Source organism: Mycobacterium sp. 1245805.9 (genome assembly GCF_001672915.1).
Taxonomy (GTDB): domain Bacteria; phylum Actinomycetota; class Actinomycetes; order Mycobacteriales; family Mycobacteriaceae; genus Mycobacterium.
Window position 1 is genome coordinate 1 of sequence record NZ_LZKR01000039.1, and the last position, 57,671, is coordinate 57,671.

The following is a 57,671-nucleotide window of genomic DNA, read 5'->3' on the forward strand; positions in this document are numbered from 1 at the left end:
GTGCGGGGCGCCGAGCCGCCCGGGCGGCGCGCACGCGCCCGCCATCGGCGGTGCGGGAGGCGGAACCTCCACCGGGGGCAGAGGCGCCCCGGCGGCCGGCGGCGGCGCGGCCGGCGGCGGGAACGCCGGCGTCGGCGGGATCGGCCGCGGCATCGGCACCAGGCCCTGCGGTGCGGCCCCGATGATCGCGCCGACGACGGTGCCGTGCGCGTCGCAGTCCGACAGGCCGTCCTCCCCCATGATGTAGTCGCCGCCGGGCACGACCGGCAATCGCGGATTGGGCGTAATCCCCGTGTCAATGACCGCGACGGGAACCCCGTTGCCCGTGCTGTATTGCCACGCCCGGCTGATGTTGAGCAGGTCGAAACCGGGCGCCAGCTGCGAGACGTCGGGCGTCTTCACCGTGATCGGCACCGAGCAGCTGTTGCCGCGCCGCATCGGTTGGTCCGGTCGCGGCGGCCCATCCGGGGGCACCGCGGCCGGATCCACCTTGGGCGGTGAAATGGCCTGGGCCGCAGGAATATTGCCCGTAATGGCGACCAGGATCAGGACGGCGAAGATCGCGGCGGCCCGGGTGCACACCGGTTTCAGTGGCGAAGCCAAGTGAACAGCCCTCCCAGAGCCGCGGCGGCCGGCAGCAACACGATCATGGCCAGGACCTCGAGCCACTCCACGGTCAGCCGGATCAACGGCCTGAACCGTGTCGCGGGCACCAAAAGCGCTGCGGCCAAACCCAATGCGGCGAAGGCCACGACCAGCGCGGCCGGCCATACCAGGGCGGCTTCGAGGCTCCTGGGCCCGGCCAGCGCGTACTTGACGACACCGGCGCACACCGCCGCGCATGCGCCACACACAAGCGCGACCGCCTGGTACTTGGCGGCGAATCCGCGGCCCTGCGTGATGAAAATGCCCACCACGAGGCCGGCGACCAGCAGCGCCAACCACGCCCAGCGACGACCCGGCGTCAGTACCCCCCACACGGCGACGGGCAGCACAATCGACACCCCGACGCACAGGCCGACCTGAATCGCGTTGACCAACCGCGCCGAGGCGGCGATCGCGGCGCCGCGGGCGGTGATGTCGGTGAGTTCGTCGTCCTCGTCCTCGGTTTCCTTCGCGCTGACCGGCGACACCGTGTCCACGGGCATGCCCTCACGGCGCGCGAACAGGTCTCGGCCCGTGATGGATCCGAAGTGCGGCGGCCGCACCCTCGCCACCCACAGCGCGATCGTCGGCGCCATCCGCACCAGCACGAGCAGCCCGAACAGCACGCAGATCGCCAGCACCTGCACCGACACCGGCCGGAACATCCGGGCGGCGGCCACCGCGGCCGCGATCCCGCAGATTGCCACCACCGCGGTCGCCGCCGCAGTCTGCCACCGCTTGCGCGTCGCGGCGCTGATCGCGATGGCGCCCAGGATCACCACCACGAGCCCGATCAGCGCGTGCGGGGCGCCGAGCCGCCCGGGCGGCGCGCACGCGCCCGCCACGGCGACCAAAAGCACCGTGAGCCAAGCGAATCCGCTGAACATGTCGCGCCGCTGCGGCCAGCCTCGGAACACGACGATCGACGCGACCGCCAGGAGCAGGCCGACCCCGCCGGCGACGGCCGCCGGGACCGGCCCGTCGGTGAAGGTGCGCTCCCGCAGGGTCAACCCGACCACGACGCCGGCCGCCATGGCAGCGATCGCGATCGCCGTATGCGCGGCCGTCAGCGCGGTGACGGGTGCGAACATCCGGTCGCCGCCATCGCGGCCCAGCCACTTGCCCATGGCCGCCAACGCCGTCGATAACGACTCGTACTGCGGCTCAAAGGATTCACCGTCGACCCTGGGCACCAGCACCAGTGTGTCGCCGTCTTGGACGCCGAGCTCGTCGAGGCTCTTGTTGATGTCCAGGCGCACGCCGTTGACCTTGTGCAGCTCGTAGCTGCCCGGCGGCAACGCGACCCCGTCGAAGCCCTTGCGCTTCAGGTCGTCGCTGAGCAGTTCCACCATGCCCTCGAAGAAGCCCTCCACCGGCGTCCCCGCGGGGAAGACCTGCGAGCACAGGTGCCTGTCGTAGGAGATGTTGACCGCACACCGCGCCGGGAAGGCGACCTTGTGGGGCGAGGTCACTGCTGGGCCCTCTCGGCGCCGGCATCGGGCACGTACTTGTCGGCAAGCCCCGCGGTGATCTCGAACAGCCGCAGCCGCGACTTCTTCTTCAACTCGTGGACCGTGTCGATGATGCCGCCCTTGGCCAGGTGGGGATCGAACGGCATCACTTCCACGGTCGCGCCGACCTTGGTGAACCGCTCGGTCAAGTAGGCCAGGGCGTCCTTGTCGACCGCGCTGTCGGTGTGGTTGATGATCACGGTGCTGTGCGAGACCAGCTCGTGATAGCCCTGCGCGCTGAGGAAGTCGATGGCGCGCAGCACCGGCCGGGAGCGGTCCGCGGTGATTCCGGAGACGAACACCAGGGTGTCGGTGTTGTCCAGAACGGTCTTCATGACGGGGTGTTCGAGGTCCGGGGCGGTGTCGACCACCATGACGTTGTGGGTGCGCCGCAGCCGCGCCAGCACCCCGGCGAACATTGCGGGCACCAGCGGCCGGGGCTGATCGGACGTCCGGTTGCCGGCCAGCACGTCGAGCCCGACCACGTTTTGGCCCAGATGTTCCCGGATGTCCGCGTAGCCCTGGACGTCGGTGTCGTTGATGATGGCGGTGTAGTCACCGGGCGGCGACTCGTCGATGCGGTCCGCCAGGGTTCCGAAACCGGGAACCGCGTCGATCGCGATCACGTTCGTCGGGCGGCACTCGCGGAAGACGCCACCGATGCATGCGGCCAGCGTCGACACCCCGACGCCGCCCTTGCCCGAGACCAGCGTGATGACGAACTGCCGCCGAATATGCCGCCGGATGCGTTCCTTTAATTCGCGATAATGCCGTTCCCTGGGTGATTCCCCGAGGTTTATATTGCGGAAAGAAATGTTGTAAATGAATTTTCGCCAGCCGGAGCCCGGCGGGATTTTTCGGGGTGCGGCTAAATCGGTAATACGCATTGTGTCCGATACCGAATCCCGGTGGCGCGCCGCTGGCGGTTCCCCCCGCCCAAGCCTCTCTTCGTCGTACATATTGGGGTCATTCCAAGAGGTCGTCACGACCGCCAACTCTAACACGATTTGGGATAGCCCGTTTCCGCGATCAAGCCCGCGAAGTGCATTACAAGCGTGCGAGGTTTGCCATTCCGATGATTGGTTGTAACGCGTCTTTTGCGGCCCCGGTAGCGAGCTTGTCAGACCACGCGCCGGTAGGAGTACCACTCCTCCCCGGCGGGCAGGCTTTCGATGAGCCGCCGCACGGCCGCGCCGATGTCGCTGCGCGATCCCGGTGAGAGAACCTGGTAGCGGCGCCCGCCCGACACCACGCCTTCCGCGCACAGCCGGCCGGCCATCGTGTCCATGATCGCCACGGACGAGTCCGCGATCGCAAAGCGGGCCGTTTGTTCCGGTCCGACGCCGGCCTGCACCGCGATGATCGCCGCCTGCGCAGAACGTTCCGGATCGGCGGCCATGGTGAGGATGTGCAGCTGGTCGACGTCCAAACGCTGCTTGAGCAGAAACGACTTCAGGCTGGCGGCGTCGTGCACCGACTCCAGCAGCTCCGCGGTATCCAGGGTCACCGGCCGCAGCGGCGCCGCTTCGGCGACACCGCAGAGCCGTTCGACCTGGCCCACCACGAGCTCGGTGGCCGTGGCCGTCTCGCTGGCGGTGCCCGCCGGATACAGCCGCACCAGCTCGCCGTGGCGTTCCAGCACCACCCACCAGCTGGCGAAGCGGCAGATGGCCGCGCGGCTGGGCTCGCGCCCCGGCACGTTGATCAGCAGCAGCAACCCGAGATCGCGCCGCAGCAGGACGGTCATCCATTCCCGGATCATCGGGTCGGCATTGCCCGCCTCGTCGAGCGCTCCGCATGCCTTGAGTTCGGCGACGACCGGATGGCGCAGCGCCAGCTCCGGGGTCTCCAGCCGCGGCAACAACGGGCGGAGGCCCAGCTCGGGGCACAGCTGCTCCACACCGGTCACCGCCTGCAACACCCACAGGCCATCGAGAGTCGTTGTCAGCACGCCAAATTCACCTCAGCCGGTCGCCGAAGGCAGGGCACATGCATATCGGTGCCCCGCCTCGGTCACCGCTCAGCGGCACGAACAGTCCCGCTGGGCAAGGGATTTCAGAACAGACCGGCGATTTGCTGGTCGGTGCTGATCGCCGCGTCGAGCACGTGGTTAGTCGTCTGACCGTGCTGGCGCACCGTATCGATCAAGCCCTGCAGTCCGGACAGCATTTGGTACTGGGCGTCGAAAAAGCCCGTCGCACCGTGGCCGGCGAAAAACTCCTGCAGCGCATTCGTCTTGTTCGCGACGTCTTCGTGGATCGCGTGGAGTTGGCCGGCGCGAGAACCAACATCTGTCGCGAAGTCTGCGACGGCGCCGGGGTTATACGTGATCATGTCGTCCATGATGAAGTTCCTTTCGAAATCTGAATAAGCCTGGAATTACTACGCGTTGTGGGCGGCGCCGCCGAACAAAGACTGGAACGCGGCCTGGGAGTCGGCCTCATGGCCTTCCATCAATGCCGCGGCCTGGGTGAGGCCCTCGGCGAGGCGTGTGCCGCCCATCAGCACCTTGTTCAGGTCATTCGAGACCTCCGCGGCGGTCATGTGAGAGGCGACGACGCCCGCACCCGACCAGGTTGCCGGGTTCATCACGTTTTCCTGATTTGCCAAGTAGCCCTGGGCGATTGCGATCGCCTGCTCCATATTCGCTTGGATGTCGTGGCTGGTGCTGCGCAGCAATTGCGGTGTCACCTTGATTGTCACTGCGATACTCCTTATCCGGTTAGGCGTGTCCCCTTTTGAATCCCCTTTTGACCCCGGGGGCATGGGTCGAAGTGTATGGGCGCTATTCAGATGTGTCGATTCACCCGCTGAGCAGGCACTTTCAGACCGCTTGGTCGACGACGCGCACAGTGGACGGCTGCTCGGACTTCTTCTGCGACCCGCCGTGGCCACCCGCCGCGTGGCCCACCGGCATGCCGCCGACACCCGTCCCGCCCGTCGACGTCGTCGTCGGGGAGCGCACCGATTCGACACCCAGCGCCCCGCTGGGTCGGAGCCCCACCGGGCGGCCGCTGCTGCCGGGCTCGAACGCACTGACCGGACGGGTGAAGGTGGTCGCGGGCATGCCGCCGCCGCCGAGCGAAGCCCCGCCGCCGCCGAGGCCGCCCGCCGCCCCGGGCGCCGCGGAAACCGCACTGACCGCCGACGCGGGTGTCGCGGCACCCGCGCCCAGGGCACCCGGGTTGGCGAACATGCCCATCATCGACTGCAGCGGCTGCATGGCGCTCATCGGCGCCTGCATCATCTGCGAGGGCGCCTGCAGGGCCTGCGGAACCGCGCCCAGCATCGACTGCAGTGGTTGCATGAAGGTGCCGATCTGGCCGCCCATGTCCTGGCCGCTGGATGCCGCCTGACCGGCACCCGTCGTACCCGACTGCGCGCCCTGCAAGGCCGACCGCATCCCATCACCGGCGGCGGTGTCGGCGGCGGCCGGGCCGATCGCCGAGGCCGCCTCGGCCGGGGCGGCGGGCGAGGCACCCATGGTCGCCAACGGCGGTGGAATGGCCAGGCTTTCGGCCAGTGCCGCGAGGACGGCCCCATAGCTGGCGCCGGTCGCGGAGTTGTTCGGCCACATCACCCCGTAGTACTCGAACTCGAGCGAGCCGATGCGCGGCGTCAACGCACCGAACACCAGTGGGTTGATGTTGTAGTCCGCCGCGCATTCGACACGGTTCGCGGTGCACTCGGGCTCCGGGCGCATGGCCGCGTTGGCGGTCTCGTACGCCGAGACGGCCGCCGAGACGATTCCCGGCTTCACGTCTACCCAGCCGGCCAACCCGTGCAGCGATGCGTTCAGCGCCGTGATGCTCGCCGCCGAGCCCATCGACCCGGGCCCGGCCCAGCTGATCGAGGTCACCGCGGTGTTGATCGCCGACGCGACGCCAGAGGCATGGTGACTGGCGCCCAAGGCGGTCCAGGCCGCCCCGTTCGCCAGCATCGTCGCAACCCCGGTCCCCAGCTTGAGCAGAAGATCGTTGGCTTCAGGTGGACGCGCAGCCCAACCCGGATCAGGCATGTGTCCTGCTTACAACCCGAGCGTCAACGCGCGCGCCGCCTCGGTGGCGGTGTAGACGCATGCCGAGATGCTCTGGGTTCCGGCGAACAAGCCGCGCTGCAGCGAGTGCTCCTGGACCACGCCCAAGTAGGCGCCCCCGCACGCGTTCAGCGCGGTGGCAAACAGGGCCGAGTCGGGATCATTGCCCATCGGCAACGTGCCGAGCAGGGCCGGTGCAGCCGACGCCGCTGCCGATTCGACTTCTGCGCTAATCGCCGATTCCGCTCCAGCGGACGCCAAAACGGCCTCGGGTTGTACGGTCCACGACATAATTTCCCTCCGAGGTTTCCGCAGTCGTATCTCTGCGAATGATCGGCCAGTCTAGCGCCTGTCGGCAGACTGCGTATTCACAATGAATATCTGCTGTTCGAGCGCACCTCAAATTTCGTCTGATGGCCACATTCCACGCAATTGCACTTGCGTTGAATTGGTGTCACTCGAAGCGCAGAGGGCGCTACCGTCCCTTCTGTAACGGGGGTCACATTGGTGACACGTGGTGCGTGGCAACTGAAATCGCCATTTTCAGCGGGCGCCGGGTGAGCGCCTTTATTGCGCGCTATTTGATGCGCCGCTATTTGCCGGCAACAATCGACGGTAGGCCGACCAAAATACCTTCGACATCGGATTCATCGGTTACCAGCAATCCACGACCCGGTGGCAGCATTTGGGCCCGCACGAGTCGATTGATTTTATTCTGCGGATCGTTGTCCATATAAAGCTGAGCGACCTTCGCCGACGTTTGGTACCTCGTCCACGGATCCATCTGCAGCGTCGCCCAGTTGGTGCTGTTGCGCGTCGTGAACACATGCAGGCCGATCTGGCGGGCACGTTCCATCAGCATCCACAGCGCCGCACCGACGGGTGCGGTCGCCGGATAGCTCTGCGTCTGCGCCGGGCGCAGGTCCTGAACGTCGTCGATGAGCACGAAATGCCGGGTCCCCTCCCACGGCTTGAGCGCACGCAGCTCTTCCTGGCTCAGACCCTTGGGAGGCAGCCGCGGCAGCAACACCTCCTGCGCGAGTTCGGTTAGGACTCGGTCGATCTCGTCCTGGTCATACGCATAGGCGCGCACATACCCCGGGGCGTGCAAGTCCCGTAGGCCGTGCGGGGCGGCCTTGGGGTCGATCAGCGTCAGTTGGGCCTCCTCGGGACTGAACCGGCTCATCACCGCCTCGCCGATGGCGACCAGCGAGGTGCTCTTGCCGCAGCCCTGCCTGCCCAGAATCATCAGGCCGGGGCTCTCCGACAGGCGGAGCGGAACCGGCCCCAGCTGGTGGCGCTCGCCGATGGCGAACGCGATCGACAGATCCTCCGCGCCGGCGTGGGCCGCCAGGATCGCGCTCAGTTCGATGCGCTCCGGCAGCCGCTGCAGGACCGCGTGCTTGGTGACGCCGGCGACCTCGGCGATGCGCGCGCCGAGGTCGGGTGTATCAACCACCGTGCGGGTTGCCGGATCGACCGCCATGGGAACGCCGACCAACAATTCGTGCAGCGAGTCCGTCAGGCCAAATCCGGGGCGGTTCAACGTCCGACGGGCGGCCTCGCGCGATTCGATGGCCGAGTGGCCCATCTGACTCTCCCCCGGCTCGGCCAGCCGCAACTGGATCCGTGCGGTGGCGTTCTGCAGCAGCTTCTGCCGCTGCCCGTGGATCCAGCCGCCCGCGCTGCACATCACGTGCACCCCATATTCGGGACCACGGCTGCTCAACGAGATGATGCGATCGCCCAAGACCATGTCTTTGGTGTAGAGGTCGTCGTAGTCGTCGACCACGACGAAGACATCGCCGAACGGGTCATTCGGGTCGGTCCCGCCCAGCCCGTCGCTGCCGGGCCCGAACCGCCGCTCGCGGAACCCGTCCAGGTCGATGTTGGCGCGCCGGAAGGCGTCCTCGCGGGCGTCGATGAGCGCGTCCATGCTGCTCAAGATGCGCTCGATGCCCTCGGTGTCCCTGGGTGACACGATGTCGGCGATATGCGGGAGCGACCCGATCTGGGCCATGGTCGCACCGCCGACGCAGAAGAACGTCACCCGCGACGGCGTGTACATCATTGCCGCCGAGCACATCAGCGTCATCATCGTGGTCGTCTTGCCGCGCTGCTTGGCGCCTACCACGATGATGTTGCTACGCAACGCATCAACGGAATACACGACCTGCTTGGACTCTTCGGGGATGTCCATGACGCCCACCGGGAACACCAGCCCGGGGTTGCGGCCGTAGTCGACATGCCACGGCTTGCCGCGCCAGCCGGACACCAGCGCGTCGACGGGTTCGGGGTGCTCCAGCGGCTCCAGCCACGGCCGGCGCGGCGCCCGGTGCCGCACCGTCTGCAGCGATTCCCGCAGCACGTCGACGATCTTCTTTTTCTTGAAGCCGTCCTCGTGCAAGAGGAATTCGTCGGGTTCTTCGTCGGCGGCGGAAGCGGCCTCCAACGCCGCGGCGTCGGCTTCGTCCAGCGGCTGATACTGCCAGTTGTAGAGCCGGGGTTGCGTCAGCGTCATGTCGACGGTTCGAACCACCTGACTCTTCTTCGGCACGACGAACGGCGCGGACAGGTAGAAGCAGCGGAATGGCTCCAGGTCCCGCGGGCCCACCTTCAGCAGCGCGAAACCGTTTTCTTTCGAGGGCAGGTGGTAGGCGGCGTCGGTGCCGATCACCTCGCGGCTGTCGTCGCCGGATTCGGCGCGCAGCGCGATGCGAAATGCGATGTTGGACTTGACTTTCTGCAGCGACGACAGATCCAGCCGTTGCCCGCCCAGCATGAAGAAAACGTTGGCGCCGCGGCCCTCCTGGCCGATGTGGATGATCAGGTTGATCCACTTGTCGTGGTTGGCGAACAGCTCGAGGTATTCGTCGACGATCACCAGCAGCACCGGCACCGGCGGCAGGTCGCGTCCGGCCAGACGGATCTCCTCATAATCGTTGGCGTCGCGCGCGCCCACCGACGTGAAAAGCTCGTAGCGCTGCTTGATTTCACCGTCGATGACCCGGCGCATCCGCTCGGCCAGGTGCCGTTCGTCCTTGCCGAGGTTCGACAGCGCGGCCACCACGTGGGGGATACCCAGGATGTCCTGGGCTGCCGATTCGAACTTCATGTCGACGAAGATCACATTGAACGTCTCGGGTGAGTGGGTGAGCGCGATGCCGTACACCAACGACAGGAAGAACTCCGATTTGCCCGAGCCGCTGGTGCCGATGACAACCGAGTGAAAACCGAAGCCCCCGAAGTCTTTTGCGCGGATGATCACGTTCTGCAGCTCGCCATTGGGTTTGGCGCCGACCGGTATCTCGCACCACCGTTCGTCGCCGCGGCCGCGCCGCTCGGCCCACAGCCGGTCGACATCCAACTCCCGGGGGTCGGCGATTCCCAGCGCTCGTAGCAGTTCGGCGGCGCCGCTGGTCGAGTCGGCGATCTCGGCGCTGCTGGTCGGCGACCACCGAGCCATCGAGCGTGCGTAGCGGTAGGCCCTCGGGATCGACAGCTGGTCGGCGTGGGCGAAGAACTTGCCGCCGGTGCGAAGGAGCGGCGCCGGACGGCCGTCGTCGTCCTCGCTGCTGTCGCCGTTGCGCCGGGCGTGTGCCGGCCCGTCGACGACCGCGGTATGCCGCTCGCTCATCTCGTAGAGCTGGTCCCGGCCGAAGCCGACACCGATGCCGGCCCGAGAGGCTATGCGCAGCACCGTGATCCCAGCCTTGCCTACTTGGCCGACCACGCTTTCCCAAGCCTCCGGACTGCCGGTGTTGTCGTCCACGATCACCCAGTGCGGGCCGAGGTCCGCCCCGGCATCGGGCTGGCCGGTCTCCAGGGCCGATCCGAGGGTAGTCGGGCTGGCCGCGGCCAGCGGCGTCCACTGGCCGCGCCTGCCCTTCATGTGCAGCTCGGCGCCCAGCGCCGCCTCGAGCTCCTCCGGTGTCGCGAAGATCAGGCGCCGCCACCCGCACGCATCGAACAGCTCGTCGTGCAGATTGTGCGGGAGCCATACCATCCACGACCACAATTCGGGGTTGCGGGTTACCACCATCAACTTGAGGTCGCGCGGGTTGTGAAACACGGCCAGCGAGCACAGCACCGAGCGCATCAGCGACCGAACCCGGTTCAAATCGTCACCGACGAAGCTGAAGCCCGGCGCCGATCGCAGGTTCACTACTTTGGCGATGTCGCGAATCTTGCGTTGTTCCAAGATGAAATCGCGCAGGGCCTGGCCGGTGACCGGCTCCAGCTCCTCGTCGGAAGCGATGTCGGGCCACGTCACCGACAGCACCGAATCCGGGGCATGCTGCACGCCGGTGCCGAGTCGCACCTCCAAGAAGTCGACGTCTCCGCGACCGCGCTCCCACATTCGCGGACCGCCGATGATGGCGCCGAGGCCGCGGGGGTCGGAGTGCACCGATTGCTGCCAGTGCCGCTGCGCGCACACCGCGGTCTGGATCTCGTCGCGGTTGCTGTCGAGGTCGCGCAGGTAGCGGCGGCGGCCCTTTTCCAGTTCCCCCCAGGTGATTTTGCGCGCGCGCCCGAACCGGCCCGAAAACGCCAGCATGCTGAAGGCGCCGATGCCCATCAGCGGGAAGAACCCGGTTGACAGGCTGCGCACCCCTGAGACGTAGAGCATGACGACCGTGCCGATCAGCGCGACGATCAACGCCGGCACGCCGATCATCACCCAGATGTTGCGGGGTTCGCGTTCGGGCAGGGCTATCGGCGCATTCGGCGCCACCCGAACGGGTTTCGGCGGCTGGATCTTGACGCGGTTGATGGGGAACGCTCTCTTGGACACCTTCTAGCCTCCCGCCCTTGCGGATGTCGTCACCACGGTCGCCTGTCCCGTCGCGGGCACCGTGTCGCGCGCCACCAGCGCCGCCTGTTGCGACAACGCCGGGCCTGCGGCGAAGGTCCGCAGCAACGGCCACGGCGCCTGAACCGCCATCGCCGGCTCCAGACCCAGCGCGCGCAGGGTCGAGTCGTCGGAGGCGATGCCGAACCGCACCCCGTTGTCGGCCACCCAGAACAGCGATTCCCTTGAGTCGCTGGTGATCACGCCACTCGTCGACGTCACGAAGTTGGCCGCACCGGGCAACACCAGCACCTGATTGGCCACGACGGATGCGGGGTCGCGGTCGTCACGGACCAGGCGCACGATCCGGTCGTCCATCGACGAGGGCGCCGGAAGCCCGCGCCCGTTGTAGATGGCGACGCGGGCCTGCGGGTCCGTCGACGCCTTCTCCCACCCGACGCACGTGGTCGGATTCGCCGCGGAGTCAATGAAATTCAGGTGTCCGGTCGGGTAATAATCGACCGTCAGCGAGTTCACCTCGGGAATGTTGACCAGCACGTCCGGGGTGACCGTCCGCGGCGACGCCGAGCCGTAGGAGTTCGCGCTGCGGAGCAGATCGGCCACGAACCCGCCGACCTTTTGCACCCCGTCGGTGAGCAGTACGTAGAACTGGCTGCCGCCGCCGGCGGTCTGGGCCTGCAGCACCGCCCCCACCTGCGAACCGGGTAGCCACTTGGACGGGGTTCCGGCCTCGAGAATCTTGGGGACGCGCAGCGGCTCCGTCGCCGGCATCCCGTCGAAGAGCGCCCGCGAGATCTCCACCGGCACAGTGACTCCCGGGTCCAGCCCCAGGCTCAGGGTGACCGCCCTGTCGGTGGGATCGATCTGCGAGCGCTTTCCGCCCCAGATCACATAGGTGGCGCCCTGAAACGTCGCCAGCAGCCCCGCGTCCTTGGCCATCGGGGCGGCGCGACCGCCGATGAGCTGGCCCGCGATGGACGTCACCACGGGCTTGTCCGCGGTGCGCGGCCGGCCCGCCGTATCGCACACCGCCCACGCCGACACCGCCCCCCGGTTCACATGCATGGCAGCCGGGGCGCCCGGAATGCCGACCAGCGGCCCGGTCGGGTACTTCGCGATCTCGGCCGGCTTCACCCAGGTCGGCTGCCCGGCGGTACCCGTCGCCAGCCGCGCCGAGGTCAAATTGAGCGCCGGATACAACCGGCCTTCGATGCGCGCGTAGATCGCCCCCGATTCGCGGTCACCGATGATCGCCGAATCACCTACCACCCCACTGGGTTTGATCACATTGAGCAGCACCATCCAGCCCGAAGCGATGGCCACCAACACGACCGACAGCACCAGCGCCGCCGTCTGCTTGCGGTCGTCGTGCTTCATCCGCACCGAGAAGCGGGTGGTCGCCGCGCGCAGCCGCCGGTTGTAAAACAGGTGACCCGAATTCTGGTCGCGGTTGGACAAACTCAACGGCATTGTTCAGTAGCCCCTCGGTCCGCGGCGGGGATCGGCCTGCTGGATCCGATCGGCCAGATTCGACGCGTCGACGGCGACGCCGTAATGGCGTTGTGCGTAGTTGATGAAGGCGCAGGCCTGCGCGACCAGGTCGTGGATGCTCGCCGACGTGCCGGGCTGGTGATAGGCGGCGAAGGTCGGGGCGATGAACTGCCACGCGCCCTTGCTCGGTGTGCCCCGCGCCGCGTTGGCGTCCCAGTTGTTTTCGGCGTGGGCATCGTAGTTCGACTCGCGGCGGGCCACCAGATCCATGCCGCGTTCCCAGCGGGCGCGGGCCACCGGATCATGAATGCCCTTGATGTCCAAGGCTTTATGGATGGCGGTCAGGACCGCGGCGCGGCCGCTGCCGGCGCTGGCGTGGGCATGCGGGTAGCGCAGGTGTCGCAGTCGCAGTGCCAACAGCCGGGCTCTGGCCCGCGACCGCACGATGTGGCCGTGCTGAGCGCGCAACCGCGCCGCCATCCGCGCCACCGCCTCGCGCCGGCCCAGCGGCGTGTCGACCGCCGGTGCGGCATCGGCCATCGCGGCGTGCAGGTTAAGTCCCGTCGCGGTCCTGGCTTGGAAGCGGTCGGCACGCGCCGTCGCCAAGACCGCGGCCAGCGACCGGTCGGACTCGGCCAGCCGGCGCAGCCTTGTGGCCGAGGTGGCCGATCGGGTCGTCGCCCCCCGTATCCCGTCGGCGTAGGCGTGTAGCTGCGCGGGCGTGTCACTGACGTCGTTGTCGGCGCCGTCGCCGGCGAAGAGGCGGTGGCCCCGGGACAAGGCGGCCACCGCGCGCGTCATCGCAGCATCATTCAACGATTCCCACCGTAATTCCGATCGAAATCGGCCTGCGCCTCCTCGCGCAATGCCTCAAAAACCATATTCAGTCGGTCCATCAACTCCCGACACGAGTATGACGTCACCACGTGGGGCGCCAACGACAGCCCGGTGAGCCGACCGTCCGAATTGCACACCGCGTAGACGTCACCCACATCGGCCGTAAAAGTCACCGACTCCTGGGCGGCCAGAACGGCCTCCCACTTCTCGAAATTCGCCTTTAGGTCCGCCAAGACCTGGTCAACTAATGCTTTATCCGCCGCCGCGTCCGGGCGCACCGCATCCGTATCGGACACCTCAGAAACAACTCCAATAACTTCTGGCCCACGAGTTGACCTTGGTTTGCCCACCCCGATGCACACGCGTCACCCTGCTGTGTGGCGCTGCCACTGCGGATAGTAATGGCCGCACGATCACGACATTACTGCCGCTAGCGGGCGGCGACCACTCATCTTTTGGGCGGTATTCGGGGTCATGGCCTCGATGCAATCGGATTGGAAATGCAATTCAAAGTCGATATTTCTCCAAAGCATCGAGAATTGCCGTTTTCAGCTTTTGGGGCCTGTCCGGAAGGTCTATTCCTTTGGTTCTTCGTCCGTCGGCACGATCACGATCCGACGGTTGGGCTTGGCGACGACGGGTGGCTTGCCCTCGGACTTGGTGACGGGAACGCTCGGCGGGGCTGTTAGGCGGCCCTTGACCGGCTGGCCGTTGGGAATCCCCGGGACCGTGACGCGCTTTTCTGCGGGCTTGTCCTTGTTTCCGTCCCCGCCCGCTCCCATCGCGCCGGGCATCATCGGCATGCCGGTCATGCCCATCGGACCGCTCTGCGGCGTCATGCCACCGGTCTGCGTCACCGTCACCGGTTTGGCCGACGCTGAGGCTGGTGTGGTCGGAGGCGACGACGACGGCACGGGCGGCGGGCCCATGAATCCGGTCGGGGTGGTGCCACCGCCTAGGCCGGCGCCCCCGCCGCCACCACCACCAAGACCCGCGTCGCCACCGCCAGCGCCGCCAAAACCGGGATCTTCCGCGGACATATCAGTCAGCGCCGCCGCGGCCTCGCCGCCCTTCGCCGCCCCCATGAGCGGCTGAATCGCGCTCTGCGCGGCCTGCATCGCCTGTTGCGGAAGCTGCGTGAGCGGTCCCATGACACCGCCGAGCGCGCCGGTCAGCGAACCCGCGATCCCCGAGGCCATCTGAGGAAGCATCTGTGCCAGCTGCTGGAACTGTTGTGAGGATTGGGCCTCGTTTTCCGGAAACTTCCTGGCGGCGTCGAGCGCGTGCGCGCGACGATCGGCATCACCTTGGACGCTGGATGCTTGGTCGCCACCTACGCCGAGATTGCCGGCGGCTGCGAGTGCGGCCTGGGCACCGTCAGCTGGTGCACCGGATCCCGGAGGAAGGCCGTTCGGCATTATCGGGGGTGGTGCCTGTGGCGCCGCAGCTGTCCCAGCGAAATCCGCTGGACTTACCTTGAAGCCCCCGCCCGTCATTTTCGCACCTCAAAACCCTCGCAACGCGGCCACGCGAACCGCGTAGTAGTTGAGTCGCATGGTAAATCCCCAGCAGCTTGAACGGTAGTCACCCCAGCTTGGCCGAAATCGCTATATACCACGCTACGTGGTAGTGCGCCAGCCACTCGTGGCCTTCAACAAGAGCCTTTACCGCTGAAAGGAGCATCCAGTCGGCTGTCCGCGAGAGGTCATGAGGATCCTCCAGCGCATTGTGGTACGCGGCTTGCAGCTCACGCTGCAACGCGTCAACCTCGTTTTCGGTGACACCCGTTCCCCGTGTCGCCGCTTGCGCCAGAGTCTGGGCGATTCGGGGCAATCCGTCGCGGCGGCGGACGGCCTCAACCAGCGTTGGGCCAAGCTCTTCGACTTCCGGGCCGGTGCGTGCGAGGCGATCACCGGTGAGGGGTGGGTCATCGGGTCCCGGCTTTGCGATGAATCCGTGGGCCTTGTGCACCGCCACAGCAGTGACGGTGCCGAGAAGATCGACCACGTCGGCGTCAGGTCGGCGTGGCGCCGGATCAAGCAGTCGGTTCACCCCGACCGGGATTTTCACGTTCGGCGGGATCCACCCGCACCCGATGCTGCACACCAAAAGCGTTGTGCCGTCGTCGCGCAAGCCGGCGGCCCATGAAAGGCCCGGCGCCTGGCGGGCCACCGAGTCCACAAGCCGTTGCAGCCTCTGCTGTTCGGCGGCCCGGCTCGAGACGTCGCCAGCCAGAGCGCCAGTTGCCGCCGACAACGCCGATGCGCCCGCGGGCGTCGCCGCGCTACCCCCGGCTTGCGCGGCGGCGCCCCGCTGGACCGTTGACATCAACGGGCTGCCCGCTGAGGGCGATGTCGATGGCGAGGGCGCTACCGGTGCACCCGATACCGGCGTGGTCGGCGCCGACACCGCCGGAGGGGCAACTACAGGGGGACGTAAATCAGAGCCGTAGGCGGGCAGTGGGCCAGCCGGGACGGCGGGTGCTCCTGTTATTGGAGCCGTCGGCGTCGACACCGGCATCGGCGCGGCGACTGGTATGCCGCCGCCGGTAGCGGACACCGGGGTGCCGGAAGCAGTGGCGGCCGATGCACCCGAGCCATGGTCCACCGCACCGGAGTCGACGGCACCCGCCGCAATGGTTGGAGCTACCGGAGGCGCGACCGGCGCCTGCGGCGGTGTCGTCGCTGACGACCCCGTTGCGTTCATCAGCCCCTGTGACAGATTCTGCGCGCCGGTCGCTGCCGGCTGTCCGGTCATCATTCCTTGGGCGAACGATTGGCCAAGCTGATTCGGCGAGAGCCCACCCAGGCCGGCTGCTGGTGACAGTCCGCCGCTACTAGGTAGCGGCGAGACGACTGCCGGTGCACCAGGCACATGTCCACTGCTACCTCCAGGCGTGGAGATGAGGCCGCTACTATCGACGCCTCCTCCGAGCCCAGATCCTTGCCCTTGGCTACCGAGGTTCGATCCACCAGCAGGGCCTCCAGCCAGGGCGCCGCGGCCGCCGACCCCGGACCCTTGACCGCTGCCACCCAATGCATTAGCAGTGCCGCCTCTGCTGGTTGGACCGCCAATACCCGGCCCGTTTCCCTGGCTGCCAAGGGCCGAACCAGCCGCACCGTGATCGGCCTGCTCTGCGGGAACGGGTGCTTTTGCATCGGGACTTGATCCATGACTATTGAGGAACTCCTGCGGGGACATGGCCAGTCCCTCGACTGTAAGTATCCTTTGCATCGCGTCCGTGATTGCCGAAACCGCGGCAGCCGATTTATGGGCAGCGAATCCGTTAGCCTCTGCAATTAGCTTCTCAATTTCTGCCGCCTTGATTGGCGCCGGCTCCTTCGAGCTCTCAACATTGGCGATCCGCTGGTTGTACTCGTCAGCGATCCCTCGGAGGCCCTCGCGCAAATTATCGATTGCGTCGGCGCCCTTTTCAAAGGCGTCGGCTTTCGTTTTATATTTCTCGGCTAAGTCGAGATGGTGTTTCTCGCCCTGCTGAAAGCGGGAGACGAGGTCGTCCACGGTATGCCCGCGGTTATCGGCGGCCAGTTGTGCCCACTGGTTGTGGAGCTCCTGTGCGTATTGCTCTTGCTGCTGCTGTTGGGCGCTCCAATGCGTAGCACCAACCCTCAACGCCGTTGAGGGTTGCGGCCACCAGGCACCGACGAGGGCAGGCGTGTACTTTCCTGCAGGCAAGTCTGGCGCCATGCCCCCTCCTCCCAGACGGGTTTCTACGCGTCGCCGTTCCCGCTTTTCGGCGCATCTCCGCGATCAATATTGAAATGACAGCAGGCACCCTGCAAATCGGTGCGCACGACCGCCCTATCTCTGTATCCATTCACTGGGTTGATTTACGCGCATGCTTCGCGAAGCGTCGCTGTGGCATTCTCTACAGGAGCACCATCTGCCCTCTCTTCGGCAAACGCCGTGACTACGTAGTCCAAATACGCGTCAACCAAACTCGCTGCCAGTTTGGCCACGTCCGGGGGCGTAGCCGGTGCTATCGACCTGGACAGTGCAAAGGCGCCACCTACCAGGGCGGCGCGGGCGTTCGCCGAGGCGGCCCCCGGTTCGGGACCGTTTGGCGCCGAAGTCGCTACCTTGACCGCTTTGCTTACTTTCTCGAAGGTCGCGCATACACGGGTCTTTGCCGCTGCTCCTTCGGCGGCTGTGAAGGTCGGTGGCGGCATCGAGGGCGTAGAGGCAGAAGTCGGCGGCTGCGCCGACGAACTCGGCCGATTTAGGTCTATGACACCGATCACGAGTGCGGCGATAGCCATCAGCAAGCCGAACGTTGCCAACACCACAGCGATCGGGCCGCTCGACGGACGCCGTGTCGCACCCGCAGGAGGTACCCACTGCGCCGAAGGAGGCTGGTGGGGAATCGTCACTCCAAAAAGGCTAATCGGCAGCGAGTCGCGATGTCACTTCACGGGGCGACCTGAGATACCACGACCGTGCCGAGCGGTGCAGCGTCGTCGCTTCCGCCATGGTCAGCAAGGTGTGTTGGTGATTCACCCCTCCGGTCCGCGATGGCGATGCCCCGTCGTCGCGGGACGCAAAAGTTCCGGGTCGACCAACCGGCCCAGGCCGTATTCACCTCGATGCCGCGCCGACATGCCGTCGCGCCGCAGCGCATCGCCGTGGCCGGAAACCACATCGGAGATGCTGAACAGCGACTCCGACCCGTCGTCGAGATAGTGCACATGGGAAAAGGCTGGGTTAATCGAATTGCCCGCCACCTCGGCTTTGAACCGAGTGGACCCGTAGCCATCAACGGCAGGATCAGCGCCAAGCCCTCCGAAGCTCACGCCGATTAGGCCGGGGCCGGTCACCTGCGCAGGCAACCAGGTCACCGCATCGCCGGACGCAGCGCCGACGTAGACATGCCCGCCCGGTGGCAGATGGAAGTCGGCCGCCGAATGCGCCAGGTCGGTGCCCGGGGACCCGATCAAGACCACGTCGTTTGCGTGCATCCCATAGGCGGCCGCCGCATCCGCGACGAGAGTGGATCCGTAGGAGTGGCCAACCACCGTCATATGAGTCGGCGCACCTTCGTGGGTGACGGCAAGGGCGTTGACATCGGCCGCCAGCACCTGCGCACCACGCCGGGCCATCTCGACTTCCCGAAGAGCCGGATCGAACCAGTTATTCGGCGCGTCGTAGCCGACCCACGTGACCACCGCGGTCGGGTTGTTGCAATCGGCGCGGGCGGACTCTTGATACAGGCGCACGCCCTCGGCCTCCGCCAGCGTCCCCTCGCGCACCGACGTGGCCGCCCCCTTCACCAAGACCGCCGTGTTGGTCGCGGTGTCGGGGTTGCCAATCGCGATGGCCGCGGTTCCCTCGCCGCCGAAGGACTCGGGCTGGTAGGCCAACAGGAAGACGTCCGCGACGCCATCTGACGCGTCCAGGCCCTGTTGGGTGCGAAAAGCGTTGGCACAGCGCTTGATTGCGGCACCCGTCAGCCCATACGACACGGGTTCAGCTAACACATCGCTGACGTCCACACCGCGCAACGCAGCCAGCTCTTCCACGCGACGAAGGTCGTCGTTCATCACCGCCTGGTTCACGCGACTCCGCACGGCGACGGGAACACCGTTGAGGTTTCCCAGCTCCGGGGGATGCTCGGCGATCAATCGGCTCTGCTGATCAGCGCTGAGCGTGTTCCACCACCGGTTGACCGCCTCGGCACTCGCTCCCAAAGGCGGAACCTGAAGCGGCTCTTCGGCATTCGTCGGCGCATCCACCGACTGAAGAACCGCCGGGTCGTAGCCGTCGGTGCGCAAGGCGATCAGCGACCTCTGCAGAGCCTCCGAGTAGCCGTCACGCCGAGACCGCACCCGACCCAACGCCGCGGCGGTGTCGTCGACGGCTTGTTGCTCCAGCGCGCGGATAAACGCATCGAGCGCCAATCGATCATCGGCGGTCAACCCGCTGTCGTTCTCCAGCGTCAGCGCCTGCCCGAGCAGATCGTCAAGCTCCCGCAGTCGAGCCTCCAACGCCGAGATGACCGCTGCGCCAAAGGATTGCGCTTCGGCCAACGCCGCCGCGACGCTTTCCAGGTCCGCCCCGATGTTGGCCAGCTGCAAGGACTGCGCACCGAGCGACCGCACGGTCCGCTGCACCTCGGCCGATCCGTTGATCGGGTGCTCGCCGGTCACCCGATTCCAGGACGCCTCGAACCGGCGGCGCGCGGCATCGAACGCAATGCTGGATTCGGTGGTGCACCGGCCGGCGTCGTGAAACGCCTGCGCCAGTTCGGAAATCTGCGCCGGGCGCCCGGCTTGCAGGCTGTCGTCAATCGCCCAGGGGTCGCCGCCGGCTTCGGCTATGAGGTGCGGACTGCTGATGTATCGGAAGTCCATCGCACCGCCCGCTCTTCGGCGGCGTTGCGGTCATCCATGTTCGTGAACTCGTCGGCGGCGTAATGCGCCCTGTGGCCGAGTCCGGTCAGCGTCTCGTGGTGGGCCTGCAAGTCCTGGACGTGCCGCCCGTGCGCGGCGGTCACCGCCTCGTGAAACGCCTCTGCGGCGGGAAAGCCCCCAAACATCCCGGACGCCAGGGGCCCCCGCGACAGCTGCTCGGCCCCCGCTTGTGCATGCCCGCCGGCGCGGTGCGACTCGTTGGCCCCCGAGTGCAGCAGGTCCGGATCAACGAACATTGCTACCCCCGGATCCCCGAAGCGAACTGGTGCCCAAACTAATAACCGCCCGGTTGCGGGTCAATTCAGTCATAAGGCGCTCGCCCCGTCCGCCAGCCCGTCGCCGTCGGTATCGGTCAGCTTGACGTTCCACTGGCCGTCGCCGTCGGAGTCGACGTACCCGGTCACGCCGCCCTCGTCGGCGCACAGCACCCGGTCGGCCACCCCGTCGCCGTCGGTGTCGAGCAACCGGTCGTCGGCCTGGCCGTGCCCGTCGAAGTCGACCAGCGGACCGCCGGTGTGCTCGACGCCGTCCAATCCGAACCACCGCAGCTGGCCGCCCCGGTCGAAGGCGACCCCCCACGTTCCCGACCCGTCGTCGGTGAAATACGCCTCCGGGGCGCCATCATTGTCGAGGTCGAGGACGGCGTGGTCGGCCGTCCCGTCACCGTCGAAATCCGCCAGCGCGTCGTCCTGCATGCCGTCGCCGTCGAGATCCAACCCGATCGCATCGAGCCGGCCGTCGCCGTCCAAGTCGAGGGTGGGCTGGCCATTCCAAATGGCCGCGGAGCCATCGTCATTACCGATGCAGTAATCCATGCCTTCTCGGACGCTGGGCCGTCGCTAGGCGTTCCCGCGCGACCGCCACCAGGACAACAACTCGGCGGTTGCCTCCTCGGTCGTCAGCGGCCCGCGTTCGAGCCGCAACTCCTTCAGATACCGCCACGCCTCGCCGACCTGCGGGCCGGCCGGGATCCCGAGCAGCTCCATGATCGCGTTGCCGTCCAGGTCGGGGCGCACCCGCGCCAAATCCTCCTGGGCCGCCAGCTCGGCGATCCGCGCCTCCAGCCGGTCGTAGCTGGCCTGCAGGCGCGCGGCCCGGCGCTTGTTGCGGGTCGTGCAGTCGGCGCGGACAAGCTTGTGCAGCCGCGGCAGCAGGGGCCCGGCGTCGGTGACATAGCGACGCACCGCCGAATCGGTCCACTTACCCTCGCCGTAGCCGTGGAACCGCAGATGTAAAAACACCAACTGCGAGACGTCGTCGACCATCTGCTTGGAGTACTTCAACGCCCGCAACCGCTTTCGGGCCATCTTGGCGCCCACCACCTCGTGGTGGTGAAAACTCACCCCGCCGTTTTCCTCGTGCCGCCGAGTCGCCGGCTTGCCGATGTCATGCAACAGCGCGGCCCAGCGCAGCACGAGATCCGGTCCGTCGTCTTCCAGCGCGATGGCCTGGCGCAGCACCGTCAGCGAATGCTGGTAGACGTCCTTGTGCTGGTGGTGTTCGTCGATGGCCATCCGCATGCCGCCGACCTCGGGCAGCACCACCTCGCCCATGCCGGATTCCACCAGCAGGTCGATGCCGGCCACCGGGTCGTCGCCGAGCAGCATCTTGTCCAGCTCGGCGGCCACCCGCTCGGCGCTGATCCGCGCCAGCTGCGGCGCCATCTCGTCGATCGCCTCGCGCACCCGCGGCGCGACGGTGAAGCCGAGTTGCGATACGAACCGCGCGGCGCGAAGCATCCTCAACGGATCGTCGCCGAAGGACACCGCGGGCGCGGCCGGGGTGTCCAGCACTCGCTGGCGCAGCGCCGCCAAACCGCCTAGCGGATCAAGAAATTCGCCCGGCCCGGTCGGCATCACCCGCACCGCCATCGCGTTCACCGTGAAATCGCGGCGCACCAAATCGTCCTCGAGGCGATCGCCGAACCGCACCTCGGGTTTGCGCGACACCTGGTCGTAGGCGTCGGCGCGGAACGTCGTGATTTCCAGCCGATAGTCGCCCTTGCCGACGCCGACGGTGCCGAACTGAATCCCCGTCTCCCACACCGCGTCGGCCCAACGCCGAACCAATTCCTGGACCTGCTCGGGGCGGGCGTCGGTCGTGAAATCCAGGTCGGGACTGAGCCTGCCCAGCAACGCGTCCCGCACCGAACCGCCGACGAGGTACAGCTCGTGGCCGGCGGCATCGAAGAGCGCGCCCAGTTCACCCAGCATGGATGCATGCTTGTTCAGCGCGACCGCGGCGGCGGTCAGCAGGTCGGCATCCTGGGCGACGTCAGGCACGTTCGATCAGCGTAGTCGGGTGACGCGGCCAACACTGACCCCGCGCCGCCGGACGGCTACTAGCGGCGAGTATCTCGGGAACAAGGACCCCCGCCAGCTACTATCGCTTGGGTGTCGGACGCCGAACAAGCCAGACCACGTCGACGCCGAGGGCGGCGTCGGCGTCGTGGCGCGGCGACCGCGGCCGAAACCCCCACGGATCCCCAGACGAACGGCGACGCGACCGCGGCCAAACCGCGTCGATCCCGTCCGTCTCGTCGCGTCCCCGATCGACTCAAGACGGTGCACGAAACCTCCGCCGGCGGTCTCGTCATCGACGGCATCGACGGACCGCGCGACGAGCAGGTCGCGGCGCTGATCGGCCGGGTCGATCGGCGCGGCCGGATGCTGTGGTCGCTACCCAAGGGACATATAGAGATGGGCGAGACCGCGGAGCAGACCGCGATTCGCGAGGTCGCCGAGGAAACGGGTATTCGCGGCAGCGTGCTCGCCGCGCTGGGACGCATCGACTACTGGTTCGTCACCGACGGCCGCCGGGTGCACAAGACCGTGCACCACTATTTGATGCGCTTCTCCGGCGGGGAGCTGTCCGACGAGGACCTTGAAGTCGCCGAGGTCGCGTGGGTGCCGATCGGCGAGCTGCCCTCCCGGTTGGCCTATGCCGACGAGCGTCGCCTGGCCCAGGTCGCCGACGAGCTGATCGACAAGCTGCAGAGCGACGGCCCGTCGGCGCTTCCGCCGCTGCCTCCGAGTTCGCCCCGGCGACGCCCACAAACGCATTCACGGACCCGGCATTCCGACAAGCCCGTGGCGGGCCGGAAGAACGGTCACGGGCCAGGGCCGTGACGGCATTCCGACTCTGCTGGGCCGGCTTCGTGCGCCTCGCCGCAGTGGTTGGCATCGTGGCCGGTTTTGCGGTGCTCGCCGGGCCCGCCCCGCACGCGGCCGCGGGCGAGCCCGGGGAGACGCCCTTTGTCCGGGTCCGCATCGACCAGGTGACCCCGGACGTCGTAACCACGACAAGCCCGCCCGTCGTCACCGTCAGCGGCACGGTAACCAACATCGGCGACCGCCCGGTCCGCGACGTCATGGTCCGCCTGGAGCACGCGCCGGCGGTCAACGACTCCGCGGCGCTGCGCACCTCGCTGGACGGCAGCACCGACCAATACCAGGCGGCGGCGGACTTCCTCACGGTGGCCCCCGAACTGCAGCGCGGCCAGGAGGTGGGCTTCACCCTGTCGGCCCCGCTGCGCGCGTTGACCAAGCCGTCCCTCGGGATGGACAAGCCCGGGATCTACCCCGTCCTGGTCAACGTCAACGGGACACCCGACTACGGCGCCCCGGCCCGCCTCGACAACGCGCGGTTCCTGCTGCCCGTGGTCGGCGTGCCACCCGACCACGCCGACGACGTCAATTCCGCCGTCGCGCCCGACACCTCCAAACCCGTGTGGATCACCATGCTCTGGCCGCTGGCCGATCGGCCGCGACTGTCCCCCGGGGTGCCCGGGGGCACCATTCCGGTCCGGTTGGTCGACGACGACTTGGCCACCTCCCTGGCCACCGGCGGGCGGCTGGACGTCCTGCTCTCCGCCGCCGAGGTCGCCACCAGCCACGACGTCGACCCGGACGGCGCCGTCAGCCATGCGCTGTGCCTGGCCGTCGACCCGGATCTGCTGGTCACCGTCAACGCGATGACCGGCGGATACGTGGTGTCCAATTCGCCCGACGGGCCCGCCCAGCTGCCCGGCACCCCGACCCACCCGGGCACCGGGCAGGCCGCCGCGACCGAGTGGCTGAACCGGCTGCGCGCCCTTTCCCACCGCACCTGTGTGGCGCCGCTGCCCTACGCCCAGGCCGACCTCGACGCCCTGCAACGCGTCAACGACCCCGGGCTGAGCGCCGCCGCCACCAACAGCGTCGGCGGCATCGTCGACCGCATCCTCGACGTCCAATCCACCCGCGGCGCCACGCTGTTGCCCGACGGCCCGTTGACCGGCCGAACCGTCAGCCTGCTCAGCGCCAACGACAGCACGGTCGCGATCGCCGCCGGCGAGCTGTCCGCCCATGATTCGGGAACCGACAATCCGGCCGGCGTCGACACCGCGCCCCGCCGGCTCTCGCCCCAGGTGGTCGTCGCGCCGTTCGACCCGGCCGTCGGCGCCGCGCTCGCCGGGGCGGGCAACAACCCCACCGTCCCCACCTACCTGGACTCCTCGCTGACCGTCCGCCTCTCGCACGACTCCAACACCGCCCGGCGCCAGGACGCGTTGGGCTCGATCTTCTGGCACGCGCTGCAGCGCGACGCCGCGCCGCGCACCCAGCTGCTGGTACCTCCGGCGACGTGGAACCTGCAGGCCGACGACGCGCAGGTCATCCTGACCGCGCTGGCCACCAGCATCCGGTCCGGACTGGCGGTGCCTCGGCCGCTACCGGCCGTCATCGCCGAGGCCGGGGCCCGCACCGAGCCGCCCGAACAGGCGGCCAACGACGGCGCCGCGCGTGGCCGGTTCAGCGACGACGTCACCGCCAACATCGCCGCCCAGGTCGCAAGGCTGTGGGGCCTGACCTCCGCGCTGAGCACCGACGAGCGCACCGGCCTGACCGGCGTCCAGTACACCGCGCCGCTGCGGGAGGACATGCTGCGCGCGTTGAGCCAATCCGAACCCCCCGACACCCGCAACGGGCTCGCCCAGCAGCGCCTGGTGGTGGTCGGCAAGACCATCAACGACTTGTTCGGGGCGGTCACGATCGTCAACCCGGGCGGCTCCTACACCCTGGCCACCGAGCACAGCCCGCTGCCGCTGGCGCTGCACAACGGCCTCGCGGTCCCCATCCGGGTGCGGCTGCAGGTCGACGCCCCGCCGGGCATGACGGTCACCGACGTCGGCCAGATCGAATTGCCGCCGGGCTACCTGCCGCTGCGGGTGCCGATCGAGGTCAATTTCACCCAGCGCGTCGCGGTCGATGTGACGCTGCGAACCCCCGACGGCATGCGGCTCGGCGAGCCGGTGCGGTTGTCGGTGCATTCCAACGCGTACGGCAAGGTGCTGTTCGCGATCACTCTCAGCGCGGCGGCGGTGCTGGTGCTGCTGGCCGGTCGCCGGCTGTGGCACCGGTTCCGCGGCCAGCCCGACCGCGCCGACCTGGACCGCCCCGACCCGCCGCACCCCAGATCCGCCGACCTGCACGACGAGATCGACGATCGGGTCGAGCACAAACCCCGCGTATGAACCCCGCCTCCCGGCGGACGCACCCACAGCCGCCACCGCAACGCCTCCCGGCGGGGCCACGCCACGCCCGCCCGGGCCCACCGACCGGTCCCCTGCCGCCGGTGCCCGAGCTCGCTCGGCGCCGACCCGAGCTGTCCGACGCCGCGCTGGTCTCGCGGTCGTGGGCGATGGCGTTCGCGACGCTGATCAGCCGGATCACCGGCTTCGGCAAGATCGTGTTGCTGGCCGCGATTCTGGGCGCCGCGCTGGCGAGCTCATACTCGGTGGCCAATCAGCTCCCAACCCTGATCGCCGCGCTCGTGCTGGAGGCGACGTTCACGGCGATATTCGTGCCTGTGCTGGCGCGCGCCGAGCAAAGCGACCCCGACGGTGGCGCGGCGTTCGTGCGGCGCCTGGTCACGCTGACGACCGCGCTACTGGTCGTCGCCACGACGCTGGCAGTACTCGCCGCGCCCCTGCTGGTGCGGCTGATGCTGGGCCGAAATCCGCAGGTCAACGAGCCCCTGACCACCGCGTTTGCGTACCTGCTGCTGCCGCAGGTGCTCGCCTATGGCCTGACGTCGGTCTTCATGGCGATCCTGAACACCCGCAACATATTCGGGCCGACGGCATGGGCGCCGGTGGTGAATAACCTGGTCGCGATCACGACTCTGGGCGTATACCTCGCGGTCCCCGGCGAGCTCTCGGTCGACCCCGTTCGGATGGGCAACGCCAAGCTGCTGGTGCTCGGCATCGGCACCAACTTGGGGGTGTTCGCCCAGGTCGCCGTGCTGCTGGTGGCGTTGAAGCGCCAGCGCGTGAGCCTGCGCCCGCTATGGGGAATCGATCAGCGGCTCAAACACTTCGGCACGATGGCCGGCGCGATGATGCTCTACGTCGTGATCAGCCAGCTCGGCCTGGTGGTTGGCAACCAAATCGCCAGCACGGCAGCGGCTTCCGGCCCCGCGATCTACAACTACACCTGGCTGGTCCTGATGCTGCCTTACGGCATGATCGGCGTCACCGTGCTGACCGTGGTGATGCCGCGGCTGAGCCGCAATGCCGCCGCCAATGACACCGGGGCGGTGCTTGCCGACGTATCACTGGCGACCCGGCTGACACTCGTCACGCTGATCCCGATCGTGGCGTTCATGACCGTCGGCGGGCCGGCGATCGGCAGCGCGCTGTTCGCCTACGGGCATTTCGGGGAGGTCGACGCCGGCTACCTTGGCGCCGCGATCGCATTGTCGGCGTTCACGTTGATCCCCTACGGCCTGGTGCTGCTGCAGCTGCGCGTCTTCTACGCGCGCGAGCAACCCTGGACGCCGATCGTGCTCATCCTGGTCATCACCGCCGTCAAAATCGTCGGCTCGGTGCTGGCACCACACCTCACCCACGACCCCAAGCTGGTGGCCGGCTTACTCGGCCTGGCCAACGGCCTCGGCTTCCTGGCCGGGGCGATCGTCGGCTACTACCTGCTGCGACGCGCGCTGCTGCCCAAGGGCGGCCACCTGATCGGCGTCGACGCGCTGCGCACAATCCTGGTGACGACCGTCGCGTCAATGCTGGCCGGCCTCGTCGCCCACGTGAGCGATCGGCTGCTCGGGCTCGCCCGGCTGACGGCGCACGGCGGCGCAGGCTCGCTGCTGCGGCTGTTGGTGATGGCGATCATCATGTTGCCGATCATCGCGGCCGTCATGGTTCGCGCGCGGGTGCCCGAAGCGCAGGCGGCGATTGATGCGCTCAGGCACCGGATTTCACGCCGCGGCCCGGGCATCGCGGTAGCTTCGCGCAAACCGGCTGAGCAACAGGGATCGTCTCGGCCGGGCCGCGTCACGTACCCTGAGCAGAGGAATTCGTCCCCGCCGGGGGTAAGAGCGGTCCAGGAGCCGATCCGGCGCAGGCCTCCGGAGCGGGTAGCCAGCGCCCGAGTAGCGAAAGGACCGGAGGTGACCGACCGCCCATTGGAGAGCGCATCCAGCGCTGGATCCGATTTGGGGTCAGGCGCCGAGAATCCGCGCCCCGTCGCCGACGACTTCCAGCCCGACATTCCGCCCGGGCCGGCGCACGAACGGCCGGCGCCGCGCACGACCGACCGCCTGAACGGCGACCTGTCGGTGGACACCGCCGGCGGACCCGGGGACGACGTGCACCTCGTCCCGGGCGCCCGCATCGCCGCGGGCCGATATCGCCTGCTGGTCTTCCACGGCGGCGCGCCCCCGCTGCAGTTCTGGCAGGCGCTGGACACCAAGCTGGACCGGCAGGTGGCGCTGACCTTCGTCGATCCCGACGGCGCCCTGCCCCACGAGGTGCTGCAGGACATCCTGTCCCGAACCCTGCGGCTGAGCCGGATCGACAAACCCGGCATCGCCCGCGTCCTCGACGTGGTCCACACCGGCTCCGGCGGCCTGGTCGTCTCGGAATGGATCCGCGGCGGTTCGCTGCAGGAGGTGGCCGACACCGCGCCGTCGCCCATCGGCGCCGTCCGCGCGATGCAATCGCTGGCCGCCGCCGCCGACGCCGCGCACCGCGCGGGGGTCGCGCTGTCGATCGACCATCCCAGCCGGGTGCGCGTCAGCATCGAAGGCGATGTGGTGCTGGCCTATCCGGCGACCATGCCCGACGGCAACCCGCAACAGGACATCCGCGGGATCGGCGCCGCCCTCTATGCGCTGCTGGTCAATCGGTGGCCACTGCCGGAGTCCGGGGTGCGCAGCGGGCTGGCGCCGGCCGAGCGTGATGCCACGGGTAATCCCGTCGAACCCATGGCGATCGACCGCGAGATCCCGTTCCAGGTTTCCGCGGTCGCGGTGCGTGCGGTTCAAGAAGACGGCGGAATACGCAGCGCCTCAACCCTTTTGAACTTGCTGCAGCAGGCGACGGCGGTGGCTGATCGCACCGAGGTGCTCGGCCCGATCGACGATTCGCCCGCGCTGCCCCCCACCACCCGGTTGTCCACCGGTCGCGAGTACGCGACCTTCGCCCGTCGGCGCCGCAACGTGCTGATCGCCGCCGGCGCCGCCGTCGCCGTCATCGTGGTGGCCTTGCTGGTGTTGGCGTCGGTGGTGAGCAAAATCTTCGGCAACGTCGGTGGCGGCCTGAACAGGGACGAGCTCGGGCTCAACGGGCCGTCGTCATCGGCGGCGTCGTCTTCTCCCAGCTCCGCGGCCGCGGGCAGCGTCGTCAAACCCACCAAGGCGACGGTCTATTCCCCCGACGGAGACGCCGACAATCCCGGCCAGGCCGGGCAGGCGATCGACGGCGACCCTTCGACCGCCTGGTCGACCGAGGTCTACACCGACGCCGTCCCGTTCCCCTCCTTCAAGCAGGGCGAAGGGCTGATGTTGCAGCTGCCCAACCCCACCGTGGTCGGTCAGGTCACCATCGACACCCCGAGCAGCGGCACCAAGGTCGAGATTCGCTCGGCCTCGACGGCGGCGCCGTCCCGCCTTGAGGACACCACCGTGCTGGCTCCCGCGTTCACGCTCAAGCCCGGGCACAACGTCATCCCCGTCCGGGGCGGCTCGGCGACGTCGAACGTGTTGGTGTGGATCTCCACGCTGGGTTCCACCAACGGCAAGAGCCAGGCCAGCTTCTCCGAAGTCACGGTCCAGGCCGCCTCCTGACGGAGATCTCGGGAGCCCACAGCCCCCTGCGTTGGTGAAGTGCCGCGCGACCCCCGATTGGTTAGTGTCCGGCCGTGGGTCTTGGGGGCGCGGAACATTGGGGTAAGAGCCAGGGCGAACGCAGCGACGCCGAGCTCCTCGCGGCCCACGTCGCCGGCGACCGCTACGCCTTCGACGAGTTGTTCCACCGTCACCACCGCCAGCTGCACCGGCTAGCCCGGCTGACCACCCGCACCCGCGAGGACGCCGAGGACGCGCTGCAGGACGCGATGCTCTCGGCGCATCGCGGCGCGGGATCGTTCCGGCACGACGCCGCCGTCGGCAGCTGGCTGCACCGCATCGTGGTCAACGCCTGCCTGGACCGGCTGCGCCGCACCAAAGCCCACCCGACGGCCCCGCTCGAGGACGTCTACCCGGTCGCCGATCGCACCGCGCAGGTCGAGACGGCGATCATGGTGCAACGGGCCCTGATGCGCCTTCCGGCCGAGCAGCGGGCGGCGGTGGTGGCCGTCGACATGCAGGGCTATTCCGTCGCCGACACCGCCGCGCTGCTGGGCGTCGCCGAGGGCACCGTCAAGAGCCGCTGCTCGCGCGCCCGGGTCCGCCTCGCCCAGCTGCTCGGTTACCTCAACACCGGTCCCGACCCGGGCCCACCCATGGCCGCCAAGCAGCGCATGACGGACACTGGGGCGGATGGGTGAACCCGACGACGAAGCCGACGAGCCGCCCCTGACGGTCGAGCTACTGGCCGACCTTCAGGCCGGTCTACTCGACGACGACGCCGCGGCCCGCGTGCGTAAACGCGTCCGCGAAGACCCGGAGGCGGAGGGCATCCTGCGCGCCCTGAATCAGGTGCGCTGCGACGTCGCGACGCTGGGTGCCGATCCGGAGTCCGCGCCGGAGGTGCCCCCGGACGTCACCGCGCGGATCTCGGCGGCATTGCACTCGGCCGACCAAAGCGGTGTCGCACATGCGGCCCGGCCGCATCTGGGGCCCGCCCGGGTGGTCGCCGGCGTGCTCGGCGTGGGCGCCGCGCTCGCGGCGGTCGGCGTCGGCACGGTGGCGCTGATCAGCGCACCCGAGCCCGCGCCGAGCACCCCAGCCACCGCCGAGCACATCACGGTGTCGACGCCGCCGATGACGATTCCGCTGTCCCAGGCCGAGATCCTCGGTCTGCTCCACCGCAGCCCGGACTACGGCCCGCTCGGCGACCCCGCGCTGCGCGCGTCCTGCCTCAGCGGCCTGGGCTACCCGGCGTCCACGCAGGTGCTGGGCGCTCGACCGGTCGATATCAATGCCCGCCCCGGCGTGCTGCTGGTCTTGCCGGGTGACACGCCCGACAACCTGGCGGTCTTCGCGGTGGCGCCGAATTGCAGTGCCGCCGACACGGGCTTGCTGGCCAACACGCAGGTCCCGCGGACCTAGTCGCTCACCTAGCGGCGATCGCATGCGCGGCGCAGCCGGGCGCGGCGGGTCGCCGCCACGACACCTAGCGGCGATCGCAAGCGCGGCGCAGCCGGGCGCGGCGGGTCGCCGCCACGACACCGAGCGGCGATCGCAAGCGCGGCGCAGCCGGGCGCGGCGGGTCGCCGCCACGACACCTAGTGTGGTGCCCAACACCTGGGAACACCTACGCCTACGCTGGCGTTTGCATGCGTAGCTTCCGCACCTGAAAGGCCCGAATGACTGCCGATACCCCCGCTCACGACACGATCCACGACGTCATCGTCATCGGCTCCGGCCCCGCCGGGTACACCGCGGCGCTCTACGCCGCCCGCGCGCAGCTGGCCCCCCTGGTATTCGAGGGCACCTCGTTCGGCGGCGCGTTGATGACGACGACCGAGGTTGAGAACTACCCCGGCTTCCGCGACGGGATCACCGGCCCGGAGTTGATGGACGAGATGCGCGAGCAGGCGCTGCGGTTCGGCGCGGACCTGCGGATGGAAGACATCGAATCGGTATCGCTGGACGGGCCCGTCAAGTCCGTCGTCACCGCCGACGGGGAAACCCACCGAGCACGGGCCGTCATCTTGGCCATGGGCGCGGCCGCTCGCTACCTGCACGTGCCCGGTGAACAGGAGTTGCTGGGGCGTGGTGTGAGTTCATGTGCCACCTGCGACGGGTTCTTCTTCCGCGACCAGGACATTGCCGTCATCGGCGGCGGTGACTCGGCGATGGAAGAGGCGCTCTTTCTGACCCGCTTCGCCAGCAGCGTGACGCTGGTGCACCGGCGCGACGAGTTCCGGGCATCCAAGATCATGCTCAACCGCGCCCGCAACAACGACAAGATCAAGTTCATCACCAACGCCGCCGTAACCGCCGTCGAGGGCGACACCACGGTGACCGGATTGCGGTTGCGCGACACCGTAACTGGCGAAGAATCCACCCTTTCGGTGACCGGCGTTTTCGTGGCAATCGGTCACGAGCCGCGCTCGGGGCTGGTGCGTGATCTCGTCGACGTCGACCCGGACGGCTACGTACTCGTGCAGGGCCGCACCACCAGTACCTCGCTGGAGGGCGTGTTCGCGGCCGGCGACCTGGTGGACCGCACCTACCGGCAGGCGATCACCGCCGCGGGCAGCGGGTGCGCCGCCGCCATCGACGCCGAGCGTTGGCTGGCCGAACAGGAAGACGAGTCTGCAACCGGAACAGCTGAGGGTACCGACACATTGATTGGAGCACCGCGATGACCGACGCCGAAAAGACTGGCGCCACAATAGAAGTCTCCGACGCGTCTTTCTCCTCGGAGGTGCTGTCGAGCAATAAGCCTGTGCTGGTTGACTTTTGGGCCACCTGGTGCGGGCCGTGCAAGATGGTCGCGCCGGTCCTCGAGGAGATCGCGAGCGAGCGCGCCGAGCAGATCACTATCGCCAAGCTCGACGTGGACGCCAACCCGGAAACGGCCCGGGATTTTCAGGTGGTTTCGATTCCCACCATGATCCTGTTCAAGGACGGCCAGCCGGTAAAGCGGATCGTCGGCGCCAAGGGCAAGGCCGCGTTGCTGCGCGAGCTTTCCGACGCGGTTCCAAACCTCGCCTGACGCCCAGCCAGTTCGTCGCACCACGCCCCGGCGCTTAGCCTGGGGTTTTCCGAAAATTGAGAAGCATCTGCGACAATAGCGCTTAGCCGTTGCCCGTATTCAGCCTGTCAATTTGTCCCGGAGGGCCTTTGGTATGTCGAGTCAGCGCCGTGAATACGGCGACGCGCTGCGCTGTGGTGACCGCAGCGCTGCCGTAACCGAAATCCGGGCGACGCTGGCCGCGCTAGGGCTGCTGGACAATCCCGACCAAGACGTGACCACCGGGCGGCACGTCGCCCTCGAGGTCTTCGATGCCCACCTCGATCAGGCGGTGCGCGCCTTCCAGCAGAATCGCGGATTGCTGGTGGACGGCATCGTCGGCGAGGCCACCTACCGGGCGCTGAAGGAGGCCTCGTACCGGCTGGGCGCTCGCACGCTGTATCACCAGTTCGGTGCGCCGCTTTACGGCGACGACGTCGCGACCCTGCAGGCGCGGCTACAGGACCTCGGTTTCTACACCGGCCTGGTCGACGGGCACTTCGGCCTGCAAACCCACAATGCTTTGATGTCCTACCAGCGCGAATACGGGCTTGCCGCAGACGGCATCTGCGGCCCGGAAACCTTGCGCTCGTTGTACTTTCTCAGTTCGCGGGTCAGCGGCGGCTCCCCACACGCGATCCGCGAGGAAGAGCTGGTGCGCCGCTCCGGGCCCAAACTGTCGGGCAAACGCATCATCATCGATCCGGGCCGCGGCGGCACCGACCACGGCGCGATCATGCAGGGTCCGGACGGTCCCGTCAGCGAAGCAGATGTGCTGTGGGACTTGGCAAGTCGGCTCGAGGGCCGGATGACCGCCATCGGCATGGAGACCTTCCTGTCCCGGCCGACCAATCGCAGCCCGTCGGATGCCGAACGCGCCGCTACGGCCAACAACGTCGGCGCCGACCTCATGATCAGCCTGCGCTGCGAATCCCAGACCAGCCCGTCGGCCAACGGCGTGGCCTCCTTTCACTTCGGCAACTCGCACGGCTCGGTCTCCACGATCGGACGCAATCTGGCCGACTTCATTCAGCGAGAAGTAGTGGCCCGCACCGGTTTACGTGATTGCCGCACGCATGGCCGGACGTGGGATCTGTTGCGGCTCACCCGGATGCCCACCGTTCAGGTCGATGTCGGCTACATCACCAACCCGCGCGACCGCGCGATGCTGATCTCCACGCAGACGCGCGACGCCATCGCCGAGGGCATCCTGGCCGCGGTGAAGCGGTTGTACCTGCTCGGCAAGAACGACCGCCCCACCGGCACCTTCACCTTCGCCGAGCTGCTGGCCCACGAATTGTCGGTGGAAAGGGCCTCGCGGCTGGGCGGTTCCTAACCGCTCTCGTTGACCCGCAACGCATTTCCCACAGCAGAAGAACCCGTACCCGCGCCCACCGGCTCTTCCAGTTGGGCATTGGCCAGCAGGCGCTCCAGCGCCGCCTCGACTTCGGCCTTCCAGCCCAGTCCCTTGTCCAACTCCAGCCGCAACCGCGGGAAATACTTGTGCGGCGCCACCACAACGAATCCCACGTCCTTCAAGAACTCCGCGTCGATCATGCAGTGGTCGACCGAACAGTCGCCGAGCGCCTCCAGCACCGGCCGGACATCGGGTTCCACGAATCGCGGATCCTGCAGCTCGGCCGCCTCCGGCGTGCGACCGAAGGCTTCCAACGCCCGGACCCCGCGTCGGACCAGCTCGTCGACGACCCTGGCGATGAGCCCGTGCGGCAGATCGTCGGCGGCTTGCCCGGGCTCGATGTTCATCGACGTCAGCAGCACCGCGTCGGCGGACACCGGCGCGGTGGGGAACCGTTGGGCCCGCGGCACCGCCCGCGGCGGGGCATAGAGCACATATCCCAGGCACGGCGACTCGGCGTGGCTGCGTTCGTCGTCGGGAATCGCGGTCGCGACCAGCCCGCACGAACCCCACTCCAGCATCACCATCGACAGCCAGGCTTCCTTTTCGAATTCGGGGTCGGCGAGGTGGTCCTGGTTACCGAGGGTCGCGGGGTCGACCTCCCAGAACACGCAGCGGCGCGCATGCTTGGGAAGCTGCTCGAAAGCCTCGAGCCGAAGCGGCGTGATTCGAGCGGACACTAGCCTCCTGGCTTCCGTGCGGTACTACAGCCATTCAATTGTCGGCCACCGGCAACCTCTCCAGGATAGGAGAGTCCGACCTCATCGGACCAGTGTTTGGCCCGCCACTCGAGCCGGCCCGCCGGAGCGGCCCGGGCACCCGGCCGGCGGCCGGGCAAGGGGCGAAAGACTTTGGGGCACATGGAAACTCCGTTGAGCGAGGGCACACGAGTGCGGCGAATTCGGGCTCAGGAGGGGCCCAGTGTCACAGTGACGTAATTACACCGTGTGGGCGGTCAGGCCTTGGGCGGGGTCATCACGTCGACGATCCGCTGGAGGTCCTCCACCGACCCGAACTCGACGACGATCCGCCCCTTACGTTTGCCCAGGCTGACCGTAACCCGGGTGTCGAACGTGTTGGACAGCCGGTCAGCAACGTCTTGAAGGCCGGGCATCTGGATCGGTTTGCGGCGCGGCGGCGTCGGGGCGGCCCCGTCGCCGCGGTTGGCCAGGGTGACCGCTTCCTCGGTGGCGCGCACCGACAGACCCTCGGCCACGATCCGGCCGGCCAGTTCCTCCTGCGCCTCCGGGCCGGCCTCCAGGGCCAGCAGCGCGCGGGCATGGCCGGCGGACAGGACCCCGGCGGCGACGCGCCGCTGCACCGCGATCGGCAGCTTGAGCAACCGGATCATGTTGGTGATCAGCGGCCGCGACCGGCCGATGCGGGAGGCCAGTTCGTCGTGCGTGACGTCGAACTCGTCGAGCAGCTGCTGGTAGGCCGCCGCCTCCTCCAAGGGGTTCAGCTGCACCCGGTGAATGTTCTCGAGCAGGGCGTCGCGCAGCAGGTTGTCGTCGCCGGTCTCGCGCACGATCGCCGGGATGGTGGCCAGCCCCGCTTCCTGCGCGGCGCGCCAACGCCGCTCCCCCATCACGATCTGGTAACGCGCGCCGCTCGGCGCCCCGGTCACCGCCCGGACCACGATCGGCTGCAGGAGCCCGAACTCGCGAATGGAGTGCACCAGCTCCGAGAGCGCCTCTTCGTCGAACACCTGCCGGGGCTGACGCGGGTTGCGCTCGATGTCGCCCGGCGCAATCTCGCGATAGACCGCGCCCACCGAGGCGGCGTCCTGCGCCGGCCCACCGATCAACACATCGGCCGCCGCGTCCCCCATCCGCGGGCCCAGCGTCGCCGGCCCCGCGTCGCCCTCCGCGGGCCCGGTGGGGATCAGCGAAGCGAGGCCCCGGCCGAGGCCGCCCTTCTTGCGTAACGGCTGCGTCATGGTCGTCCCTTCACGGATGGTGGTCAGTCGCGCTCGGCGAGCTCGCGGCTCGCGTCGAGGTAGCTCATTGCCCCGCGCGAACCGGGGTCGTAGTCGATGATGGTCATGCTGTAGCCGGGCGCCTCGGAAACCTTGACGCTGCGCGGAATCACGGTGCGCAACACCTTGTTTCCGAAGAACCTGCGGACCTCGTCGGCGACCTGGTCGGCCAGCTTGGTCCGCCCGTCGTACATCGTGAGGATCACGGTGGTCACGTCGAGCCGGGGATTTAGATGGGCCTTCACCATCTCGATGTTGCGCATCAGCTGCGACACGCCCTCTAGCGCGTAGTACTCGCACTGGATCGGAATCATCACCTCGGGCGCGGCTACGAGTGCGTTGATCGTCAGCAGTCCCAGCGAGGGCGGGCAGTCGATGAACACGTAGTCGAAGTCGAACTGCTCGAGTTCGGCCAGGGCGGTGCGGAGCCGGTTTTCGCGAGCCACCATGCTGACTAATTCGATCTCGGCGCCGGCCAGATCGATCGTCGCCGGCACGCAGAACAGCCGCGAGCTGTGCGGGCTCGGCCGTAGCGCGTCGCGCAACGACACCTCGCCGAGCAGGACCTCGTACGAGGAGGGGGTGCCCGCTTGCCGGTCCTGGATGCCCAGCGCGGTGCTCGCGTTGCCCTGGGGATCGAGATCGATGACGAGGGTCTTGAGCCCCTGCACGGCCAGCGCGGCGGCGAGGTTGACGGCGGTGGTGGTCTTCCCGACGCCACCTTTTTGGTTAGCGACCGTGAACACCCGTCGGTTGGTGGGGCGGCGCAGCGGTGCGTAGGTCGTGTGCAGGACCCGCATGGCGCGCTCGGCAGCGGCGCCGATCGGGGTGTCATATTCGGTCGACGTTTCACGTGAAACATCGACGGCCGCTGGCTCCTCGGGTGGGGCGGGCGCCGAGGGCGGCGCCTGCGCGACGGGCGGTGCCGGCGGGGGCGCGCCCGACCAATCCTGTGGAGAACTCACCGTGCCCCCCTGTCTGCCGACCGTGCCGGCTTCTGGCGTGCCGGCCTTCCGCGTCGCGCTAAAACCACGGTTGCGGGCGGACACAAGTAGTTCACGCCACATGTCACCACCCTGACATCAACGGCACCCGATGCAGCCATCACACGCCGGTGCGCTTCCACTTCCTCGGGAGCGCGCTCCCCTTTGATCGCGACCATCCGCCCGTCCTGCCGTAGCAACGGCATGCTCCACTTCGCCAACTTGTCCAGCGCCGCAACCGCGCGCGACACCACGGCGTCCCGAGAGCCGAACTGCTCGCGTACCCAGGAATCCTCGGCGCGGCCGCGCACTACCTCGACAGCCAACCCTAGTTCGGCGACGGCCTCGGTGAGAAACTCGCTGCGGCGCTGCATCGGCTCGAGGAGCACGACCTCCAGGTCGGGCCGCGCGATCGCCAGCGGTATCCCCGGCAGCCCCGCCCCGCTGCCGATGTCTATCACCCGCTCGCCCGGATCGAGAAGCTCCGCGACCGCGGCGCTATTTAATAGGTGGCGATCCCAGAGCCGGCCGACCTCCCGGGGTCCCAGGAGCCCGCGCTCCACGCCGGCACCGGCGAGCAACTCCGCGTATCGCTCCGCCGTGTCGACCCGGTTCCCGAAGACGGCGGCCGCGGCTCCGCTGAGCGATCCGGCGCCCATTGCGTTCCCATCGCCGCGGGCATGTTTCACGTGAAACATCTCGTTGTCTGGTTTCACGTGAAACATCCTCGATCCTCTTGCCGCCCGTCAGGAGCGCCCGCGAATTACACGGCTGTGACTCAGTGGCTCAGTCGAGCAGGACGACGACGCGGCGCGACGGCTCCTGGCCCTCGCTCTCGCTGTGCACCCCATCCACCGCCGCCACGGCGTCGTGGACGATCTTGCGCTCGAACGGCGTCATCGGGGAAAGCTCCTCGCGCTCGCCGGTGTTCAGCACGCGGCGCGCGACCTTGTCGCCCAGCGCGGCCAACTCCTCGCGGCGCCGCCGCCGCCAGCTGGCGATGTCGAGCATCAGCCGGCTCCGCACACCGGTCTTCTGGTGCACCGCCAACCGGGTGAGCTCCTGCAGGGCGTCGAGTACCTCGCCGCCGCGCCCGACCAACTTGTTCAGGTCGTCGCTGCCGTCGATGCTGACGACGGCGCGGTCGCCCTCGACGTCCAGATCGATGTCACCGTCGAAGTCCAACAGGTCCAACAGCTCTTCGAGGTAGTCGCCGGCGATCTCTCCCTCGGCGACCAATCGCTCCTCCTGGTCGTCGACTTGGTCGGCGTCGCGATCCGTCGTCGCCGTCTCCTCGGGGGCCGGCGCCTCCGTGTCGAATTCCGTGTCAACGTCGCGCTCGGTGGTCTCCGCGTCTGTCATATCGTTCCCTCTCCCTCATCCAAGGGTCCCTGTCCAATTCGGCTCGCTCGCCCAAGGGACACCTACAGCTGTGGCGCCTCGTCAGCGCTTGCGTTTCTTCGGTCGCGCCCCGGGTCGCGGGGTGCGGTTGGCCGGGCCGTTGGTGCGCCCCGCCGCGCTCGGCTTCTCCGGTTGCGCCGTTGCCGTCTTCGCCCCGGCGGCATCGTTATCCGATCGATCGGAATCCGTGTCCGGACCGGAACCGTCGCTGCGGTCGTCGGCCCCGGTCGACGAGCCGTTGCCGCTCGCTGAAGCCGTCTTCGGGTTGCGCTTGGGCTTGGCCCCCGGCGCCGGCGCGTTCGCGGCGCGTCGCTGAACGGCCTCTTGCCTCTTGGCTTCTTCCTCTTTCTCGATCATCCCGAACACATAGTGCTGCTGTCCGAAGGTCCAGATGTTGTTGGAGAACCAGTACAGGATGATCGCCAGCGGAAGGAACGGGCCGCCGACGACGACGCCGAGCGGAAACACGTACAGCGCAAGCTTGTTCATCATCGCGGTCTGCGGGTTGGCCGCCGCCTCCGCGCTCTGCCGGGCCACCGATGCGCGGCTGTTGAAGTAGGTGGCGACGCCGGCCAGGATCATCACCGGCGCACCGACCGCGATCACCGCGGGCCGGCTGAAGTGAGTGAACGCGTCCAACCCGGCGTGCTGGGTCATGAAAGCGCCGATCGGCGCGCCGAACAGGTTCGCGTCGAGGAAGTGCCCGACGTCGGCCGGGGTGAACACGTAGTTGCCGGTCGCCCGGTTTTGGGCCACCGACATGTGCGGCTGGCCGAAGCCGCCGGTGGTGCGGTTGAAGGACCGCAGCACGTGATACAGCCCGAGGAAGACCGGGATTTGGGCGAGCATCGGCAGACAGCCGAGGATGGGATTGAAGCCGTGCTCGCGTTGCAGCTTCTGCATCTCCAGCGCCATGCGCTGACGGTCCTTGCCGTACTTCTTTTGCAGCGCCTTGATCTGCGGCTGCAGCTCCTGCATCTGCCGGGTGGTGCGGATCTGGCGCACGAACGGCTTGTACAGGATGGCCCGCAGGGTGAACACCAGGAACATCACCGACAGGGCCCAGGCGAAGAAGTTCGACGGTCCCAGCGCGGCCGCGAACAACTTGTACCAGGCCCACATGATCCACGACACCGGGTAGTAGAAGATGTCCAGGCTGAACAGATCAAACGACAAAAGACTCACTCTCCCGTTGCTGCGGCGCGGGGTGCCCCGCTTGTCTGGGGCCGGCGCCTTCGAAGCTCGTCCGGCATCCGTGTCGATCCGGTATCGGATCCCATCCTCCCCGATGCCATGGTCCACATCTGGCCAGCCTGGCGACCGACAACCAACTCCCCCGCACCAAGCCGTACTCGGTGAGGGCCTCGACGGCGTATTGGCTGCATGTCGGCACGAAGCGGCACGTCGCCGGGCGGAGCGGCGACACCATGTGCCGGTACAGCTGGATCGCGAAAATCAGTCCCCGGGCGGCGGCCCGGCCCGCCCCGGCGATCACGGCACGCACCCCCGCCGCGCGCGTCACCGGTCGGTCCCCGCCGACTCGAACGCGCGTCGCAGGCAACGCCGCAGCTGTTGCTCGAGGCGCGCCGACGACGCCAGCCGACTGCTCGGCAGGGCCCGGATCACCACGTGATCGGATTGATGGAGGTCGCCCACCATCGTCCGGGCGACGTGCCGCAGCCGGCGCGCGACGCGGTGGCGCTCCACGGCCGATCCGACCGGTTTGGCAATGATCAGCCCGACGCGGGGGCCGGTGTGGTCCTCGGGATCCCGCCGCACATGCACGACGATGTCGGGCTGCGCCGAGCGCATCCCGTACTTCACCGCGGCGTCAAACTCCGTTGACCGCCTCATGCGGTTGCGTGCGGAAAGCACCGCCAAAAACCTGGCGGTGCGATCAGGCAGTCAACGCGCGGCGGCCTTTGCGCCGCCGGCCGGAGACGATCGCTCGCCCGGCGCGGGTGCGCATCCGCAACCGGAAGCCGTGCACGCGGGCTCGGCGCCGGTTATTCGGCTGGAAGGTCCGCTTGCCCTTGGCCACGGCGTTCTCCTCGTAATTCGAACCTTCCGGCCGCTCGCGCCATTCGCCCGCGGGTCGGTCGGAAGTGGGTCTTACTACTGGCCGGCGCGGTTCCCCGGTCTTGATCTGGGTCGCAGCCGTATCGCCGACTTTCGGGCGACTGTTCGAGGGTACTGACGTGTGTTCGCTGGGTCAAACTTGGTCTGCCGCAACGCACCAAACTCACACATCCGCGAAAACCGAAGTTCTCGAACCCGTCCCTGCGGCACCATAGGAGAACGGGCGACGGGCAGGCCCCAGGACACCCTAGAGAAGCCGATTGGAATGCAGCAGAACTGTTGGCAGCCGAACGGAAAACTGTTAACTTCGGGCAATGCCGTTTCAGAGCGGAGCGGCGCTCGACGACGAAGCGAGGATGGCGGATCAAGTAGCTGTCTAGGCGACCGGCAGGGGTTGCCATCAGCACGGAGATCGCGGGCCGTCGCCGGTAGGCTGCGGCTCGTCTACGATCATCCTGTCCACACCTGTGGATAACCATGTGGATCAGTCGTTTCGTCGTTAAGCGTTGTTGCCCCTCCACCCGGGATCTGCGAGAGCCAGGGAGATTACGTCGTTGACCGATGACCCCGGTTCAGGATTCACAACAGTTTGGAACGCGGTCGTCTCCGAGCTCAACGGCGAGTCCGCCTCGGACGCCATGGCCCCAAACCGCACCGCGCTTGTCACCCCCCTCACCCCCCAGCAAAGGGCGTGGCTGAATCTCGTCCGGCCGCTGACGATCGTCGAGGGGTTTGCTCTGCTGTCGGTGCCGAGCAGCTTCGTGCAAAACGAGATCGAACGTCACCTCCGCGCCCCGATCACCGACGCGCTCAGCCGCCGGCTCGGGCAACAGATCCAGCTCGGCGTGCGCATCGCCCCGCCCCCGGAAGACTCCGACGCGAATGCGTTCACCAATGCCGGGACCTTCACTCAGGTCTCGGACACCCTCGACCAGGCCGACGACGCCGACCTGGACACGTCGATCGACAACGACGAGGCCGACGAGAATGGTGAGGTCCCCGGCGGCTCCGAACACAGCTGGCCGAACTACTTCACCGAACGCCCGCACGCGGCCGACCCGGCCGTCGCCGGCGGGACCAGCCTGAACCGGCGCTACACCTTCGACACGTTCGTCATCGGCGCGTCCAACCGCTTCGCCCACGCGGCGGCCCTGGCCATCGCCGAGGCCCCGGCCCGCGCTTACAACCCGCTCTTCATTTGGGGCGAGTCCGGTCTGGGCAAGACGCACCTGCTGCATGCCGCCGGCAATTACGCCCAGCGGTTGTTTCCCGGCATGCGGGTGAAGTACGTCTCGACCGAGGAATTCACCAACGACTTCATCAACTCACTGCGCGACGACCGCAAGGTCGCGTTCAAGCGCAGCTACCGCGACGTCGACGTGCTGCTGGTTGATGACATTCAGTTCATCGAGGGCAAAGAAGGTATCCAGGAAGAGTTCTTCCACACCTTCAACACGCTGCACAACGCGAACAAGCAGATCGTCATCTCGTCCGACCGGCCCCCGAAACAACTGGCCACGCTGGAAGACCGGCTGCGGACCCGGTTCGAGTGGGGACTGATCACCGATGTGCAGCCCCCCGAACTCGAGACCCGCATCGCCATTCTGCGCAAAAAGGCACAAATGGAACGGCTGGCGGTGCCCGACGACGTACTCGAGCTGATCGCCAGCAGCATCGAACGCAACATCCGCGAGCTCGAAGGGGCTCTCATCCGGGTGACGGCCTTCGCCTCGCTGAACAAGACTCCGATCGACAAGGCCCTGGCCGAGATCGTCCTTCGTGATCTCATCGCCGACGCGAGCACCATGCAAATCAGCGCGGCCACCATCATGGCCGCCACCGCCGAGTACTTCGACACCACCGTCGAGGAACTACGCGGCCCGGGCAAGACGCGGGCGCTGGCGCAGTCACGCCAGATCGCGATGTACCTGTGCCGCGAGCTGACCGACCTGTCGCTGCCCAAGATCGGTCAGGCATTCGGCCGCGACCACACCACGGTCATGTACGCGCAGCGGAAGATCTTGTCCGAGATGGCCGAGCGCCGTGAGGTCTTCGATCACGTCAAGGAACTCACCACCCGCATCCGGCAGCGCTCCAAGCGCTGACCACGGCGCCTCGAGACCATCCGGCCGAACTTTTTTTCAAAAAACTTCTCGCTCCCCTGTCACAGCTGTCACTCCTGCGCGTTGTGCGCAGCGCTGTGCACAAGTCGGACAAAGACCGGTGCGGGATTGGGGTTTCCGTGCACATCCGTCTTTCATCCCCATCGGCCCAACAAGCGCGGCCAAGTTGTCAACCGCACCATCCACAACCCCGCCGCTTCCCTAGCTGCACTAAAACCAAGCTGTCCCCAGAATGCACAGGCCTTAATACTGTTACTGAGATCTATCCGTTGTTTCTTCTTTGAAGAACACCGTTGGGGACACTCGTTGTCCGCGCCGCGCCGTATCCCGCGTTGACCCGGGTTGTCGGCCTTTGCGACTAGCTTTCAAGATGGCGGCAGAAGATCTACGGTTGTGGTTCGACTGCTAGCGACGGGCGGCTAGCCACCGTGGTTTTTGAAGGTTTTTGGACACTCGGCAGGTAAAGGGACGCTATGGACGCGGCGACGACAACAGCTGGCCTCACCGACTTGAAGTTCCGTCTGGTGCGAGAGTCATTCGCTGACGCGGTGTCGTGGGTTGCGAAGAACCTGCCGACCCGGCCCGCGGTGCCGGTGCTGTCCGGGGTCCTGCTTTCTGGCTCGGACGACGGCCTGACGATCTCCGGGTTCGACTACGAGGTGTCCGCCGAAGCCCAGGTTGCGGCCGAAATCGCTTCTCCGGGAAGCGTTTTGGTATCCGGAAGGTTGTTGTCAGACATCACCCGGGCGTTGCCGAACAAGCCCGTCGACTTTTATGTGGACGGCAATCGGGTCGCGTTGACCTGCGGGAGCGCACGATTCTCACTGCCGACGATGCCGGTTGAGGATTATCCGACGCTGCCCGCGTTGCCCGAAGGCACCGGCACCCTGCCGGCGGACCTGTTCGCGGAGGCGATCGGCCAGGTCGCCATCGCCGCTGGCCGGGACGACACGCTGCCCATGCTGACCGGGATCCGCGTTGAGATTTCCGGCGACACGGTGGTTTTGGCCGCGACCGACAGGTTCCGTCTGGCGGTTCGCGAACTCACCTGGACGGCGCTTTCGCCCGACATCGAGGCCTCGGTGTTGGTGCCGGCAAAGACATTGTCCGAGGCGGCCAAGGCCGGTGCCGACGGATCCGAGGTTCAGCTGTCGCTGGGCGCGGGCGCCGGAGTCGGCAAGGACGGGTTGCTCGGCATCAGCGGCAATGGCAAGCAAAGCACCACCCGGCTGCTGGATGCCGAGTTCCCGAAGTTTCGTCAGCTGCTGCCGGCCGAGCACACCGCGGTGGCCACCATCGACGTGGCCGAGCTGACCGAAGCCATCAAGCTGGTTGCGTTGGTCGCCGACCGCGGCGCGCAGGTACGGATGGAATTCTCCGACGGGACGCTGCGGCTTTCGGCGGGCGCCGATGACGTGGGCCGGGCCGAAGAAGATCTCCAGGTCGACTTCGTCGGCGAACCGTTGACGATCGCGTTCAACCCCACGTATCTGACCGACGGACTCGCATCGGTCCATTCCGAACGGGTGTCGTTCGGTTTCACGACGCCGGGCAAGCCCGCGTTGCTGCGACCGGCGTCCGACGGCGACAGCTCCCCCACTGGCACCGGGCCCTTCCCCGCGTTGCCGACGGATTATGTGTACCTGCTGATGCCAGTCCGGTTGCCCGGGTAGGTGTACGTCCGGCATTTAGGTCTGCGTGATTTCAGGTCCTGGGCACACGCCGACCTCGAACTGCAGCCGGGCCGGACCGTGTTCGTGGGTCCCAACGGCTTTGGGAAGACGAATCTCGTTGAGGCCCTGTGGTATTCGACGACATTGGGTTCGCACCGGGTCGGCACCGACGCGCCGTTGATCCGGGCGGGCGCGGACCGTGCGGTAGTTTCGACGATCGTCGTCAACGAGGGCCGGGAATGCGCTATCGATCTGGAGATCGCCGCGGGCCGCGCCAACAAGGCGCGGCTGAATCGTTCGCCGGTTCGCAGCACGCGCGAGGTCGTCGGTGTGTTGCGCGCAGTGCTGTTCGCGCCCGAGGACCTGGCCTTGGTGCGCGGCGATCCGGCGGATCGGCGCCGTTACCTCGATGATTTGGCCACGGTCCGTCGGCCGGCGGTTGCCGGTATTCGCGCCGATTACGACAAGGTCCTGCGGCAACGCACCGCGCTGTTGAAGTCCCTTTCCGGCGCGCGGTTTCGGGGCGACCGCGGCGCCCTGGACACGCTGGACGTGTGGGACAGCCGGCTGGCCGAGCACGGCGCCCAATTGATGGCCGCCCGCACCGATTTGGTCAACGAGCTGACACCGGAGGTGGAGAAGGCCTACCAGTTGCTGGCGCCGGGATCGCGTCCGGCCTCGATCGCCTACCGCGCGAGCCTCGACGCCTCGGACATCACCGACCGCGAATTCCTGGAAGCCGCCTTGCTGGCCGCGCTGTCGGCCCGGCGCGACGCGGAGTTGGAGCGGGGGATGTGTCTCGTCGGCCCGCACCGCGACGACCTGGAGCTGCGGCTCGGCGACCAACCCGCCAAAGGCTTTGCCAGCCATGGCGAGTCGTGGTCGTTCGCGGTGGCGCTGCGGCTGGCGGCGTACGAGTTGCTGAGGGCGGACGGCGGCGAACCGGTGTTGTTGCTCGATGACGTGTTCGCCGAACTGGACGCCACCCGCCGTCGCGCCTTGGCGACGGTGGCCGAGTCGGCCGAGCAGGTTTTGGTGACCGCGGCGGTGCTGGAAGACATCCCGGCCGACTGGGATGCTAAGCGGGTGCATATCGATCTGCGCGACGACGACGCCGGCCGGGTATCGGCGGTGCGGTCATGACCGACGCCGACGACACAAAGGACGACGTCGAGCGATTCGGCGGATTGACCGGGATCGACCTGGTGCGCCGGACCCTCGAGGAGGCCAGGGCGGCGGCCCGCGCGCAGGGAAAGGACGCCGGGCGCGGGCGGGGGGGGCCGTCGGCGCCGCGCCGCGTCGCGGGCCAGCGCCGGAGTTGGTCGGGGCCCGGGCCCGACGTCCGTGATCCGCAGCCGCTGGGGCGACTGGCGCGCGACCTCGCGAAAAAACGGGGTTGGTCGGCGCACGTCGCCGAAGGCACGGTGCTGGGCCACTGGTCGTCGGTGGTGGGACAGCAGATCGCCGACCATGCCACCCCGACCGCGCTCAATGAGGGCGTTCTCAGTGTCACCGCGGAGTCGACGGCGTGGGCCACCCAGTTGCGGATGATCCAGGCGCAGCTGTTGGCCAAGATCGCCGCGGCGGTTGGCAACGGTGTGGTGACGTCGCTGAAGATCACCGGGCCCACCGCGCCGTCGTGGCGCAAGGGGCCCCGCCACATCGCCGGCCGGGGGCCGCGCGACACCTACGGCTGAGGCGTTCGGGGGCCGAAACGGTCCCCAGTTGAGCCGTTATCCACAGGCGCCTCAGAGCCGCCAGGACGAAAGAGACCCCTATCAGGCACGTCGGGACGCGGTGAGAATAAAGAAATCGTGCGCACGGCGCGGTTAGCTGGGTAGAAACGCGCCCAGAAAATCGGTGCTAAGCCCCGGTCACGGTAGACTGACGGAGTGCGACTGCTGCGGTGACCGGACCGCCCGCATGAAACCCCAAGGAGAGCATTCCGACCGTGGCTGCCCAGAAGAAGAAGCCTCAAGCCGGATACGGCGCTGAACAGATCACCGTCCTCGAAGGGCTGGAGGCTGTCCGCAAACGCCCGGGCATGTATATCGGCTCCACCGGCGAGCGTGGTTTGCACCACCTCATCTGGGAGGTGGTCGACAACTCGGTGGACGAGGCGATGGCCGGTTACGCGAACCAGGTCGACGTGCGGTTGCTGGAGGATGGCGGCGTCGAGGTGGCCGACAACGGGCGCGGTATCCCGGTGGCGATGCACGCCACCGGTGCGCCGACCGTCGACGTGGTGATGACCCAGCTGCATGCCGGCGGCAAGTTCGGCGGTGAGAACAGCGGCTACAACGTCAGCGGCGGCCTGCACGGCGTGGGCGTGTCCGTCGTGAACGCGCTGTCGACCCGGCTCGAGGTCGATATCTCCCGCGATGGCCACGAGTGGTCCCAGTTCTACGACCACGCCGTGCCCGGGACCCTGAAGCAGGGCGAGGCCACCAAGAAGACGGGAACCACCATCCGGTTCTGGGCGGACCCGGACATCTTCGAAACCACCCAGTACGACTTTGAAACGGTGGCGCGGCGGCTTCAGGAGATGGCGTTCCTGAACAAGGGTCTGACCATCAATCTCACCGACGAGCGCGTGGAGCAGGACGAGGTCGTCGACGAGGTGGTCAGCGATACGGCCGAGGCGCCGAAGTCCGCGGAAGAGAAGGCGGCCGAATCGAGCGCGCCCCACAAGGTGAAGCATCGCACGTTCCACTACCCCGGCGGCCTGGTCGACTTTGTCAAGCACATCAACCGCACGAAAAGCCCGATCCAGCAGAGCATCATCGACTTCGACGGCAAGGGCCCTGGCCACGAGGTCGAAATCGCGATGCAGTGGAACGGCGGCTATTCGGAGTCGGTCCACACCTTCGCCAACACCATCAACACTCACGAGGGCGGCACCCACGAAGAGGGCTTCCGCAGCGCGTTGACGTCGGTGGTGAACAAGTACGCCAAAGACAAGAAGCTGCTGAAGGACAAGGACCCCAACCTCACCGGCGACGACATCCGCGAAGGACTCGCGGCGGTCATTTCGGTCAAGGTCAGCGAACCGCAGTTCGAGGGCCAGACCAAGACCAAGCTGGGCAACACTGAGGTCAAGTCATTCGTCCAGAAGGTGTGCAACGAACAGCTCAGCCATTGGTTCGAAGCCAACCCGGCTGATGCGAAAGTGGTTGTGAACAAGGCGGTCTCGTCGGCGCAGGCCCGGATCGCGGCCCGCAAGGCGCGGGAGCTGGTGCGCCGCAAGAGCGCCACCGACCTGGGTGGGCTGCCGGGCAAGCTCGCCGACTGCCGTTCCACCGACCCGCGGAAGTCCGAACTGTATGTGGTGGAGGGCGATTCGGCCGGCGGCTCGGCCAAGAGCGGCCGCGACTCGATGTTCCAGGCCATCCTTCCGCTGCGCGGCAAGATCATCAACGTCGAAAAGGCCCGCATCGACCGGGTGCTGAAGAACACCGAAGTTCAGGCGATCATCACCGCGCTGGGCACCGGCATCCACGACGAGTTCGACATCAGCAAGTTGCGGTATCACAAGATCGTGCTGATGGCCGACGCCGACGTTGACGGCCAACACATCTCGACGCTGCTGTTGACGTTGTTGTTCCGCTTCATGCGCCCGCTCATCGAGAACGGCCACGTGTTTTTGGCGCAGCCGCCGCTCTACAAGTTGAAGTGGCAGCGCAGCGATCCCGAATTCGCCTACTCCGACCGCGAGCGCGACGGCATGCTGGAGGCCGGGCTGAAGGCCGGCAAGAAGATCAACAAGGAAGACGGCATCCAGCGCTACAAGGGTCTGGGCGAGATGGACGCCAAGGAATTGTGGGAAACCACGATGGACCCGTCCGTGCGGGTGCTGCGCCAAGTGACCCTGGACGACGCGGCGGCCGCCGACGAGCTGTTCTCCATCCTGATGGGCGAGGACGTCGACGCGCGCCGAAGCTTTATCACCCGCAACGCCAAGGACGTTCGCTTCCTGGACGTCTGATCGATCAGGCACGCGTATCCCAACGCAAACGAGGAATAGATGACTGACACCACGCTGCCCCCGGGCGACGAGGCCGGCGACCGCATCGAACCGGTCGACATCCAGCAGGAGATGCAGCGCAGCTACATCGACTACGCCATGAGCGTGATCGTGGGCCGCGCGCTGCCGGAGGTGCGCGACGGCCTCAAGCCCGTGCACCGCCGCGTGCTCTACGCGATGTACGACTCGGGCTTCCGTCCGGACCGCAGCCACGCCAAGTCGGCGCGGTCGGTGGCCGAGACGATGGGTAACTACCACCCGCACGGCGACGCGTCGATCTACGACACGTTGGTGCGCATGGCCCAGCCGTGGTCGCTGCGCTATCCGCTCGTCGACGGCCAGGGCAACTTCGGTTCGCCGGGCAACGACCCGCCGGCCGCGATGCGCTACTGTGTTACCCGCGATGCGTTGGTGCGCTTGCCATTTGGTCAGTCAGTGCGGATCGCCGACGTGGTCCCGCAAACTCCGCCCAATGCGGATAACACGATCGAATTAAAGGTCCTTGATCGGCATGGCAATCCCGTGGTGGCCGACCGGTTGTTCCATTCGGGCGAACACCAGACCTATACGGTGCGCACCGCCGAGGGCTACGAGGTGACCGGCACCGCTAACCACCCCCTGCTGTGCTTGGTCGACATTGGTGGGGTGCCCACGTTGTTGTGGAAGCTGATCGAAGAGATCCGCCCCGACGACCACGTCGTTTTGCAACGAACGCCACCGGTGGAACTGGGTCCGGCGGACTGGCATTCCACGATGGAGGCGCTGCTGTTGGGTGCCTTCATTAGCGAGGGTTACGTTTCCGAAGGCGAAGCCGGTTTTGCGAACCTGGACCACGATTACTTCACTATGGTCGCCGGAGCTTACGACGCGGTCGTTGGCGGCAAACGCTGCATCTACCAGCAGACCATTGCATCTGGCTCTCGGCTACACGTGCTTCACGTCCAGCATGATGGGACGGCGCTGAAGCGGAGCCGGCTTTGGGAAATGGTGGGGTGCCGGTCGGCGAGCAAGTATGTGCCGGAGTGGATGTGGCACGCCCCCGCCGCGGTCAAGCGGGTGTTCCTGCAGGCACTCTTCGAAGGCGACGGATCGTGCTCTAGGTTGCCGCGCAACACGATCCAGATCTCTTACTCGACACGCAGCAGGCAGCTGGCCGTCGACGTGCAGCAGATGCTGTTGGAATTCGGTGTTGTATCGCGCCGCTATCGGCACGCGGTCGGCGAGCACAAGGTCGTCATAACCAATCGGGCTCAAGCTGAACTATTCGCGGCGCAAGTCGGTTTCGGTGGCGCCAAGCAAGCCAAACTCACTGAGATCCTTGCTTCCATGCCTGCCTGCGCAGGCCTGGATACAGACCACGTACCGGGACTCGCGGCGTTCATCCGCAAGCATTGCGGCAGCCGGTGGGTCGACAAAGACTGGCTGAACCGCCACAACATCGATCGGCTTTCCCGCTGGCGGCGCGACGGAGACGAAATCCTGTCCCGTATCGCTGATCCCGATGTGCGAGCCATCGCAACCGAACTCACTGACGGCCGGTTCTACTACGCGCGCGTCGCCTCCGTGACCGAGGCGGGCATCCAGCCTGTCTACAGCCTGCGGGTCGACACCGACGATCACGCCTTCCTGACGAACGGCTTCGTCAGCCACAACACCGAGGCGCGGCTGACGCCGCTCGCGATGGAGATGCTGCGCGAAATCGACGAGGAGACAGTCGATTTCATCCCCAACTATGACGGCCGCGTGCAGGAACCGACGGTCCTGCCGAGCCGGTTCCCCAACCTGCTGGCCAACGGTTCGGGCGGCATCGCGGTCGGCATGGCGACCAACATCCCGCCGCACAACCTGCGCGAGCTCGCCGAGGCCGTGTTCTGGTGCCTGGAAAACCACGAGGCCGACGAGGAAGCCACCCTGGCCGCCTGCATGGAGCGCGTCAAAGGTCCGGACTTCCCCACTGCCGGTTTGATCGTGGGCAGCCAGGGCATCGCCGACGCCTACAAGACGGGCCGCGGCTCGATTCGGATGCGCGGTGTGGTGGAGGTCGAAGAGGCCAGGGGCCGAACGTCTTTGGTGATCACCGAGTTGCCGTATCAGGTCAACCACGACAACTTCATCACCTCGATCGCCGAGCAGGTCCGCGACGGCAGGCTGGCCGGCATCTCCAACGTCGAGGACCAGGGCAGCGACCGGGTCGGCGTGCGCATCGTGGTGGAGATCAAGCGCGACGCGGTGGCCAAGGTGGTGCTCAACAACCTCTACAAGCACACCCAGCTGCAGACCAGCTTCGGCGCCAACATGCTGGCCATCGTCGACGGCGTGCCGCGCACCTTGCGGCTCGACCAGATGATCCGCCACTACGTCGCGCACCAACTCGACGTCATCGTCCGGCGCACCACCTACCGGCTGCGCAAGGCCAACGAACGGGCCCACATTCTGCGCGGTCTGGTCAAGGCGCTCGACGCGCTCGACGAGGTGATCGCCTTGATCCGGGCGTCGGAGACCGTCGACATCGCCCGGGCCGGCCTGATCGAGCTCCTCGACATCGACGAGATCCAGGCGCAGGCGATCCTCGACATGCAGCTGCGGCGCCTGGCGGCCCTGGAGCGTCAGCGCATCATCGACGACCTGGCCAAGATCGAGGCCGAGATCGCCGACCTGGAAGACATCCTGGCCAAGCCGGAGCGGCAGCGCGCGATCGTGCGCGACGAACTCTCCGAGATCGTCGACAAGCACGGCGACGACCGTCGCACCCGGATCGTGGCGGCCGACGGGGAGGTCAGCGACGAGGACCTGATCGCCCGCGAGGACGTCGTCGTCACCATCACCGAAACCGGTTACGCCAAGCGCACCAAGACCGACCTGTACCGCAGCCAGAAACGCGGCGGCAAGGGCGTGCAGGGTGCCGGGCTCAAGCAGGACGACATCGTCGCGCACTTCTTCGTGTCCTCGACGCACGACTGGATCCTGTTCTTCACCACGCAGGGCCGGGTGTATCGGGCCAAGGCCTACGAACTACCCGAGGCCTCTCGCACGGCGCGCGGTCAGCACGTGGCCAACCTGCTGGCCTTCCAGCCGGAGGAGCGCATCGCCCAGGTCATCCAGATCCGCAGCTACGAGGACGCGCCGTACCTGGTGCTCGCGACCCGCAACGGGCTGGTGAAGAAGACGAAGTTGACCGACTTCGACTCCAACCGGTCGGGCGGGATCGTGGCAATCAACCTGCGCGACAACGACGAGCTGGTCGGCGCGGTGCTGTGTTCGTCCGATGACGACCTGCTGCTGGTCTCGGCCAATGGGCAGTCGATCCGCTTCTCGGCGACCGACGAGGCGCTACGCCCGATGGGCCGGGCCACCTCGGGCGTGCAGGGCATGCGGTTCAACGCCGACGATTACCTGTTGTCGCTCAACGTCGTCCGCGAAGGCACCTACCTGTTGGTCGCCACGTCCGGCGGTTACGCCAAGCGCACCGCGATCGAGGAGTACCCGGTGCAGGGCCGCGGCGGCAAGGGCGTGCTGACCGTGATGTACGACCGCCGGCGCGGCAGGCTGGTCGGCGCGTTGATCGTCGACGACGACAGCGAGCTCTACGCCATTACCTCCGGGGGCGGCGTGATCCGGACGGCCGCGCGCCAGGTCCGCAAGGCGGGCCGGCAGACCAAGGGTGTCCGGTTGATGAACCTGGGCGAGGACAACACGCTGTTGGCCATCGCGCGCAACGCCGAGGAAGCTGCCGACGAGGTCGTCGGAGACGCCGACGAGGCCGACGACGCGCAGAGCTAGGCGGGTAACGATGCGGGCAAGCGGGGGTCCGCGGGGACCTCGGGGCAACTAGACTCGGCCCGACGGGCGATGCGGACCCAGCGGAGGTCCTCTCAACGGACCTCTCAACGGGCGTCTCAAAGGGTGAAGGTGGAGCCGGGAAATAGACTCGGCCCGACCAGACACAATGCGACTGCCACCGCAGGCGGCCAGCGCAGAAGATCTAAGGAGTCGGGGTGACCTCACCGAACGAGCCGGGCGCCCCCAAACAGGGCGACGGCCTTAATGGGGACGGCGCGGCCGAACGCACCGGTGCGCACCGCGCGGCACCTGCGCAGACCGGCCGGGTACATGATGCCGGTGATCCGACGTCTCGTCAGCGCGGCGCCGCTCGGGCGGCCGCCCCGACGCATCGCGAGCCCGAGCCGCACGCCGAGCCGCGCCCGGCCAACCCCACCGGTGCCGATGCCCGGCTCAACCGCTTCATCTCCGGCACGGCCGCACCCGGGGCCTCCGCTCGTGCGAAGAACCCGTACGAGTACGACCCCGCGCCGCCCCGCGGCGCCGGCCCGCCCGCCGAGGCGTACGCCAGCGAGTTGCCCGACCTGTCCGGCCCCCTGCCCCGATCCCCGCAGCGCAAGCCGGCGCCGGAGCGCAGCGCGGAGACGCCCAGCCCGTCGGTTTCGGCCAGGTCGACGAATGCCGATGCCAACGAAGGCCGCGAGAACCGGGTCCAGGTGTCGCGGCGGACCCGCGGTCCCGTTCGGGCCAGCATGCAGATCCGGCGGATCGATCCCTGGAGCACGCTGAAGGTGTCCCTGCTGCTCTCGGTGGCGCTGTTCTTCGTGTGGATGATCGCGGTGGCCTTCCTGTACCTCGTGCTCGGCGGCATGGGCGTGTGGGCCAAGCTGAACAGCAACGTCGGCGACCTGTTGAACAACACCAGCGGCAGCAGCGGCGAACTGGTATCCAGCGGCACGATCTTCGGCGGTGCCGTGCTGATCGGCCTGGTCAACATCGTGCTGCTGACCGCGATGGCCACCATCGCCGCGTTCGTCTACAACCTGGCCACCGATCTGATCGGCGGCATCGAAGTCACACTGGCGGACCGCGACTAGTGGCGATCACAAGCGCGGCGCTGCCGGGCGCAGTGGGTCGACACCATCGGACTGGTGGCGATCACGCGGTTTTGGGGGTCCGGCGACGATTGCGGTAATCTCGTCGCTCGGCCGTACGCGAGTGCGGGCCTGTAGCTCAGGCGGTTAGAGCGCTTCGCTGATAACGAAGAGGTCGGAGGTTCGAGTCCTCCCAGGCCCACAACCATGTGCCCGTCCAGACGTTGCGTGAGGCTTGCATTGCCACTGGCACTGGTCGCTGTAGCGGCGGCGGTGGTGCGGTCACGACGCGGTGTCGAGGTCTGGCACGTGGCGGTGGCCGATCCACCCGATCATCCACCGAGCCACGATGAGGGGCCTTAGCTCAGTTGGTAGAGCACCGCCTTTGCAAGGCGGGTGTCAGGGGTTCGATTCCCCTAGGCTCCACCCCCATCAAGCGTCGGCTCCCCCTCCCGCCTGCGACTGGTCCAGTCGCCCCTAGGTAGACCCGGGAGACGACGGTAGGGCACCGGTTCGATCGACTCCCGCTATTAAGCCGCCACGATCCAATCTCGGTCGAACGCGCGACCCTGACCGGGCCTGGCGTCGGCCGATTAGGTTTTTGCTTCGAGTTGGATTTACCCTTGCGCGCGGTCCATCTTCAACTCAGGAAAGTAGCCATGCCCGGTCAGCACACTCTGCACCGTCCAAGCACGCTGCGCAGGATCCGTACGCAACGTGTCGCTCACCGCGTAACGCGCCCCACCGTCGGCCAATGCTTCGACATCGAAATCACTCGCGATGCCGACGGATGGCTGATCCGAATTCCCGAGATCGGCGGGACCACCCGAGCCACCAGCCGGGCCGCCGTGGAGCTGGCGGCGCGGCAATCGATCGCGAACCGCACCGGCATCCCGCTCGGATATGTCGCGATCTACGTCGCGCGCGAGATCGGTTAGAGCCGAACGCTTTTCGACCGATCACCCGGCCGCCGGCGGCTTTGCCATCACCGCGGGCTTGAAGCCGTAGGTCGGAAGGATTCTTCCGTAACGGTTTCCGCCGAGTTGCCCCAGCGGGGCCATGGGCAGGGCATTCATTCCTTCGGCCCCGGCCGGGACGACCGAGGCGTTGAGGGCGGCCACCCCCGGGTTGGTCACCGCGCTCACCGGAGCCCAGCTCGGCGGTACCGACAGGGCGCCCATCGGGAGCGCTCTGCCTAGGCCGGCCGCGACGCCCCCGGCGTTCGAGCCGGCGTTGGCCGCCGACTGCGCCGCGCCTTCGGCGGCCTTGACCGCGGGGGCGAGGCCCTTGGCGAACGTGGTCATGGCCGTGATCCCGTTGCTCACCTGCCCGAAGGACTGCGTCGACTGAATCATCGACTGCGCGGTTGACACGTAAGGCACCAAGTACTTGCTGTAGAGCATGACGACGTCGTCCAAGACGGTGTTCGTCGAAATGTATTTGTCGAGCTGCGTGCCATTGAATGACGTAACCAGTTCGGCCCACGGGTTGGGAATGGATTCCAAACGCGTCAGCACTTCCTGCACGGCGGTCTGGACGGGATTGTCGACGGCGGCCGCCGACACCGCCGCAGATTGGCGGGCCAAGCCGGAAGAATCGGCTACCTCCGGCGGCTCCGCGAAATCGGTCAACTGTGCCGCTGCCGCCGATGAGGTCGCATAGGCATACATTGCCGTCGCGTCCTGAGCCCACATTTCGAAATACTCGGCTTCGTTGGCCGCGATCGCCGGGGCATTTTGCCCTAAGAAATTCGTCGCGAGCAAAGCCGCCAGCTCCGCGCGGTTCGCCGCGATCACCGGAGGCGGCACCGTCATGGCGAACGCGGCCTCGTGCGCGGACGCGGCGGCCGCCGCCTGGCTGGACGCCAGCTCGGAACTCGTGGCGCTGCTTTGTAGCCACGCCACGAACGGTGTCGCGGCCGCCACCAATGATGCCGACGCGGGACCCAGCCACGGGCCGCTGGTCAGCGCGGAAATCACCGACTGGAATCCGGCCGCGGCCGTATGCAATTCGGCGGCGAGATCGCCCCAGCCCGCCGAGGCGGCAACCAGCGAACCCGCACCCGGACCGGTGTACATCCGCGCGGAGTTGACCTCGGGCGGCAACAACCCATAGTCCATGGCCGCTCAGCCCGCCGACGCCGCGTTGGCGGCTTCCGTTGCCGCATAGGAAGCCGCGCCGGCGGCGAGCGTGGCGACCAGCAACTGCTGAATCGCCGCCGCCTGAGCGCTCAGTGCCTGAAAACGCTGCGCATGCGAAACGAAATAGGCCGCGGTCAGCGCGGATACCTCGTCGGCGGCGGCGGGAACGACGCCGACGGTCGGGGCGGCCGCGGCCGCATTGCCGGCGTTCAGTGCGGCGCTGATCGACTGAAGATTGGCGGCGGCCGACGCCAGCTTCTCCGGATATGCAGTTACGAAAGACATGTGGGTTTCCTCCCGGCGGTTTGTCGTTGCCACGGGACGATATTCAAAGCGCGCCCTGTATTGGCCTCGCCCCAATGCCGACCAATCGTGCCTGACCTCGATATTTCGGCAAAGCTCACGCTGATTCAAATTCCGCAATCGGAAAACTATGAATTCGGCGGCCCATTCCCCTGAATTCGATTTGAATGACCGCCTGCACCAAAGCGAAACATGGATACGGTATGAATTACCGGTCGAAGAAGCTTATCCATCGACCTGAATGTATGAATTTCGTGGGAGCGCGAGCTCGTCGGCGCAACAATCGGATTGAGCGGGCGTCGCCTGCGGATAGCTCGGATCAACTGGCCCAACGGGGATTGCGTACATGCCATCGGGCGACCGCGAGCGGTGGGTGCGCCCGTCCCGCGCGACGTTTTGCCCGGAATCCTCTATAAGGCGTGCGGCGCGCGTATACGCTTCGGTTGTTCCGCGAGGCTCGACGATCTAGCTGGGTGGCCGATCGCCGGGTCGTGTCGTTTGATCGGAGGGGCGGAATGTCTTTTGTTGTCGCAATTCCAGACCTGATCGCCTCGGCCGCGACCGATTTGGCGAATATCGGTTCGACGGTCAGCGAGGCCAATGCGGCGGCGTTGGCCCCAACCGCGCGGGTGCTCTCGGCCGGTGCCGACGAGGTGTCGGCCGCGATTGCGTCCCTGTTCGGCGAGTACGGGCAGGCGTATCAGGCCGTCGGCGCCCGGGCGTCGACCCTTCATGAGCAGTTTGTGCGGGCCTTGACCGGGGGCGCGGCCGCGTATGCCGGCACCGAGGCGGCCAATGTGTCGCCTCTGCAGACCGCCGTGCAGGACCTGCTGGGCGTGATCAACACACCCACCGAGCTGCTGCTGCAGCGCCCACTGATCGGCGATGGCACCAACGGAGCACCCGGCACAGGGCAAAACGGCGGAGCCGGCGGCATCCTGTGGGGCAACGGTGGCAACGGCGGATCGGGCGCCGCAGGCAGCAATGGCGGCAACGGCGGGGCCGCCGGCCTCTTCGGCAACGGCGGTGCGGGTGGCGTCGGCGGGACCGTCAACGTGTCGGGCGGTACCGGCGGCACCGGCGGCGCGGGCGGTACCGGCGGCCTGATTTACGGCAATGGCGGCGCGGGTGGGATCGGTGGGGTGAACGAGTTTGTCAACGGCCGAGGGGGCAATGGCGGCGTCGGGGGTAGCGCCATCGGCTTGTTCGGTGGCGGCGGAGCCGGCGGAGCCGGCGGCATCGCCAACAGTGGCACCGGCCCGGGGGGCGCCGGCGGAAGCGGCGGCAGTGGCGGCCTGCTGTTCGGGACGGGGGGCCACGGCGGCGACGCCGGATTCGGCAACGGCGGCAACGTGGGTGGTTCCGGCGGCAAAGGCGGACTGCTGTTCGGCGATGGCGGCGATGGCGGCGATGGCTCCCTCGGTCTCGCCGGGGGCGCCGGCGGGGACGCCGGGGTCATCGGAAACGGCGGTGCAGGGGGAACCGGCGGCGGCCTCTATACCGTCGCGGGAAGCGGAGGCCCCGGCGGGGCGGGCGGCAATGGTGGGCTCCTGATTGGCAGCGGCGGTCACGGTGGCACGGGCGGACAGGCGATAATCGGCACGGGTGGCGCCGGCGGTGCTGGTGGTAACGCTGTAGGGCTGTTCGGCAACGGCGGTAACGGCGGCACAGGCGGCGCAACTGGTACATCCACCGGCGGTCCCGGTGGTGCCGGCGGCAACGGCGGGATCGTCTTGGGAGCCGCGGGGACCAACGGACCGACCGGGGCGCACCTCTAGGGCGGTTCCGCCTAGAGGTCCTCACCTTCGGCCAAGTACGTGACTCGGTACCAACGCCCCGAGGGCGTCGCCTGCGTGTCGTAGTCCTTGGTGGCAACCACCGACTCCAAGCGGACGTCGGTCAGATGCGGATTCGCCACGCGGACATGGTCTTCGAGCGCCGCCTCCAGCGCGTCGCCGACGAGATTTGTGTCGGCGAGCGCCCTGCCCTCGTACCTCTTCCAGCTCACGCCTCACATCCTTACTGCGTCACCCGGGCCGAACCGAGGAAGCGTTGAATCAGAGCGCGTTCGGTGTCCGGGTCTTTGACGGGCCAACACCACAGCGCCAGGAAGACGCGGATCAACCACTGCGCGGCCAGTGGATCGTCGTTCTCGGGGCCGACCATTTCCGCGGCCAACTCCGTGACGGTGGGTGAGCTGATCACCCATTCGCTGACGGGATTCGCATGGATGGACTGCACGAGCTGCGCCAGCGGATCCGACCGCAGTCGTTGTAGCGCGATTATCGTGGCGGTCACGACGCGGTCGGGACCCTTGAGATCCTTGATGGCTTCCCGGGTGGCGTCGACGATGCGAGCCGCTTGGATGGCGACGACGGCGTCGCGGATGGCCGCCTTGCCGCCGGCATGCCGGTAGATCGTCGCGGGCGAGCAGTGCACTCGGGCCGCCAAGGCTTCGATCGTGAAACCGTCGTATCCCTCGCGAGAGATGAGATCGGCGGCCGCGGCGAAGATTCTTTCGGTGGCTTCGCTGCGGCGATCGCGCCCCACCAACCAGTCCTCGCGCCGCATCCACCCATGCTCCAACAGATCGCGGCCAACAGAAAGACTTCTCTCAAGATGAGAATTATCAAGCATTTCCTCTCAGGCCAATGCGCTGCTGGGGAGTGGTGGGCGCCGTCGGTCTTGACCGGCGCCGGTCGCAACCGCTCCTCAACATCGCCGCGTCCCGTTGACGCC

48 protein-coding genes, 2 tRNA genes and 1 pseudogene are annotated in these 57,671 nt (G+C 67.5%); 19 read left to right on the forward strand and 32 right to left on the reverse strand.

Going from position 1 to position 57,671, the window contains the following annotated elements; all coding sequences use genetic code 11:
• From A9X00_RS06315 to A9X00_RS06400, 19 genes and pseudogenes are all read right to left on the reverse strand, one after another.
• Positions 1–603, reverse strand: a pseudogene (locus A9X00_RS06315) (type VII secretion-associated serine protease); the annotation flags it as partial.
• Positions 588–2,117: a type VII secretion integral membrane protein EccD gene (gene eccD, locus A9X00_RS06320; RefSeq protein WP_082974745.1), complete on the reverse strand. Its 1,530-nt coding sequence runs from the start codon at positions 2,115–2,117 to the stop codon at positions 588–590. The pseudogene A9X00_RS06315 and the gene eccD, both read right to left, overlap by 16 nt.
• Complete coding sequence (locus tag A9X00_RS06325) at positions 2,114–3,142, reverse strand: MinD/ParA family protein (RefSeq protein ID WP_156771952.1); 1,029 nt, start codon at positions 3,140–3,142, stop codon at positions 2,114–2,116. The genes eccD and A9X00_RS06325 overlap by 4 nt, the downstream gene beginning before the upstream one ends.
• A 134-nt stretch (positions 3,143–3,276) precedes the next feature.
• On the reverse strand, positions 3,277–4,107 hold the full coding sequence (locus tag A9X00_RS06330) for an ESX secretion-associated protein EspG (RefSeq protein ID WP_067150630.1): 831 nt from the start codon (positions 4,105–4,107) through the stop codon (positions 3,277–3,279).
• Positions 4,108–4,211: 104 nt separating this feature from the next.
• A complete protein-coding gene (locus A9X00_RS06335; protein ID WP_067150633.1) occupies positions 4,212–4,499 on the reverse strand; it encodes a WXG100 family type VII secretion target in 288 nt (95 codons plus the stop codon).
• A gap of 39 nt (positions 4,500–4,538) precedes the next feature.
• Positions 4,539–4,865, reverse strand: coding sequence for a WXG100 family type VII secretion target (locus A9X00_RS06340; protein WP_142282202.1), 327 nt, complete (start codon positions 4,863–4,865; stop codon positions 4,539–4,541).
• A gap of 115 nt (positions 4,866–4,980) precedes the next feature.
• Entirely contained in the window at positions 4,981–6,174 is a 1,194-nt protein-coding gene (locus A9X00_RS06345) for a PPE family protein (protein WP_067150640.1), read from the reverse strand.
• A gap of 9 nt (positions 6,175–6,183) precedes the next feature.
• Complete coding sequence (locus tag A9X00_RS06350) at positions 6,184–6,483, reverse strand: PE domain-containing protein (RefSeq protein ID WP_066941081.1); 300 nt, start codon at positions 6,481–6,483, stop codon at positions 6,184–6,186.
• A gap of 301 nt (positions 6,484–6,784) precedes the next feature.
• Positions 6,785–10,987 carry a type VII secretion protein EccCa gene (eccCa, locus tag A9X00_RS06355; RefSeq protein WP_067150644.1) on the reverse strand — a complete coding sequence of 1,401 codons (4,203 nt, stop codon included), beginning with the start codon at positions 10,985–10,987 and terminating at the stop codon, positions 6,785–6,787.
• A 3-nt stretch (positions 10,988–10,990) separates the two neighbouring features.
• Entirely contained in the window at positions 10,991–12,475 is a 1,485-nt protein-coding gene (gene eccB, locus A9X00_RS06360) for a type VII secretion protein EccB (RefSeq protein ID WP_067150648.1), read from the reverse strand.
• 3 nt (positions 12,476–12,478) lie between these two features.
• Positions 12,479–13,297, reverse strand: a complete 819-nt coding sequence (locus tag A9X00_RS06365) for a transglycosylase (RefSeq protein WP_067150651.1) — start codon at positions 13,295–13,297, stop codon at positions 12,479–12,481.
• 11 nt (positions 13,298–13,308) lie between these two features.
• Positions 13,309–13,629: a DUF2710 family protein gene (locus A9X00_RS06370; RefSeq protein ID WP_067150654.1), complete on the reverse strand. Its 321-nt coding sequence runs from the start codon at positions 13,627–13,629 to the stop codon at positions 13,309–13,311.
• A 279-nt stretch (positions 13,630–13,908) separates the two neighbouring features.
• Entirely contained in the window at positions 13,909–14,829 is a 921-nt protein-coding gene (locus tag A9X00_RS06375) for a hypothetical protein (RefSeq protein WP_369830723.1), read from the reverse strand.
• Between the two features lie 88 nt (positions 14,830–14,917).
• Complete coding sequence (locus A9X00_RS31660; protein ID WP_156771953.1) at positions 14,918–15,661, reverse strand: DUF5632 domain-containing protein; 744 nt, start codon at positions 15,659–15,661, stop codon at positions 14,918–14,920.
• Between the two features lie 428 nt (positions 15,662–16,089).
• Positions 16,090–16,506 (reverse strand): hypothetical protein, encoded by a 417-nt coding sequence (locus A9X00_RS31665; protein WP_156771954.1) that lies wholly within the window; start codon positions 16,504–16,506, stop codon positions 16,090–16,092.
• 1,341 nt (positions 16,507–17,847) lie between these two features.
• The gene (locus A9X00_RS06385) at positions 17,848–19,701 is read right to left on the reverse strand and encodes an alpha/beta hydrolase (protein ID WP_067150660.1); all 1,854 of its coding nucleotides are present in this window, start codon (positions 19,699–19,701) and stop codon (positions 17,848–17,850) included.
• Positions 19,665–19,997 carry a DUF2563 family protein gene (locus tag A9X00_RS06390; protein WP_067150663.1) on the reverse strand — a complete coding sequence of 111 codons (333 nt, stop codon included), beginning with the start codon at positions 19,995–19,997 and terminating at the stop codon, positions 19,665–19,667. The genes A9X00_RS06385 and A9X00_RS06390 overlap by 37 nt, the downstream gene beginning before the upstream one ends.
• A 69-nt stretch (positions 19,998–20,066) precedes the next feature.
• A complete protein-coding gene (locus tag A9X00_RS06395) occupies positions 20,067–20,576 on the reverse strand; it encodes a pullulanase (RefSeq protein WP_067150666.1) in 510 nt (169 codons plus the stop codon).
• Positions 20,577–20,600: 24 nt separating this feature from the next.
• Positions 20,601–22,043: a CCA tRNA nucleotidyltransferase gene (locus tag A9X00_RS06400; protein ID WP_067150669.1), complete on the reverse strand. Its 1,443-nt coding sequence runs from the start codon at positions 22,041–22,043 to the stop codon at positions 20,601–20,603.
• A 111-nt stretch (positions 22,044–22,154) separates the two neighbouring features.
• Between A9X00_RS06400 and A9X00_RS06405 the strand changes: the two genes are divergently transcribed.
• The 8 genes from A9X00_RS06405 (at position 22,155) to A9X00_RS06440 (ending at position 33,272) form a co-directional block, all read left to right on the forward strand.
• The gene (locus A9X00_RS06405; protein ID WP_067150672.1) at positions 22,155–22,889 is read left to right on the forward strand and encodes an NUDIX hydrolase; all 735 of its coding nucleotides are present in this window, start codon (positions 22,155–22,157) and stop codon (positions 22,887–22,889) included.
• Positions 22,886–25,273, forward strand: a complete 2,388-nt coding sequence (locus A9X00_RS06410; protein WP_067150675.1) for a hypothetical protein — start codon at positions 22,886–22,888, stop codon at positions 25,271–25,273. The genes A9X00_RS06405 and A9X00_RS06410 overlap by 4 nt, the downstream gene beginning before the upstream one ends.
• Positions 25,270–28,878: a murein biosynthesis integral membrane protein MurJ gene (locus tag A9X00_RS06415; protein ID WP_067150679.1), complete on the forward strand. Its 3,609-nt coding sequence runs from the start codon at positions 25,270–25,272 to the stop codon at positions 28,876–28,878. The genes A9X00_RS06410 and A9X00_RS06415 overlap by 4 nt, the downstream gene beginning before the upstream one ends.
• Before the next feature lie 74 nt (positions 28,879–28,952).
• Positions 28,953–29,579, forward strand: a complete 627-nt coding sequence (sigM, locus tag A9X00_RS06420) for an RNA polymerase sigma factor SigM (protein WP_067150682.1) — start codon at positions 28,953–28,955, stop codon at positions 29,577–29,579.
• Positions 29,572–30,303, forward strand: a complete 732-nt coding sequence (locus tag A9X00_RS06425; protein WP_067150683.1) for a hypothetical protein — start codon at positions 29,572–29,574, stop codon at positions 30,301–30,303. Before sigM ends, A9X00_RS06425 begins: the two co-directional genes overlap by 8 nt.
• A gap of 257 nt (positions 30,304–30,560) precedes the next feature.
• Entirely contained in the window at positions 30,561–31,568 is a 1,008-nt protein-coding gene (gene trxB, locus A9X00_RS06430) for a thioredoxin-disulfide reductase (protein ID WP_067150686.1), read from the forward strand.
• Positions 31,565–31,918: a thioredoxin gene (gene trxA / locus A9X00_RS06435; protein ID WP_067150689.1), complete on the forward strand. Its 354-nt coding sequence runs from the start codon at positions 31,565–31,567 to the stop codon at positions 31,916–31,918. Before trxB ends, trxA begins: the two co-directional genes overlap by 4 nt.
• A gap of 133 nt (positions 31,919–32,051) precedes the next feature.
• A complete protein-coding gene (locus tag A9X00_RS06440) occupies positions 32,052–33,272 on the forward strand; it encodes an N-acetylmuramoyl-L-alanine amidase (protein ID WP_067150691.1) in 1,221 nt (406 codons plus the stop codon).
• On the opposite strand, the gene A9X00_RS06445 is transcribed toward A9X00_RS06440, so the two are convergent.
• From A9X00_RS06445 to rpmH, 9 genes are all read right to left on the reverse strand, one after another.
• Entirely contained in the window at positions 33,269–34,033 is a 765-nt protein-coding gene (locus A9X00_RS06445; protein WP_067150694.1) for an acetyltransferase, read from the reverse strand. The genes A9X00_RS06440 and A9X00_RS06445 overlap by 4 nt on opposite strands.
• 275 nt (positions 34,034–34,308) lie before the next feature.
• Positions 34,309–35,292 carry a ParB/RepB/Spo0J family partition protein gene (locus tag A9X00_RS06450; protein WP_067150697.1) on the reverse strand — a complete coding sequence of 328 codons (984 nt, stop codon included), beginning with the start codon at positions 35,290–35,292 and terminating at the stop codon, positions 34,309–34,311.
• 23 nt (positions 35,293–35,315) lie between these two features.
• On the reverse strand, positions 35,316–36,296 hold the full coding sequence (locus tag A9X00_RS06455; RefSeq protein WP_082974755.1) for a ParA family protein: 981 nt from the start codon (positions 36,294–36,296) through the stop codon (positions 35,316–35,318).
• On the reverse strand, positions 36,293–37,012 hold the full coding sequence (rsmG, locus tag A9X00_RS06460; protein WP_067150776.1) for a 16S rRNA (guanine(527)-N(7))-methyltransferase RsmG: 720 nt from the start codon (positions 37,010–37,012) through the stop codon (positions 36,293–36,295). The genes A9X00_RS06455 and rsmG overlap by 4 nt, the downstream gene beginning before the upstream one ends.
• Positions 37,013–37,100: 88 nt before the next feature.
• Positions 37,101–37,676, reverse strand: a complete 576-nt coding sequence (locus A9X00_RS06465) for a R3H domain-containing nucleic acid-binding protein (RefSeq protein ID WP_067150703.1) — start codon at positions 37,674–37,676, stop codon at positions 37,101–37,103.
• Between the two features lie 81 nt (positions 37,677–37,757).
• Complete coding sequence (gene yidC, locus A9X00_RS06470; RefSeq protein ID WP_156771955.1) at positions 37,758–38,900, reverse strand: membrane protein insertase YidC; 1,143 nt, start codon at positions 38,898–38,900, stop codon at positions 37,758–37,760.
• Positions 38,881–39,237 carry a membrane protein insertion efficiency factor YidD gene (gene yidD, locus A9X00_RS29625; RefSeq protein WP_197515079.1) on the reverse strand — a complete coding sequence of 119 codons (357 nt, stop codon included), beginning with the start codon at positions 39,235–39,237 and terminating at the stop codon, positions 38,881–38,883. Before yidD ends, yidC begins: the two co-directional genes overlap by 20 nt.
• Positions 39,234–39,590 (reverse strand): ribonuclease P protein component, encoded by a 357-nt coding sequence (rnpA, locus tag A9X00_RS06475; RefSeq protein ID WP_067150779.1) that lies wholly within the window; start codon positions 39,588–39,590, stop codon positions 39,234–39,236. The genes yidD and rnpA overlap by 4 nt, the downstream gene beginning before the upstream one ends.
• A gap of 22 nt (positions 39,591–39,612) precedes the next feature.
• Entirely contained in the window at positions 39,613–39,756 is a 144-nt protein-coding gene (gene rpmH, locus A9X00_RS29630; protein ID WP_068111553.1) for a 50S ribosomal protein L34, read from the reverse strand.
• A 592-nt stretch (positions 39,757–40,348) separates the two neighbouring features.
• On the opposite strand from rpmH, the gene dnaA reads away from it, so the two are divergent.
• The 10 genes from dnaA (at position 40,349) to A9X00_RS06525 (ending at position 53,426) form a co-directional block, all read left to right on the forward strand.
• On the forward strand, positions 40,349–41,899 hold the full coding sequence (gene dnaA, locus A9X00_RS06480) for a chromosomal replication initiator protein DnaA (RefSeq protein WP_067150709.1): 1,551 nt from the start codon (positions 40,349–40,351) through the stop codon (positions 41,897–41,899).
• A gap of 491 nt (positions 41,900–42,390) precedes the next feature.
• Complete coding sequence (gene dnaN / locus A9X00_RS06485) at positions 42,391–43,590, forward strand: DNA polymerase III subunit beta (RefSeq protein ID WP_067150712.1); 1,200 nt, start codon at positions 42,391–42,393, stop codon at positions 43,588–43,590.
• Positions 43,591–44,733: a DNA replication/repair protein RecF gene (gene recF / locus A9X00_RS06490; RefSeq protein WP_067150715.1), complete on the forward strand. Its 1,143-nt coding sequence runs from the start codon at positions 43,591–43,593 to the stop codon at positions 44,731–44,733.
• Complete coding sequence (locus A9X00_RS06495) at positions 44,730–45,287, forward strand: DUF721 family protein (RefSeq protein WP_067150718.1); 558 nt, start codon at positions 44,730–44,732, stop codon at positions 45,285–45,287. The genes recF and A9X00_RS06495 overlap by 4 nt, the downstream gene beginning before the upstream one ends.
• Positions 45,288–45,541: 254 nt before the next feature.
• Entirely contained in the window at positions 45,542–47,575 is a 2,034-nt protein-coding gene (gyrB, locus tag A9X00_RS06500) for a DNA topoisomerase (ATP-hydrolyzing) subunit B (RefSeq protein ID WP_067150721.1), read from the forward strand.
• Between the two features lie 39 nt (positions 47,576–47,614).
• Entirely contained in the window at positions 47,615–51,394 is a 3,780-nt protein-coding gene (gene gyrA / locus A9X00_RS06505) for an intein-containing DNA gyrase subunit A (protein WP_067150724.1), read from the forward strand.
• A gap of 215 nt (positions 51,395–51,609) precedes the next feature.
• Positions 51,610–52,491 carry a DUF3566 domain-containing protein gene (locus A9X00_RS06510; protein WP_067150727.1) on the forward strand — a complete coding sequence of 294 codons (882 nt, stop codon included), beginning with the start codon at positions 51,610–51,612 and terminating at the stop codon, positions 52,489–52,491.
• 125 nt (positions 52,492–52,616) lie between these two features.
• Positions 52,617–52,690, forward strand: a tRNA-Ile gene (locus tag A9X00_RS06515).
• A 151-nt stretch (positions 52,691–52,841) separates the two neighbouring features.
• Positions 52,842–52,914, forward strand: a tRNA-Ala gene (locus A9X00_RS06520).
• Positions 52,915–53,192: 278 nt separating this feature from the next.
• Positions 53,193–53,426, forward strand: a complete 234-nt coding sequence (locus tag A9X00_RS06525) for a long chain fatty acid-CoA synthetase Faa4p (protein WP_067150782.1) — start codon at positions 53,193–53,195, stop codon at positions 53,424–53,426.
• A 21-nt stretch (positions 53,427–53,447) separates the two neighbouring features.
• Here the strand turns inward: A9X00_RS06525 and A9X00_RS06530 are convergent, their stop codons facing one another.
• On the reverse strand, positions 53,448–54,608 hold the full coding sequence (locus A9X00_RS06530) for a PPE family protein (RefSeq protein ID WP_067150730.1): 1,161 nt from the start codon (positions 54,606–54,608) through the stop codon (positions 53,448–53,450).
• A gap of 6 nt (positions 54,609–54,614) precedes the next feature.
• Entirely contained in the window at positions 54,615–54,914 is a 300-nt protein-coding gene (locus tag A9X00_RS06535; RefSeq protein WP_067150733.1) for a PE family protein, read from the reverse strand.
• A 533-nt stretch (positions 54,915–55,447) separates the two neighbouring features.
• On the opposite strand from A9X00_RS06535, the gene A9X00_RS06540 reads away from it, so the two are divergent.
• Positions 55,448–56,710: a PE family protein gene (locus A9X00_RS06540; protein ID WP_067150736.1), complete on the forward strand. Its 1,263-nt coding sequence runs from the start codon at positions 55,448–55,450 to the stop codon at positions 56,708–56,710.
• Between the two features lie 11 nt (positions 56,711–56,721).
• Here the strand turns inward: A9X00_RS06540 and A9X00_RS06545 are convergent, their stop codons facing one another.
• Positions 56,722–56,940 carry a hypothetical protein gene (locus tag A9X00_RS06545; RefSeq protein WP_067150739.1) on the reverse strand — a complete coding sequence of 73 codons (219 nt, stop codon included), beginning with the start codon at positions 56,938–56,940 and terminating at the stop codon, positions 56,722–56,724.
• Between the two features lie 11 nt (positions 56,941–56,951).
• Positions 56,952–57,503, reverse strand: a complete 552-nt coding sequence (locus A9X00_RS06550) for a TetR/AcrR family transcriptional regulator (RefSeq protein ID WP_067150742.1) — start codon at positions 57,501–57,503, stop codon at positions 56,952–56,954.
• Positions 57,504–57,671: the final 168 nt, after the last annotated feature.

Bases quoted from the DNA above. Each gene is read 5' to 3' on its own strand.
- A9X00_RS06550 (WP_067150742.1), bottom strand. From the start codon at position 57,503: ATGCGGCGCGAGGACTGGTTGGTGGGGCGCGATCGCCGCAGCGAAGCC.
- A9X00_RS06350 (WP_066941081.1), bottom strand. From the start codon at position 6,483: ATGTCGTGGACCGTACAACCCGAGGCCGTTTTGGCGTCCGCTGGAGCG.
- A9X00_RS06465 (WP_067150703.1), bottom strand. From the start codon at position 37,676: ATGACAGACGCGGAGACCACCGAGCGCGACGTTGACACGGAATTCGAC.
- A9X00_RS06365 (WP_067150651.1), bottom strand. From the start codon at position 13,297: ATGACGCGCGCGGTGGCCGCCTTGTCCCGGGGCCACCGCCTCTTCGCC.
- trxB (WP_067150686.1), top strand. From the start codon at position 30,561: ATGACTGCCGATACCCCCGCTCACGACACGATCCACGACGTCATCGTC.
- A9X00_RS06375 (WP_369830723.1), bottom strand. From the start codon at position 14,829: ATGACGGGCGGGGGCTTCAAGGTAAGTCCAGCGGATTTCGCTGGGACA.
- A9X00_RS06535 (WP_067150733.1), bottom strand. From the start codon at position 54,914: ATGTCTTTCGTAACTGCATATCCGGAGAAGCTGGCGTCGGCCGCCGCC.
- dnaN (WP_067150712.1), top strand. From the start codon at position 42,391: ATGGACGCGGCGACGACAACAGCTGGCCTCACCGACTTGAAGTTCCGT.
- A9X00_RS06450 (WP_067150697.1), bottom strand. From the start codon at position 35,292: ATGACGCAGCCGTTACGCAAGAAGGGCGGCCTCGGCCGGGGCCTCGCT.
- eccB (WP_067150648.1), bottom strand. From the start codon at position 12,475: ATGCCGTTGAGTTTGTCCAACCGCGACCAGAATTCGGGTCACCTGTTT.
- A9X00_RS06415 (WP_067150679.1), top strand. From the start codon at position 25,270: ATGAACCCCGCCTCCCGGCGGACGCACCCACAGCCGCCACCGCAACGC.
- A9X00_RS06390 (WP_067150663.1), bottom strand. From the start codon at position 19,997: ATGTTCGTTGATCCGGACCTGCTGCACTCGGGGGCCAACGAGTCGCAC.
- A9X00_RS06530 (WP_067150730.1), bottom strand. From the start codon at position 54,608: ATGGACTATGGGTTGTTGCCGCCCGAGGTCAACTCCGCGCGGATGTAC.
- gyrA (WP_067150724.1), top strand. From the start codon at position 47,615: ATGACTGACACCACGCTGCCCCCGGGCGACGAGGCCGGCGACCGCATC.
- A9X00_RS06495 (WP_067150718.1), top strand. From the start codon at position 44,730: ATGACCGACGCCGACGACACAAAGGACGACGTCGAGCGATTCGGCGGA.
- rsmG (WP_067150776.1), bottom strand. From the start codon at position 37,012: ATGTTTCACGTGAAACATGCCCGCGGCGATGGGAACGCAATGGGCGCC.
- trxA (WP_067150689.1), top strand. From the start codon at position 31,565: ATGACCGACGCCGAAAAGACTGGCGCCACAATAGAAGTCTCCGACGCG.
- A9X00_RS31660 (WP_156771953.1), bottom strand. From the start codon at position 15,661: ATGTCAACGGTCCAGCGGGGCGCCGCCGCGCAAGCCGGGGGTAGCGCG.
- A9X00_RS06425 (WP_067150683.1), top strand. From the start codon at position 29,572: ATGGGTGAACCCGACGACGAAGCCGACGAGCCGCCCCTGACGGTCGAG.
- A9X00_RS06440 (WP_067150691.1), top strand. From the start codon at position 32,052: ATGTCGAGTCAGCGCCGTGAATACGGCGACGCGCTGCGCTGTGGTGAC.
- A9X00_RS06345 (WP_067150640.1), bottom strand. From the start codon at position 6,174: ATGCCTGATCCGGGTTGGGCTGCGCGTCCACCTGAAGCCAACGATCTT.
- A9X00_RS06395 (WP_067150666.1), bottom strand. From the start codon at position 20,576: ATGGATTACTGCATCGGTAATGACGATGGCTCCGCGGCCATTTGGAAT.
- A9X00_RS06335 (WP_067150633.1), bottom strand. From the start codon at position 4,499: ATGGACGACATGATCACGTATAACCCCGGCGCCGTCGCAGACTTCGCG.
- A9X00_RS06540 (WP_067150736.1), top strand. From the start codon at position 55,448: ATGTCTTTTGTTGTCGCAATTCCAGACCTGATCGCCTCGGCCGCGACC.
- A9X00_RS06385 (WP_067150660.1), bottom strand. From the start codon at position 19,701: ATGGACTTCCGATACATCAGCAGTCCGCACCTCATAGCCGAAGCCGGC.
- A9X00_RS31665 (WP_156771954.1), bottom strand. From the start codon at position 16,506: ATGGATCAAGTCCCGATGCAAAAGCACCCGTTCCCGCAGAGCAGGCCG.